Below are 55,042 nucleotides of genomic sequence, written 5' to 3'. Positions count from 1 at the left end.
CTCCTTTTGACGACCGTTACCACGGACGCGTCGCTCAAATTGCCGGCCGGCTTGATCTTGATCAAGTCAGACAGGCCAAAGCTGTCCTTGGTGGTTTCCGCCACCGTCCCGATCAAAAGCCCCTTCGGTGAAGTCCCGCCTAGGCCGCTGGTGTAGACCTTGGTTCCCTTCTTCAGTTTGCTTGAGCTGGAGGCCTGGGTAAAGGTCAAAGTGCCGTTTGACTGGACGCTGATGATCCCGTGCAAAACCTTGCCCGTGTCTGTCGTGGCTTGCACGGCAAAACGGTTGGCTGAGCTGTCAGTCGTGGTGATCAGTTCTACCTTGCTGGTGGCCGCGTCGACTTCCAGGATCCGGCCAATCACGCCGCCGCCGGACATGACCGCCATGTCCTTCTTCAAGCCGGAGCTCTTGCCCTTGTCAATGGTCAAGACTTCTGACCAGCTGTCGCTGGAGCGGGAAATTACTGAAGCAGTCGTGGTCGTGTAGCCGGTCAAGGTCTTTTTAATTCCAGCGGCAGCTTTCAGCTGCTTGTTTTCCTTTTCCAGGGCAGCATTTCTGGCTTCGACCTGGGCCAGCTCAGCCACCTTATTTTTTAAGTGACTGTTTTCATCAGCCGCGTTCTGCAAGTCCTTGACGCTGTCGATTCCATCAGTAAACCAGGAAACCGGCACGCTCACGATTCTTGAGCCCACGGAGACGATGTCATTGCCCAGGCGCTGGATCAAAAGCGGCGCGCTCAGGTTGTTTCTCAGCATCACCGTTGAGCCCAGCAGGGCTGCCAAAACCGCCACGGTCCCGAAAGCCGCCAGCATTTTTCTGTTTTGAAAAAAATTCTTCATAAACACCCATCCAATATAAAAACCGGCCCGGAGGCCGGTTTTCTTATTTCTTATCTGCTAGTCTTCCGCATTACGTCCAGGTGCTTCAAAGATTCACCGGTACCGATTGCTACACAGTCAAGCGGATCTTGAGCGATGAAGACAGGCACCTTGGTCGCGTCAGAGATGACTTCTGGCAAGTTCTTGAGCAGGGCACCACCACCGGTCAGGACGATACCATGGTCAATTACGTCTGCGGCAATTTCAGGAGAAGTCAATTCCAAGGTTTCCTTGATCGCAACAATGATGTCTTGAACAACGTCTTGAATAGCAGTTGCAACGTCAACGGCACTGATTTCCAATGACTTCGGCAAGCCCGACACCAGGTCCCGGCCGCGGATGGTCATTGATTCGATTTCCTTGGCTGCTTCAACAGAAGCTGAACCGATTTGGATCTTGATGTCTTCAGCGGTTCTTTCACCGATCAGCAGGTTGTACTTGCCGTGCACAAAGTTGGTGATTGCTTGGTTGAACTTGTCACCAGCCTGGCGAATGGAAGTTGAAGAAACGATCCCGCCCAGGGAAATAGTGGCTACGTCAGTCGTACCACCACCGATGTCAACGACCATGGAACCAGTTGGTTCCATAACCGGCAAACCGGCACCAATAGCTGCGGCGAATGGTTCTTCAATCACGTAAGCTTCTCTGGCCCCTGCCACCCGGGCAGCGTCGATAACAGCGCGCTTTTCAACTTCAGTAACGCCTGAAGGCACGCAGATCATGACTGAAGGCTTGGAATTGCCGACCGTCTTGCCCATAAAGTACTTAAGCATGGCCGCGGTCGTGTCATAGTCAGCGATAACCCCGTCCTTCATCGGGCGGATAGCCACGATTGAGCCTGGAGTTCTGCCGATCATTTCCTTGGCTTCTGAACCTACTGCAATAACTTCGCCAGTCTTGGTATTCTTGGCAACAACTGAAGGTTCACGCAAAACGATGCCTTTGCCTTCAACGTAGACCAGGGTGTTGGCGGTACCCAGGTCAATACCGATATTCTTTGAACCTAATCCAAACACGGATATCTCTCCTTATTTACTCGCTTAATCTTGCTTAATTATAGCATAATGCCCGTGAAAGTCATGGATTGGCGGAAAATTAAGCTAATTTTAAAACAATTCCCGCTCCCGCAGGCTCAAATATTCACCCCCGCCGATGATGAAGTGGTCCAAAAAGGTGATCTTCATGATCTTGCTGGCTTTTTTCAAGCCCTTGGTCAATTCCAGGTCATTGTCTGACGGGGTCAGCGCCCCGCTGGGATGGTTGTGGGCCACGATGATGCTGGCGCAGCCGTAGACCATCGCCCAGCGGAAGATTTCTCTGGGGTGGACCCAGGACCGGTCCAGGGTGCCTTGGAAAAGCATTTTTTCCCCCAGGAGATTCTGCTGCTGGTCAAAATAGAGGACCCAGAACTGCTCCTGCTTTTGCCCCAGCAGTTTATTAGCCAGGTAGTTGCCAATCTTAGAGCTGCTGGCCCAGTCAGAGCTGCGCCGCATGTCAGTCCGCCGCAACCGGTCCATGGCCACCTCGATGGTCAAGGCCAGGTCATTGGGGCAGTCCGGTCCTGACGCGTAGTCCAAGATGTCCTTGAAGCTGGCAATGTGCTTTTGATCCAGCAGCTGCAACAGGTCTTCCAGACTCTGGCAGGGCAGCTGGTCAAAGAGCAGCTTGAGCAGGTCACGGTCACTTTCAACATAATAGTAGTTTTGCGTAGTTTCGGTCATTTGCATTTCCTCCTTATTTTTACGCTCTACTACTAATTACGCCAAAAACTAAGAAATTTTTTTCAAAAAGTCAAAAAAGTCCGGGCAAATCAGCTGGGCTCTGGCCCGGTCTTCGGCTGAAGCGGGCTTGATGTCGGGAATCATGACGCAGTCAATCCCGGCATTTTCCGCCGCTTCGACCCCCATGCTGGAGTCTTCAAAGATCAAGAGCTGGTCTTTACCCAGGCCGCTGCGCTCTTGGGCAGCCAGATAGAGGTCCGGGAAAGGCTTGGACCGGAGCTTTTTCTCAGCAACTTCGTCATGGGTAACGATAAAGTCAAAGCTGTTCCGGCAGCCGGTCACCCAGAGATTGTGGTCAACCACGCTCTTATAGTTGTTGCTGGCGATCCCGACGGTTAAGCCCAGGTCATTAAAGTACTCCAGAGCCTCCTTGACCCCGGCCTTCAGCTTCAGCTTGCCCTGGTCGGTCCATTCCCAGACCAGGTCGTCGGTCCGCTTGACAAAAGCCTGGCGGACCTCATCGTTTGGAAAATATTTTTCATAAAAGGCATCCATGGCCTTGACGCTGGCTCCAACCAGGTCCAGGTAAGCATCATCGCTGATGCCCAGCTTGTATTCCCGGGCGGCCTGGATATTGGCCTGCCAGTAGAGCTCTTCGGAGTTGACCAGGAGGCCGTCCATGTCAAAAATGACCCCCTGCTTGTCCATCTTTAAACCTGCAACACGCATATTTTCCCCCTTCATGCTCAGGCGCTCTGCAGAAGCTGCAAGACCGCGCTGACCAAGTAAAATGAACCCGTAACCAAGATCAAGTCCCGGTCTCCAGCTTCCGCCATCACTTGCTTTAATGCCTGGCCCAAATCGCCCTCATAGACAAATTTTTCCTGGACCCAGGCCGGGAAGTCAGCTTTTTTAGCTGCTCGCGGGTAAGCCAGGCTGGTCAAGGTGACTTTTTCATCTTTCAGCAGAGTCAGAAAGTCACTCAAGTCCTTGTCCTTCATCATGCCAGCTAAGACCAAAAGCCGGCCGCCTTTATCCTTGGCCAGGCGGCGGGCATATGGCAAAAGTTCGCTTCCAGCCTGGACATTGTGGGCCCCGTCCAATAAAAAGCTGCATCCCGCCTTTTCCAGGCGTTGGTAGCGGCCAGGAACCGTGGTCTGGGTTAAGGCAGCTTCAGCTGCCTTTTCACTTAAAGCAAGCGGCAAAAGGGCAAAAGCCGCCAAGGCCATGGCCGCGTCTTTAGCTTCTGGCAGGGGCCAGGCCGGCAACTGGTAATTTTGCCCGGCAACTGCAAGCTCATAGCCTGCTTTTTCTTCCTTGACCTGGAAGTCCCGGCCCAGCCAGTAAGAAGGACTAGCTGATTCAGTTATTTTTTCTTCAACGATTCCCTTTACGCTTGCTGGGATGTCACCGAGGATGACCGGGACAGCCGGCTTGATGATCCCGCTCTTTTCTTTGGCAATATCAGCCAAAGTCGGTCCGATGATCTGCTCATGGTCAAGGCCGATAGTGGTAATCAAGCTGACTACTGGCGTCATCACATTGGTCTTGTCATGCTCGGCCCCGATGCCGACTTCAATAACCGCGTAATCACATTTTTGCTTGGCAAAAAAGAGGAAGGCCATGGCAACTTCATATTCAAAGGTCACCAGGGCAAAATCTGTCTCTTCTTCCCGCAAGTGGCCGACTGCGGCTTCAACTTCATTTGCCACTTCCAGCAGGTCCTCATCCGCGATTGCCTGCCCGTTCAGCTGGATCCGCTCGTTAAAGCGGATGATAAAGGGCGAAACAAAAAGGCCAGTCTGCTGACCGGCCTTTTGGAGCAGATTGCTCAGGTAATATGCAGTTGAGCCCTTGCCGTTGGTTCCAGTAATGTGGCAGCACTTGACCTTGTCCTGGGGATCCCCCAGAGCCTTGAGCACCCTTTTGACATAGGTCAGGTCGCTCTTTTCGTGCAAGCGCGGCAAATGATAGAGGTAAGCGGTAAGTTCATTAACTGTCCTAAATTTCACGTCTTTAACGACTTTCTTTCAATTCCTTGATGCGGTCGCGCACGCCGGCCAGCTGGCTTTCATATTCGGCCAGCTTGCCCTTTTCCTTTTCAACCACGGCAGCTGGCGCGTGGTCAACAAAGCCCTTGTTGGCCAGCTTCTTGCTTGCCCGGTCAACTTCAGCTTCCAGGCGGGCTTCTTCCTTGCCCATCTTGGCGATTTCTTCGTCCAGGTCAACCAGTTCTGACAGTGGAACGAAGATCTGGGCCCCGGCGATCACAGCCGTCTTGGCTAACTTCGGTGCCTTGATCTTGCCGGAGATTTCCAGCTTCTTCGGGTGCAGGAAGTTTTCCACGTATTCCATGTTGTCCCGCAGAATTGCTTCATTCTTTTCGTCATCCAGCTGGATCAAGATGTCGATGGCGCTGGACATTGGAGCGTTCACTTCCATCCGGATGGTCCGGACAGCCTTGATGATTTCGATCAAGAAGGCCATGTCTTCGTTAGCCTTGGCATTGTTGAATTCAGCGTGGGCTTCCGGGTAAGCAGCGGTCATGATGGACTTGCCTTCATGCGGCATGGACAGCCAGAGCTTTTCCGTCACGAATGGCATGATTGGGTGGATCAGGCGGAGAATCTGGTCCAGAATCCAGGTCAAGTTGGCCTGCTTTCTGGCCTTCAGTTCTGCGTCGTCGCCGTAGAGGGCAACCTTGGAGATTTCGATATACCAGTCACAGAAGTCGTTCCAGATGAAGTTGTACATTTCCCGGCCGGCTTCCCCGAATTGGAATTCGTCAAAGAGGCGGTTAGTTTCCTTAACGGTGTGGTTCAAGCGGTCAAAAATCCAGGCGTCAGCCAGGTCAAACTTGCTGGTATCCGGCTTTTGGGCTGGCTTGGCATCTTCCGGCAGGTTCATGATGACGAAACGGCTGGCATTCCAGAGCTTGTTGATAAAGTTCCAGGCAGCGTCCATCTTGGTGTAGCTGAAGCGGGTGTCCTGGCCAGGCGCGGTCCCGTTCAACAGGAACCAGCGCAAAGCGTCAGCGCCGTACTTGTCGATGATGTCCATTGGGTCGATCCCGTTGCCCAGGGACTTGGACATCTTCCGCCCCTGCTCGTCTCTGATCAAGCCGTGCAAAACGACATTGTCAAATGGCCGCTCGCCGGTGAAGTGCAAGCTTTGGAAGATCATCCGGGAAACCCAGAAGAAGATGATGTCGTAGCCAGTTACCAGGGCGTTGGTTGGGAAGTAGCGCTTGAAGTCAGCTGAGTCTTCATCCGGCCAGCCCAAAGTTGAGAATGGCCAGAGGGCACTGGAGAACCAGGTGTCCAAAACGTCCTGGTCCTGGTCCCAGTTTTCAATGTCTGCTGGCGCTTCTTCACCGACGTACATTTCCCCGGTCTGCTTGTTGTACCAGGCAGGAATCCGGTGGCCCCACCAGAGCTGGCGGGAGATGACCCAGTCGTGGACGTTTTCCATCCACCGCTCCAAAGTGCCTTCAAAGCGGTCAGGCACGAAGTTAACTCTGCCTTCACCCTTTTGGTTTTCCAAAACCTTGTCAGCCAGTGGCTTCATCTTGACGAACCATTGGGTGGACAGGCGGGGTTCAACTTGCACGCCGGAGCGTTCAGAGTGGCCAACTGAGTGAACGATTGGTTCAACCTTGATCAAGTAGCCTTCAGCCTTGAGGTCTTCAACCAGCTGCTTACGGCAGTCAAAGCGGTCCATGCCGGCGTACTTGCCCGCCTTGTCGTTCATGGTCCCGTCATCGTTCATCACGTTGATCCGCGGCAGGTCATGCCGGTTGCCGACTTCAAAGTCGTTCGGGTCGTGGGCGGGAGTGATCTTCACCAAACCGGTCCCGAATTCCGGGTCGACGTGTTGGTCTTCAATGATCGGGATTTCCCGGCCAACCAGCGGCAGAATCAGCTTCTTGCCCACCAGGTCCTTGTAGCGTTCATCCCCTGGGGCAACAGCCACGGCCGTGTCACCAAACATGGTTTCCGGCCGGGTAGTAGCAATTTCCACGCTGCCAGAGCCGTCAGCCAGCGGGTAGTTGATGTGGTAGAAGGCCCCTTGGTCATCCTGGTGGACAACTTCGATGTCAGACAAAGCCGTCCGCAGCTTCGGGTCCCAGTTGATGATATATTCGCCCCGGTAGATCAAGCCTTCATTATAGAGCTGAACGAAAACCCGGCGGACAGCCTTGGACAGGCCCTTGTCAAGAGTGAAGCGTTCCCGGCTGTAGTCCAGGGACAGACCCAGCTTTTGCCACTGGCTCTTGATGATGTTGGCGTATTCGTCCTTCCATTCCCAGACCTTTTCCATGAACTTTTCCCGGCCCAGGTCATAGCGGCTGACCCCTTGTTCACGCAGGCGTGCTTCAACCTTGGCCTGGGTGGCGATGCCGGCGTGGTCCATGCCTGGCAGGTAAAGGGTGTCGTAGCCCTGCATCCGCTTGTAGCGGATCAAGGTGTCTTGAATTGCCGTGTCCCAGGCGTGGCCCAGGTGCAGCTTGCCAGTAACGTTTGGCGGCGGGATAACGATTGAGTAAGGCTTGGCCTTCTTGTCACCGGACGGCTTGAACAAGTCCTCGTCCAGCCATTCTTGATAGCGGCCAGCTTCAACCTCTTGCGGGTTGTATTTTGGTGCTAATTCTGTCATAAATTTCCTCCAAAAAAAGTCCCAGACAAGTAAATGTCTAGGACGATATATAACCGCGGTACCACCTAAATTGAGCATAATGCTCCGCTTAAACGCGGTAACGGCGCGGGTACCGGACCGGCTTACTCCTGGTTCAGCCGGCCAGCGAATCAAGCTACCAGGCGCCTTCCGGTCTCTCAGCTTAAATGACCTTTCTCTGTCATGAAGCGCCACCTCTTGATCTTGGCTTTGTCACAAAGTATAGCATAATTTTTTCAGCCATTAAAGGGCAACTTGCTTTAAGGCCGCCAGCTCTTCTTCTGTCAAAGGCCGGTAAGAGCCAGGAGCTAAATCAGCCGGCAAAGTCAAAGGTCCCATGCTCAGCCGCTTAAGCTTTAAGACCTTCATCCCCTGGGAGGCAAACATCCGCTTAACCTGGTGGTATTTGCCTTCGGTAATGGTGATCTCGATTTCTGACTGCTCCTGGTCCTTGTCTTGCCGCAAGATCTTCAGCTGGCCCGGCTTTAATTCCGTTCCATCTTTTAAAGTGAGGCCTGCCGCAATTGCCTTGGCCGTTTCTTCGTCGGCTACTCCGGCCAAAAGCGCGTAATAGGTCTTAGGCACATGGTACTCCGGAGCCAGGAGCTGGTGGGCCAATTGGCCGTCATTGGTCAAAAGCAAGAGGCCGGTCGTGTCCTTGTCCAGGCGGCCCACTGGAGCGATTTTTTGATAACGGTCCTGGTCTTTTAGCAGGTCCAGGACGGTCTTTTGCCGGGAGTCTTCTGTTGCCGACAAGACGCCAGCTGGCTTATTGAGCAAAAAGTAGTGGTATTGCTGGTAGACAACTGCCTGGCCATTAACCAGAACTTCCGCATCCTCTTTCACCTTCTGCTTGGCTGACCGGCAGACCTTCCCGTTGACCGTCACCTGGCCGGCCTTAATGATCTCATGAACCTGGGACCTGGAGCCCACCTTCATGTTGGCCAAAAATTTGTCCAGGCGCAGCATTAAAGCAGGTCCGCGTCTTCTTCAGCCAGGTCGTCAAGGAAGCTCTGGCCCGGGTAGATCGGAGTAACCTTGACCCCGGCTAAGGCCCGCTCAATCAAGCCGTCAACGTCCAGGCGGCTTTCATATTCCCGGGCCTTGTCGATCTTTGGCTTGGTCTTTGGCCGCGGCGGGGCAAAGATGGTGCAGCAGTCTTCAAATGGCTGGATGGACAGGTCAAAGGTCCCGATTTCTTCGGCCTTGGCGATGATTTCAGTCTTGTCCATGGTGGCAACCGGCCGCAATACTGGAGTGGTCGTCACGTCATTGATGGCTGCCATGGATTCCAAGGTTTGGGAAGCCACCTGGCCAACTGATTCTCCGTTGAAGATGGCCAAAGCGTGCCGCTTTTCCCTGATAATATCGGCCAGACGCAGCATGAAGCGGCGCTGAACAGTCATCAAGTAGCCCTCAGGCAGCTTTTCCTTGATCGTTTCCTGGATTTCAGCAAAAGGTACTTCGATGAAGTTGATCCGGCCGCTGTACTTGGCCAGAATGCTGGTCAGTTCCTTGGCCTTGGCCAGGGCCTTTTCAGAAGTGTATGGCGGTGAGAAGAAGTGGACCATTTCGATGTTCACGCCCCGCTTCATGGCCAGGTAGGAAGCTACCGGAGAGTCGATCCCGCCGGACAGCATCATCACTGCCTTGCCGGCCGTGCCAACTGGCATCCCGCCTGCCCCATGCAGAAGCTGGTTGGAGATGTAGGCTCCGTCCTGGCGGATTTCCAAAAGCAGGACCATGTCCGGGTGCTTCATTTCCGCCTGCAGGCCTTCCATGTGGTTATAAAGGTAGTCAGCCACCATTTGGTTCAATTGGTTAGTGTCGTAGATAAACTTGTGGTCGCTTCTTCTGGTATTGACCTTGAAGGTCATGCCGGCCTTGTAAGTTGCCTGCATCAGTTCCAGGGCAGTTTTTTCAATGGCTTCCAGGCTCTTTTCAGTCTTGATGACTGGGGAATAGGTCTGGATCCCGAAAACGACCTTTAAGCGGTCATTGACCGGCTCAAAAGGGGTCCCGTTCAAAAGGATGTGCATCCGGTCGTGGTGGGTCTGGATCTTCAGATCCGGGAAGTCGTGCAAAACCTTCTGGACATTGCTGGCAAGACGGTTGATGAAGTCCTTCCGGTTCTTGCCCTTGGTGGACAGTTCGCCGTAGCGAATCATGATTTCTGTGTATTGCAAATTTATTCTCCTAAGTGGTTGATCTTGGCAAAGTGCTGGTAAATCTCGTCAAAAGCCGCGATGAATTCGTCTGCTTCTTCTAAAGTATTGCTTTCGTCAAAGCTGAGCCGGACGGCACTGGTGGCGATCGCGTCTGGCGTCTTCATCGCCACCAAAGTGCTGGCTTCGTCCGCCTTCTTTGAGGCGCAGGCAGAAGTGGTGGAAATGTAGATGTCCTGGTCTTCCAAAGTGTGGACCAGGGTCTCGCCCCGGATCCCCTCTAAAGCAAAGCAGAGGATGTGGGGGGCAAAGTCCGCCTTCAAAGGAGAGAAGATATGGATGCCCGGCTTACCTGCCAGGTACTTGCTGATCTTTTCCTTAATGGCGTATTCTCTGTCCGCCTTTTCCTTTTCGTCCGTCAAAAGCAAGCGGGCTGCCTTGGCCATGGCCGCGATGGCTGCCAGGTTTTCCGTCCCACTTCTCAAGCCCTTCTCCTGGCCGCCGCCTTCACACAAAGGCATCAGCATCCGGCCGCGCTTTTTGTACAAAATGCCGATACCGCGCGGGCCATGGAACTTGTGGGAAGAAAAGCTCATCATGTCGACCCGGGAGGTGAAGACCTGGTCCCAGATCCCCTTGCCCAGAGCCTGGACATTATCAACATGGAAGTGGATGTTCGGGTAGTCTGCCAGGATTTCAGAAATTTCCTTGATCGGCTGGATAGTCCCGATTTCGTTATTGACGCCCATGATGGAGACCAAGGTCGTATCCTTGTCCAGGGCCGCCTTCAAGTCTTCCGGATTAACCCGGCCTTCCTTGTCAACTGGCAGGCGGGTAACCCGGAAGCCCAGGTTTTCCAGTTCGGTAAAAGTATTAGCCACTGAGGCATGCTCAACGGATGAGGTAATGATGTGCTTGCCAAATTCCCGCTTGGCCCAGGCCGTCCCCTTGATGGCCGTGTTGTTGGATTCCGTCCCGCCGGAAGTAAAGTAGATCTCGTCGGTATTTACTCCCAGCAAGTCTGCAACCTGCTTGCGGGAAGCTTCCAGCAGGCCATGAGCCCGGTCACCCAGCTTGTGCAGGCTGGAAGGGTTGCCCCAGATCTTGGTCACCACCTGGCTGTAGGTCTCTAATGCTTCAGGCGCCATCTTGGTCGTGGCACTGTTGTCAAAATAAATCACGCTTCTTGCTCCTTAAAAAAGCGGCCATTTTAATGACCGCTTAATTACAAATGATATTCTATTTTAGTCCAAAATCCGCTTGGCTTCAATCAATAAGTTCTTTTTGCTCTTGATAATAGGCATTTTCAATCCGCTGGTAGCTGCCTGGCTCAGCCCGCTCCACCGCCGTGGCGATCGTGTCCAGGGCATCCTTGTAGTTGTAGTCCCGGTCATACAGCTTCATGGCATTTCTGCGGGCCCGGACGACAGTTTCATTGTCCAGGAACTTGTTGGAATACTGCATGGTCAGTTCAAAAAGATTGGCTGAACTGATAATGTCTTCCGCTTCTCTTTGCAGGCGATCAACGTCATCTGAGATTTGCACCAGTTCTTCAGAGATCTTCTCCATGTTGATCCGGACCTGGTTGAGCTCCCCGCTGGTCTTGCTGATTTCATTAATGACCAGGGTGTACATTTGCAAAAAGCCTTCCGGAATCCCCGGCAGATTCTGCCGGCTGAGGTGGCGGTAAACCAAAGAGACCTGCTGCTTGAATTCCTTGATTGACCGCTGAGCCACTTCTTCCGCCTCATAGAGGCCGTCAACTGCTTCCGACAATTCCTGCTGGCGCTTGCCGATCTCCTGCAGGCGGCCCAGGATCTTGATCCAGTCGTCCTGGACTTCAGAGTAGACGGCCCGGCCGTCAGCGATCCGCTGGCTGGCCCGGATGTAGTCAGAATCCATCTTGTGGACTTCTCTTTCAAGCTCCCGGCTTTCGTCCAGTTCCCCGTGGGTCAGTTCATAGCTTTCGTCGATATGACGCAGTTTCTTGATCAGCTGCTGGCTGACGGTCTGCTGGTGGGTCAAGAGCCGCTGCAGCTTGTCCTGGTTCTTTTCCACAAAAGGCCGGGCCTTATATTCTTTCTCCAGGATTCTGTAGAGGGTCTTGATTTCCTTTTCAACCTTCTTCATCCCCTTGCTGGTCTCTTCTAAGTCCAGCTGGGCCAAAGCCGCCAGGGACCGGTCGATCTGGTCGTTGCTTTGCCTGATTTCCAGCAGAACGTCCAGGCTGCCGAAGCCGTACTTGGCATCCCGCATTTCCTTATAGCCAGCCGCGATTTCATCCAGCTGGTCAGCAAAAACGGTCTGCAGGTCGTGCTGATCCTCCTTAACTTCTGGCAGCTTGGTCTTTAAGGCCGTGAGGTCCGCCCGGATCTTTGACAAGACCCGCTTAGCCTCGACATGGTCGCCCTGGGCTGACAGGTTCTTGGCCTGGGCAAAATCTTCCTCCATGGCTGACAGGCGGTTTTCGATTTCTTCCAGGGCCACGCTGTAGTCAAAGGAATCTGCCAGAATTTCCTTGCGGATTTCCCGGTAGCTCTGCATCAATTCGTCATATTGGGCCTTATTTTCCCGGTTTGATTCCAAAAGCTGGGTGAAGACGTCGGATGAATTCTTGACATCTTCAGAAACAGAGTCAACCAGTTCTCTGGCCTGCTTAATGCTTTGGTGGGACTTGACCAGGCGGTAGCGGGCATTTTCGTCCGCCCCGTCTTCAATCAAGTGCTGGATTTCCGGAAAAAGCTCAGCCGCCTTCTGGTAGCTCTTCTTCCAGGTATTGAGGGTAGCCAGGCTTTCCCCAGCCAGTTCCATTTGGTCCAGCTTGCCAATCGCCCGCTCCAGGTGCAGGTCTTCCATATTGCCCAGCTCATTATCGAGCTCTTCAATATCGCGCAATTGCCGGCGGTTGATCAAAAGCATAGCCATGACCACTACGATGATCGTGATAATTAAAGTGATGAGTAGTAGAGATTGTGTTGATGACATATCTTTCTCCTCCGAACTAAAGTTAATTATACCAAACTAGCCCCCGAAATATTTCTACTTTGCCAGACTTTCTGCGTTTTTTTCTTGCTTTTCGGGCCTAAAGCCCTTATAATGGTCAACGTGTAAGATATTTGCAGCCATAAGCGACAAGAACGTCAACATCCCGGGACGTTTAGTGAACGAGTAACCCACGCTGCACGGGCGAAAATGTAAACTCGGGATGCACGAATGTTGAGCTTATATTGTGATTATTTTACTCCAACAATTTTTATTGTTTTTATTGGAGGAATTTTTATATGTCAAGATACACTGGTCCAAGTTGGAAGCGGTCAAGAAGATTGGGTATTTCTTTGTCAGGCACTGGCAAGGAACTTGCTCGTCGTTCATACGTTCCAGGTCAACACGGTCCTAACCACCGCGGCCGTCTTTCAGAATACGGCATGCAATTGCACGAAAAGCAAAAGCTGCGCTGGATGTTCGGTTTGAGCGAACGCCAATTCCGTACTTTGTTTGCCCGCGCTGGTAAGATCCGTGAAGGCCAACACGGTACCAACTTCATGATCTTGCTTGAACGTCGTTTGGACAACGTTGTTTACCGTCTCGGCTTGGCTACTACCCGTGAACAAGCCCGTCAATTGGTAAACCACGGCCACATCACTGTTGATGGCAAGCGCGTTGACATTCCTTCATACGAAGTTAAGGTTGGTCAAACCATTAGCTTGAAGGAAAAGTCAAAGAACCTGCAACAAGTTAAGGACGCTTTGGAAGCTGTTGCTTCACGTCCATCATTTGTTTCATTTGACGAAGACAAGATGGAAGGTCAATTGGTTCGTTTCCCAGAACGTGACAAAATGGAACCAGAAATTGACGAAGCCCTGGTTGTTGAATACTACAACAAGTTGCTGTAGTATCAATTCGGCTTCAAAGTCTTTCCCAGTTTTGGGAAAGGCTTTTTTCTTGCCCAAAAAGTTCAGTTATAATATGCTTTAGAGCCAGAAAAATACAGTATTGATTTTTAGAAAGGATCAAGCCATGACTGAAGATTTAGCCAAAAGAGTCGAAAACGCCGCGAATGGCATTACTCCGCAGACCAGGCCCGACGAGCGGCGGCGCTTTTTGGGTTCTTTAAGGGAGCGGGTTTTCGTGCGCATGACCATCAAGGACTGTGAAGACGCCAAGTTGACCAAACTCTTCATGGACCACTTTGCCGACTACAAGGGCTACACCATTTTGATCAACGCCAACACCCCCAACCCGACCTTTGTCGGCCAGATTGAAAGCCGGGCCAGCAAGGAGCAGGTTCCCTTCTGCCTGGTCAATGACGAAAGTGCCAGAAAAGGCGATGATGATTCTGCCATCCTGGTCGTTAGCAAGGAGGCCATCAACCGGATGCGGATCGAATTGACCCAGGTCTACGCCCCGCCCCTGCCGGCTGAGAAATTGCCTGCTCCAAAGAAAAAGGGCTTTTTGGCCAGATTCTTCGGGGGCAATAAATGAAGCCCTTAGCCTACCGGATGCGGCCCCAGTCCATCGACCAGGTCGTCGGCCAGCAGCACCTGGTCGGCCCTAAGAAGATCATCCGCCGGATGGTTGAGGCCCGGCAGCTCTCGTCCATGATCCTGTACGGCCCGCCCGGCATTGGCAAGACCAGCATCGCCAGCGCGATTGCTGGCAGCAGCAAGTATGCCTTCCGCCAGCTCAACGCGGCGACTGACGGGCAAAAGGAACTCTCCCAGGTCGCCGCTGAAGGCAAGATGAGCGGGACAGTCGTTCTGCTGCTGGATGAAATTCACCGGCTCAACAAGGTCAAGCAGGACTTTCTTTTGCCGCTGCTTGAATCCGGCCAGGTGATTATGATCGGGGCAACCACGGAAAATCCCTACCTGGCCATCTCCCCGGCCATCCGGTCCCGCTGCCAGATTTTTGAACTGAAGCCGTTGACTGAGGAAGAGATCCTGACGGCTGTTGACCGGGCCCTAACCGATGAAGAAAGAGGTCTGGGCAAGTACCATGCCAAGCTGACGAAAGAAGCAGGAGAATTTTTGGCGCAAAAGGGCAACGGAGACCTGCGGGCCACTTTAAACAGCCTGGAGCTGGCAGTCCTGTCGACCAAGCAGGAACTGGAAGCTGAGGGCAAAGATGCCTTCTCCTTCACGGTCACCCTGGATGACATGGCGGATTCCTTGCAAATGAAGATCCAGAACTTTGACGCTGACGGGGACGGCCACTACGACCTCTTATCCGCCTTTCAAAAGTCCATCCGGGGCTCAGATACTGACGCGGGCCTGCACTACCTGGGCCGGCTGCTGGAATCAGGTGACCTGGTCTCAATCTGCCGCCGCCTCAGCGTGATTGCCTACGAAGACATCGGCCTGGCCAATCCCCCGGCCTGTGAGCGAGCTATTTTGGCCGTACAGGCGGCCCAGCAGCTGGGCCTGCCGGAAGCCCGGATCCCCCTGGCCAACGCTGTTATCGAGCTCTGCTTGTCTCCTAAGAGCAATTCTGCGATGACGGCCATTGACGCGGCTTTAGCCGACATCCGCCAAAGCAATGTCGGCCAGATTCCCGACCAGTTGAAAGACGCCCACTACAAGGGGGCCAGCAAGCTGGGCCACGGGACTGGCTACCTCTACCCCCACGACTATCCGGGCGACTGGGTGGCCCAGGCTTATCTGCCTGACCGCATGCAAGGCAAGCAGTATTTTGCCCCTAAGGGCGAGAGCAAATTTGAAGCGGCTTTTAAGAGCCAGTACCAGCGCCTGCATGACCTGCAGAAAGCAGGCCTTAACGGTAAATGAAAGCGTTATAATTTTACTTGACAAAGGCTGCTGGGTTCTATATTATAATAAGTGATCTGAGTTGATCGTCAGAAAGCTTATTTGTAATTAGTTGACCGATCAAACTTAAGGACGTGGTGGCCTGTCAGTAACTACTGAATCGGAATGCTGCTCACGCAGAATCCATATTCACTGCGCGACGGGCCGGATTTTGTGAATTCTTTACGGGATCAACAGCGCCATTTATGCTTTGGTCAACTCGGATTTTCTTAGACAAAAACAGCGGTCCTTCGGGCCGCTTTTTTTGTTTATTCCTGCCACTAGCTTACTCAGTGTGTTTTCACTTCCTGTGAAAACTAGAAAGTCTAACCGATGCTCTACATCCGTATTTTCATGATCATTTTTATCGCCTGCCTGCTGCTGACCGCCTGGTACCTCTGGCACCGGAGAAACGGCGCCTTCCTAGTCTTCGACGTCTCCAGCTCCCCGGAGCTCCATAGCTTGATGACCATCTGCTCGTGGACGCTACTGGCGATCAGCGTCTTGGGAATCGTCCTGCTCTTCTTTGACAACAAGTATCTCAACTTGATCACCCTCTTTTTAGGCTCAGCGGCGATTTTTATCTTCGCCCTCCTGCTTTCGCAAAACAATCAGTAAATTTATTAAAATGCTTTCATTTTTTTGGTAAAATAGAGACAGGAAGAGGTGGCAAAAATGACTAAACAATACCAATACAAACATATCCAAGTTGCCGTTGACGGTTCCAAGGAAGCTGACCTGGCTTTCAAGAAGGCCGTAACGGTTGCCAAGCACATGAACGCCAGCCTGGAAATTCTCCACGTTATCGATACGCGGTCCTTCCAGAACGTTTCCAGCTTTGACTCAGCCATGGTTGAGCAGGTTTCCAACGACGCCAAGAAGAAGATGGAAAAGTACTACCAGTCTGCCCAAGACAGCGGCGTCAAGGAAGTCCACTACTCCATCGAATTCGGCTCACCAAAGGTCATCATCAGCCGGGAATTCCCGAAGAAGCATGACATCGACCTGATCGTCGTCGGCGCGACCGGCTTGAACGCCGTTGAACGCCTGCTCATCGGCAGCGTGACTGAATACGTCACCAGAACTGCTGACTGCGACATCCTGGTCGTTCGGCACAACAAGGCTGGCTTGGACTAAGTCCAGTAAAATAAATAAAACCGCCCCGGTCGATTGACCGAGGCGGTTTTCGTATGCTCTCAAAAATTCAGTTAAAAGTCGCCAGCCGTGCTAAACATGTAGTCCTTATTGTGCCACTTCATCGAGAGGATCAAGCCAATCCCGATCATATTCCCGATCAAGGCTGACCCACCCTGTGAAACAAATGGCAGGGGCACCCCAGTAAGGGGCAGTAGATCAATGCTCATGCCGATATTTTCAAAGACGTGGAACAAAATCATCATAATAATCCCTGTGGACACATATGAATAGAAGGCGTTCTTGGTCGAGAAAGTGATCTTGACCATCTGCACGATCAAGACGAAGTAAATTCCGATCAAGGCCACCCCGCCGACAAAGCCGAAGCTTTCGCCGACCACGGAGAAGATCATGTCTGAGTTCCGGACTGGCACGTAGACTTTGATATTGTTAAAGCCATTGCCAAAAATCTGCCCGGACCCGATCGCCTTCATGCTCTGCCAGAGCTGGTAGGCGCTGTTGGAGTTGTCCCCTGACGGGTCACTCCAGGACTTGATTCTTTCCAGCTGATAGGTCTTGAAGTAGTGGCGCAGAATCGTCTGCCCTTCACTGGTAAAGACCAGGAGGATGACAGCGACACCCACGACCACCATGAGCAGAAAGACCGGGATGATGATCTTCCAGGAAATCCCTGAAACCAGGAGAATCCCCGCGGTAATCGCGACAAAGACCAGGGTGGTCCCAAAGTCAGGCTGCAGCATAAGCAACATGGCCACCGGCAGGAACCAGGCCATGACCTTGCCGATCAAGAGCCAGTCATTTCTGAGGTTGTGGGCATAGCGCGCATTGTGATCTCTGACGACCCGGGCCAGCTGCAATATAAAGGCCGGCTTCATGACTTCTGAGGGTTGGAAGCTGACAGGTCCGACGACGAACCAGCTCTTGGCCCCGCTGCTGGCAGCCGTTGTCCGGTCATACAGGAAGAGGACCGCGACCAGCATGAGGATCCCCAAGCCATACAGATAGGGGGCCAGCTTAAAGATCTGCTCGGCGTCAAAGCGGACGATGAAGGCCACCATCAGCCAGGAAACCGTGTACCAGACAATCTGCATGGCCACTGTTCTAGTTGGCGTCCCATAGGTCGAGTCATTGACTGATGCGTTGTAAATTGAATAGAAACTGACGAATGACAGCAAGACCACGGGAATGATAACTCCCCAGGCGATGCGGTCATACCATTTGCTTTCTTCTTGAACTTTTGCCATTAACTATCACTTTATTCGTAAAAATTATTTTTCGTGCAAGGTGAAGTAGGCCAGCAGATCGTTGATGCCGGCATCAAGGCTCTTGGCAAACATCACGTTCTTGGACTTGCTGCTGGTTACCCGGAACTTGCCGTCAACCTGCTCGATCAAGCCGATCTGGCGCTTCTTTGGAATGACTACTTCCCAAGTCGGTACCCGGCGGTCAGACAGTTCGTTGACCTCGATCCCGATGTTTTCTTGATTTCTTGACATATTCCCTCCTCGTTAGTGACTGTGGAATTTTCTGGCAATAATTTCGTCCTCATATTCTTCTGGGTGGGGATTGCGCAAAAGGGTAAACTTGTCCGGTACTGGATCCACCCCGCCGCGGTTAAAAGGATTGCAGCGCAGGATCCTTGCCAGGCCCATCAGCAGTCCCAAAAGCGGACCATGCTTTTCCAAAGCAGTGATCATATAGCTGGAGCAGGTCGGGTAGAAACGGCAGCTGTCCGGCAAAATTGGTGAGATTGCCCGCTGGTAAAAGCGGACTAGAAGAATCATTATTTGACGCATTATTAGTGACGTTCGTGCTTTTCAATATGCTGCAGCAGGATGCCAGTGCCCAAAGCAACTGATTCAAGCGGTGATTCAGCGATCAAAACCGGAACCTGCAGGCTGTCGGCAATCAGCTTGTCGATGTTCTTCAGCAAGGCGCCACCACCGGTGATCATAATCCCGCGGTCGATGATGTCAGCGGACAATTCCGGCGGCGTTTCCTGCAGAACCTGCTTGGTAGTGTCAATGATGCTTTGCAGGCCCTCTTGCAGGGCCTCAGTTACTTCAGAGCTGTTTACCTTGATCTGCTTTGGCAGGCCGTCAATCGTGTCGCGGCCGCGGACATTCATGCTTGCGTCCGGGTCTGGATCAGTAGCGGTACCAATTTCAATCTTGATGGCTTCCGCCGTCCGCATCCCGATCAAGAGCTGGTGGTTAGCCTTGATGTAGTTGACGATGGCCTGGTTCATCCGGTCCCCGGCATAGCGCAGGGACTTGGAAGTCACGATTTCGCCCATGGACAGGATGGCGATGTCAGTCGTCCCCCCGCCGATGTCGATGACCATGTTACCTTGCGGCTTGAAAATGTCCAGGCCGGCACCAACGGCAGCTACCTTTGGCTCATAGTCCAGGTAGACCTTGCCGCCGCCTGACTTTTCCGCGGCTTGGATGATGGCCTTTTGCTCAATTGAAGTTACGCCAGTCGGGGCGCAGACCAGAATGTTCGGCTTGCTCATGAAGCCCTTGACGTTCAGCTTCTCAATAAAGTAGCTCAGCATGGCTTCAGTAATGTCAAAATCAGCAATTACCCCGTCCTTCAAAGGCCGGATAACGCGGATGTTGCCAGGAGTACGGCCAACCATTTCATAAGCTTCAGTGCCGACAGCGACCACCTTGTTGGTGTTCGTATCCACGGCAACAACAGATGGCTCGTCGATCACAATGCCCTTGCCGGAAACGTTGATCAAAACGTTCGCGGTCCCCAAATCAATACCAATATCTTTTGACACGTCTATTTCCTCCATAACATATTAATTTTAATTGTACCATAAAAGCGCTCTGTATAGCGGCTTCCGCTTAGCTTTAACCTATTCTTTAAAACAGGTTAGACAATTGTAATGAAGTATCTATCAAGGCGATCAAAAATTGGCCGACCGTATAGCCCAGGGCAATCGCCGTAAAAATCAAGAAGACCTGGGCTTCAAATACCCGGCTGGTCCGAATGATTTTCTCAATTCTGACGGCTTTGATCGCCTGAAAGGCTAAGGCAATGCAAACAAAGTAGATCACCAAGCTGATGATTGCGTGAATTCCAAGTTGTCTCATAATAAAATCTACCATAAAAAAGAGCGGAATAAATCCGCTCTTTTCCCTTATTTCTGCAGCTCGTCGTAAACGTGAATCCGGTTTACAGCCCGCCGCAAAGCAATTTGAGCCCGCTCCAATAACTGCTCGTCGTGCTTTTCCTTGGCTTCCTTGATGAGCGCCTCGGCCCGCTGCTTGGCAGCTTCAGCCCGACTGAGGTCAATGTTGCGCGCGCGTTCTGCGTTGTCAGCAATAATCGTTGCCACATTGTTGGCGAATTCGATGATCCCCCCGCTGACGGCGATGTGATCAACCTTGTGGTCGACATCGGCGCCGCGTTGAACCCGGACTTCACCAATTGTCAGCGGAGTTAAAATCGGCAGGTGGTTGTACAAAATCTGCCGGTCGCCGTCAATCGCCCGCATTGAGACGGAGCTGCCACGGTGAGAATAGATTAACCCGTTTGGCGTAACGATATTGATCTTAAACAGTTTCTCTGCTTCTGCCATGATGCATCAACCTACTTTTCTAATAAGGCTTTTGCTTCCGGATCGCTTGGGGTAACCCCCATCTTTTGCGCCTTCTTCAAAACGTCTTCGATCGGGCCAACGCCTCTGAAGGCATCTTCAGGCAAGTCGTCAAGATGGCCGTCGAGGATCATCTTGAAGCCCTTGATCGTTTCCTTGATTGGAACGTATGAGCCTGGAACGCCGGTAAAGACTTCGGCAACGAAGAAGTTTTGTGACAGGAAGAACTGAATCCTACGTGCCCGGGCAACGATCAGCTTTTCTTCATCTGACAATTCATCCATACCCAAAACGGAGATGATGTCTTGCAGTTCGCGGTAACGTTGCAGGATGTGCTGAACTCGGGTCGCAACGTCGTAGTGTTCCTGGCCGACAATTTCAGGGTCCAGGGCACTGGAAGTTGATTCAAGTGGGTCAACGGCCGGGTAGATACCTTGTTCTACCAGGCTACGTTCCAAGTTGGTCGTCGCGTCCAGGTGGGCGAAAGTAGTCGCTGGCGCAGGGTCAGTGTAGTCGTCGGCTGGAACGTAAACGGCTTGGATAGAGGTGATTGACCCCTTCTTAGTGGAAGTGATTCTTTCTTGCAATTGACCCATTTCCGTTGCCAAAGTTGGCTGGTAACCAACGGCACTAGGAATCCGGCCCAGCAAGGCGGAAACTTCAGAACCGGCCTGGGTAAACCGGAAGATGTTGTCGATGAAGAGCAGCACGTCCTGGCCTTCAACGTCTCTGAAGTATTCAGCGATCGTCAAACCGGTCAAAGCGACCCGCATTCTGGCACCAGGCGGCTCGTTCATCTGCCCGAAGACCATGGCGGTCTTGTCTAAAACGCCAGATGCCTTCATTTCGAAGTAAAGGTCGTTACCTTCACGGGTTCTTTCCCCGACACCGGTGAAGACGGAAATACCATTGTGTTCCTGGGCAATATTGTGAATCAATTCCTGGATGATCGTGGTCTTGCCGACCCCGGCACCACCGAACAGACCGACCTTACCACCACGAAGATATGGTTCCAACAAGTCGATAACTTTGATCCCGGTTTCCAGGATTTCACGGCTAGTAGTTAATTCATCATACTTAGGTGCTTCTTTGTGGATCCCGGAGCGAGGGTGGTCAGCTGGAAATTCTGGACCACCATCAATCGGTTGACCTAAAACGTTGAAGACCCGGCCCAAGGTATCCGGACCAACTGGCACGGAAATTGAGCTCCCAGTATCTTCAACCTTCATCCCACGACGAAGGCCATCGGTAGATTCCATCGCGATGCAGCGCAAAACGCCATCGCCTTGTTCAAGAGTAACTTCAAGGATAATCGAGTCGTCGTCTGACTTGATGACCTTCAAGGCATTGTTGATGTCTGGCAGGTCTTTGCCAATTGGAAACTTGACGTCGACAACAGGGCCGATTACTTGAACGATTTCACCTTGACTCAAACTTCTACCTCCTTTTCTCTTATTCAAGTGCATTCGCACCACTGACGATTTCAGTCAATTCAGTAGTGATTTGTGCTTGTCTTGCACGGTTCATTTGCAAACTAAGACTAGAAACAAGGTCCTTGGCATTGTCCGTGGCATTCTTCATGGCCGTCATTGAACTTGCGTGTTCGGCGGTCTTGGCGTCCAAAATGGCGCCATAGATTTCCGCCCGCGCGAATTGCGGCAGTAACGTTGCCAAAACGCTGTCAATGTCAGGGGCAACTTCGAATTCAATCTTCTTGCTTTCCTTGGCTTCCATGGTTCCGATGTCAAGGTCGACGATCGGCAGCATCTTTTCGGCCCGGAAGGCTGAGGACAAAGAATTCACGTGGTGGGTGTAGCAAACATACAGTTCGTCATAAACGCCGTTCAAGTACATCTTGATCGCCGTTGAGACGATTGGCAGGGTTTCCTTGAAGGTTGGCACGTCTGAAACGCCGTCTTTTTCGTAGACAACGTTCAGGTTGTTCTTCTTGAAGAACTGGGAGCCAACGCTGCCGACTGACAGGATCTTGGACTCTCTGCCCTGCAGCTTGTCGTCAGCTACCAGGCTCATCATCTGCTTGATGACTGAGCTGTTGTAGGAGCCGACCAGACCACGGTCACCAGTAACTACCAGGTAGCCCACGGAGTGAACTTCCTCACGGGGCTTGATCATGTCAGAAATGATCCCCATCCCAAAGACATCATCGTAGTCGATGGAGTCAATGTTGTCTTGCGTCAGGCGGTAATTAGCCTTGTTCAAGTGGTTGATCACGCTGGCACTCATCAGCCGGGACACGGTTTGGTGCAGCAGCAGGTTGTATTCCTGGTAGCCCTTGTCTCTTTTTTCAGTCTGATTCAGTTTAGCTGCTGAAACCATGTGCATGGCTTCAGTAATCTTACTCGTTTGCTTGACAGAAGCAATTCTCTTCTTCAATTCAAGTAAAGATGCAGGCATAGTCTACCTCCTATTTGTTACTTGATGAAAAGCTGGATGCAAATTGTTGAAGAGCTTCTTGAAGCTTGTTTTCATCTGGCAATTTGCCAGTTGACTTGATTTCAGCTAACAGATCAGCATGGTTGGCGTCAAAGTCGGTGTAAAGTTCTTGTTCAAAGCGAGCAATATCATCGACTGGCACCGCGTCCATAAAGCCATGGGTCAAAGCGTAAAGCAGGACAACCTGCTTTTCAACGGCAACCGGCTTGTGCAGCGGCTGCTTCAATACTTCGACGGTCCGCCGGCCGCGGGCCAGCTTGGCTTGCGTTGCCTGGTCCAGGTCACTGCCGAACTGGGCAAAGCTTTCCAGTTCCCGGTATGAAGCCAGGTCGGTCCGCAAAGTACCAGCAACCTTCTTCATGGCTGGGATCTGCGCGGCCCCGCCGACACGGGAAACAGAAGCCCCGGCGTCGATGGCTGGGCGCGTACCGGAGAAGAACAGGTCACTTTGCAAGAAGATCTGTCCGTCAGTGATGGAAATAACGTTGGTTGGAATGTAGGCGGAGATGTCCCCGGCTTCAGTCTGAATGAATGGCAGGGCAGTCAATGAGCCGCCGCCCAGTTCCTTGCTCAGCTTGGCACTCCGTTCCAACAAACGTGAGTGCAGATAGAAGACGTCACCTGGGTAGGCTTCACGGCCAGGTGGCCGGCGAAGCAGCAGGGAAAGTTCACGGTAGGCAACCGCCTGCTTGGACAAGTCGTCAAAGACAACCAGGACGTCCTTGCCGGCGTACATGAATTCTTCCCCCATCGCGGTCCCGGAATATGGCGCGATGTAAAGCATTGGTGCCGGTTCTGAAGGACCAGCTTCAACCACGATGGTGTAGTCCATCGCCCCAAACTTCTTCAAGGTTTCAACTTGTGCTCTGACAGTTGATTCCTTTTGACCAATTGAGACGTAAATACAAATTACGTCCTGCCCTTTTTGGTTCAAAATGGTGTCGATCGCTAAACTGGTCTTACCAGTCTTACGGTCACCGATGACCAGCTCACGCTGACCACGGCCAATTGGCACCAGCGCATCAATGGCCTTAATACCAGTTTGCAAAGGCTGGTTAACTGACTGACGCTGCATAACGCCTGGCGCCTTTGACTCGATTGGCCGAGTCTTGTCAGTCTTGATTTCGCCTAAGCCGTCAACTGGCTGGCCAAGTGGATTCACAACCCGGCCAATCAAAGCATCCCCAACTGGAACTTCCATAATCCGGCCAGTTCGCTTCACGCGGTCGCCTTCACGGATGTCGTCAAACTTGCCCAGAATGATGATACCGACATCATTGCTTTCCAAGTTTTGGGCGATACCGTAGGCACCATTGTCGAACTGCAAAAGCTCACTTGACAAGACATTGTTCAAGCCGTGAGCGCGGGCGATACCATCGCCGACGTAAGTTACGACACCGACTTCCTCGATGTCCAGCTTATCGTCGTAGTGTTCAAGTTGCTGCTTGATTAAAGAGCTGATTTCTTCCGCTTTAATGCTCAATGGTTTCACCTCTTTATAATACTTACTTTGTTAACATGGCGCGGATTTTCTCCAATCGATGCTTTACTGAGCCATCGATCACGCGGCCTTCAACCTCAAGGACCACGCCGCCGATAATTTCTGGATCAACTTCATTTTCAAGATGAAGTGCCTGCAAGCCATATTTCTTGGCATAGCTCTCCGCAAGGCGCTGCAGCTGATCTTCATCTGGCTTCAATGCAGTCTTAGCGACACCCGTTCCGATGTGGTTGGCAGCATTGTACAGGTGAATGTAGTAGTCAATGATGTCAACCAAGTTGTCAAAACGATCATAGCTAAGCAAGAAGTTTAAAACTTCTTGAAGCTCTGCAGAAAAGCCCTGTTCAACCGCCGTCAAAAGACTTTCCTTTTGTTTGGTGTCCAAAACAGGATTGCTCAGAACCTGGACAAAACGGGGCTCTGCTTGAACTGCCTTCTTCAATTCAGTCAGTTCGCTGTACATGAGCTCAGTCTTGCCGCTGTCTTTGGCAAAATCAAAGATCGCTGTTCCGTAGCGTCTTGCCGTTTCTTCTCTACTTAAGGCCATTAATCGTTCAACCCCTTAATGAACTGATCAACTAAATCTTTTTGATCAGCAGCAGATAAGTTCTTAGCAATTACCTTTTCCGCAATCGTCACAGAAAGATCAGCAACTTCTTCGCGGGCTTCGTTCAAGGCGTCAGTCTTAGCTTTCGCTGCATCAGCCTTGGCCTTTTCCCGGATAGCGGAAGCTTCAGCCTTGGCTTCGCTGACGATTTGCTTGCCGGTCTTTTGCGCATTACTCTTGGCAACAGAGAGGATCTGGGTTGCTTCTTGTCTTGAATTCTTCAAGGCTGCTTCCCGTTCATTGGCCAAAGTTTCAGCCTTCTTGCGGTCGCTAGCAGCTTGATCCAAGTCATCAATGACTTTCTGACGGCGCTTCTCCATCATGTCCTTTACCGGGCCCCAGGCATAATGCTTGACGGCCAGCAAAAGGATACTGAATACTATTAAATACCAAAGGGTATCAATGATTGAGATTTCAGCGCCGGCGAATACTGGTTGAAATTCCATCAACAATCCTTCTCTCTCAATTTAGTAACTAATGTAATTTAACGACTGGTTAATTACAGGAACAAAATCAAGAAAGCGATAACGATAGCCAGGATTGGAACGGCTTCGATCAAACCAACACCGATAAACATAGTTGATCTCAAGTTACCAGCACTTTCTGGTTGGCGGGCGATGCTTTCGATCGTCTTTGAGATAACCTTACCGTTCCCCCATGAAGCAGCCAAAGCAGCAATACCAGCAACAAGTGCAGCAGCTAAATCCTTTAAACCTGTAGTCATAATAAAACCTCCGAAAAATTATTCTTGTGTAACCTTCTTGCCAATATAAACCATAGAAAGGGTTACAAAAACATACGCCTGGATAGAGCCAATGAAGACAGAGAAACCTTGCCAGATCATTGCGAGCGGCGCAGCCAGGATTCTGGTTACAATCCCCATGCTTGGCCCCAGCTGGTTCCCGATCAGGGTCAGCAGGACTTCACCCGCAAAGATATTACCGTAGAGACGCAGCGATAACGTCAAGAAGTTGGTAAATTCTTCAATGATGTTAATCGGCAAAAGAAAACCGACAGGACGTGCATAGTTCTGCAGGTAGCCCTTCGTGCCAAATTTCTGAATCCCGAAGGTAAATGACAGAAGCAAGGTCATCATCGCGAACGACATCGTCGTCACTGGATCAGCAGTTGGTGATTTGATGACCATATAGTCACCGACTTTCACTTCCAAGAACAACCCTAGTTGATTCATGCAGAAGATGAAAAGGAACAAAACAAAGGCGTAAAGAGACAGATGTTTTTGCGCAGCCGGGTCTTCGACGTTATCCTTGACAATCCCGTCGGTAAAATCGATCAGGTATTCCAGGACATTTTGTTTCTTGTTCGGTTTCATTTCAACTTTACGTGAAAGAGCGTAACAAATGGCAAAAACCACAATTGCCATCAAGGTCGAACCGATAATGCCGACCAAGTCGACGTTCAGTCCGGTACCGTTAATATTGAAGACAAGTGATTTCTCCAATTCTTCGTGACCTCCCTTCTTGTGTTGAATTCTTCGAACACGTCACTTATTGTACACCAATAAAAATTAATTAGAACTTTTGCAATCGCTTTTATAGCGACTTTTTTAATTATTTAGTCCCAAAGATCCGGTCACCTGCATCCCCTAAACCTGGGAAGATGTAGCCGTTTGGCAGCAGCTTGTCGTCAAGGGCAGCCGCGTAAATGTCAACGTCCGGGTGTTCATCTTGCACCGCCTTGACGCCTTCCGGCGCAGCAACCAGGACGGCCAGCTTAATGTCGGTCACGCCCCGCTTCTTCAAAGCTTCGATGGCCAGGTTGGCGGAACCGCCAGTAGCCAGCATCGGGTCAACGACCAGGCATTCACGTTCAGTAACATCCTTAGGAACCTTGAAGAAGTATTCTACCGGCTTCAAGGTTTCTTCGTCGCGGTACATGCCAACGACGCCGACCTTGGCTGACGGAATCATTTCCAAAACCCCGTTGACCATGCCCATGCCAGCACGCAGGATCGGCACGATAGTCAATTTCTTGCCGGCCAGTTCCTTTTGCACCGTCTTGCCCATTGGCGTTTCGATTTCAACGTCTTGCAAAGGCAGGTCGCGGGTGATTTCGTAGGTCATCAAACCGGCGATTTCGCCAACGATTCTCCGAAATTCATTTGATCCAGTTTCCTTGCGGCGAATGATCGTCAGCTTGTGCTGAATCAATGGATGGTTTAACACAGTGAACTTTCCCATATAGTTCCTCCATTCAAAAATACCATGTCGTCTCTATTATAAATAAAAAAGGAAATGGTTTAAAGCAATTTCTTTTTTTAAAACATTAAATCGTCCAGATTAGACATGATGACCGCCGGCAGCCTTGTTTAAACGGTTCATGTAGGCCAGACTTTCCTCACCCTGGTCAAAGCCCTCTACATAAATACTTTTAATTTCTGGCCGGTCGTCAAAATAGCGCAGGCCGGCAAACAGGTTGTGGTCAGCCTCCGTCAGATTTTTGCCTAAATTGAACTTATTTTCCTCAGGTACAGGTAAGTTTTCCAAAAGGTCACTAGTTGCCATGACCCCGCAGGAAACATCCAGGTCCAGCTTAGCAAAAGTTTCCGCCTGGTCGACCACGTAAACCTGGGCACTTGGCGCGTAGTGGCGGTATTTCATCCCTGGCGCCTTCGGCACGTCCTTGTCACTTACCTGGCCCCGGTTGATCAAAACTTCTTCGCCCAAGACCTGGCTGATCTCTTCTGGCGTAATCTTGCCCGGCCGCAAAACAACTGCTGGGTTAACCGACAGGTCAACGATGGTTGATTCCAGGCCCACTTCAGTCTCGCCGCCATCAACGATTCCAGCGATCTTGCCCTTTAAGTCGTGGTAGACGTGCTGGGCCGTGGTTGGGCTCGGCTTAGTCGAGGTGTTGGCGGAAGGCCCGACGATCGGGTAGCCAAGCTTGGCGATCAAGTCATGAGTTAGCTGGTCATCCGGGCAGCGGAAGGCAACCGTTGGCAGGCCCCCGGTTGCAGATTCCGGCAGGGCCCCTTCTTTAGCTAAAAGCAGGATGGTCAAGGGACCTGGCCAAAAGTGCTTGATCAACTTCTCCGCCCGCTCCGGCACTTCCTTAGCGTAAGGGCGCATCATGGCTTCGTCAGCCACGGTCACGATCAAGGGGTTGTCGCTAGGCCGGCCTTTGGCCGCGTAGACCTTTTTGACTGAATCGTCCCGGGTGGCCAAAGCCCCCAGGCCATAGACAGTTTCAGTCGGAAAGGCAACTAATTCCCCTTCCCTAAGCAGGCTGACTGCTTCATCCAATTGTTCCCGTTTAAAAATCTTGGTTTCCATTATTTCTTCCACTCCCCAAACAGCATCCGCGGCTTGCCGGCCATGTCCCGGCGGAATTCCACCTTAAAGTCCGGCAATTTTTCGGCAAACAGGGCCTTCAGCTCATCTTCCTCGCTAAAGCCGAATTCCATGAAGAAGCGGCCGCCCGAGTTTAAGTGGTCTCTAACTTCTTCAGCGAACTTCCGGTAAAAGGCCAGTCCATCCTGGCCGCCAAACAGGGCTTCTTCCGGCTCATTGGCCAGAACGCCCTTGTCCATCACGTTCTTCTCGCTAGGCTTGATATAAGGCGGGTTGGAAATGATCAAGTCAAACTTGCCCAGGCCCAGCAAAACATTGGCCTTGCGGGTGGTTACGTCCAGGCCGTAGTCCAAAAAGTTCTCTTCACTGATTCTGAGCGGGGTGTCCTTAACGTCACTGGCGTAAAAATGCAGGTCCTTGATCCCCTTGCTTTCAGCTTCCTTGGCCAGGGCCACCGTAATATTGCCTGACCCAGTCCCCAGGTCAAGGACAGTGTCGCCGTCTTGTAAGTGCGCTAGGGCCCATTCAACCAGTTCCTCAGTTTCAAAGCGGGGAATAAGCACGCCTTTGGCCACCCGCAAGCGGTAGCCTAAAAACCAGGCATAGCCCAGGATATACTGGGGTGAGTCCCCTTTAGCCAGGTGCTTCATGTCCTTTCTGGCCTGCTTGACTTCAGCGTCAGACAATTCCATGTCTTGCTTAAGCTGAAACTGGCTTGGCGTCAGGCCCAGCCGCTCAGCCAAAAGAAAGTCGATTTCCTCGCTCCGTGCGCTTTCAGCCAGTTCACTGGCCTCAATCCGCATTTCTCGTAAACTCTTATGCATTTTCTGCCAGCTCCTCTAATTGCTTGGTTTGGTAGTAAACCGTCAAAGCATCGATGACTTCGTCCAGTTCCCCGTTCATGATCCGGTCCAATTTGTTCAAAGTGAGGCCGATCCGGTGGTCAGTCACCCGGTTTTGCGGGTAGTTGTAGGTTCTGATTCTTTCTGACCGGTCACCGGTGCCGACCGCGTTCTTCCGCTTGGCGTCGTACTTGTCCCGGTTCTGGCTTTCGTAGTAGTCGTAAACCCGGGACTTCAAAATTTCCATAGCCTTGGCCCGGTTTTGCTGCTGGGACCGCTGGTCCTGCATGGCAACCACGATACCGGTTGGCAAGTGGGTCATTCTGACGGCACTGGAAGTCTTGTTGATGTGCTGACCGCCCGCACCGGATGACCGGTAGACGTCCACCCGGATTTCCTTTGGATCAAGGTCAATGTCAACCTGTTCATATTCTGGCATGACGGCAACGGTAGCAGTTGAAGTGTGCACCCGGCCGGCTGATTCAGTTACTGGGATCCGCTGCACCCGGTGGGCCCCGTTTTCATATTTCAGCTTGGAGTAGACCTTGTTACCAGTAATCATGATGGCCACCCGCTTGTAGCCGCCAACTTCAGTTTGTTCGCTGTCGACGATAGAAACGTTCCAGCCCTGGTTTTCCGCGTACTTTTCATACATCCGCAGCAGGTCGCCCGCGAACAGGGAAGCTTCATCCCCGCCGGCTGCCCCCCGGATTTCCATGATGATGTCCTTGTCATCGTTAGGGTCCTTTGGCAGCATCAAGATCTTGATTTCATCTTCCAGCTGGCTGATTTCATCTTCCAGCTCAGAGTTTTCCATCTTGGCCATTTCAACCAGCTCAGGGTCTGAACCGTCAGCGATGATTTCCTTGTTGCCGGCAATTTCTTCCTTGTCGGCCTTGAACTTGCGGAACTTCTGCACGACTTCCCGCATGTCAGCTTCTTCCTTGGTAATTTCCATGTAGCGCTTGGTATCAGCGATGACTTCCGGGTCGGCCATCATTTCCTGAATTTCTTCATAGCGTACTTCCAAGCTTTCCAGCTGTGCCATTACATTATCCATTTAATCAATCCTTCCAATAAAAACTAGTCTCTTGCCTGATCGGGGTGGAAATAGTGGAAGCGGCAGACCGGGTAGTAAGCCTCGTCGCCGCCAATCTGCACCTGCTCGCCCTCATAGACGGGCAAACCGTCCTTGTAGCGCAGGGCCATGGTTGCCTTGTGCCCGCAAAAGTGGCAAATTGTCTTCATCTCTTCTATTTTATCAGCATAAAGCAAAAGATACTCACTGCCTTCAAAAAGATGGTTCTGAAAATCATTCTTCAGGCCAAAGGCCATCACCGGAATGTGCAAGTCGTCCACGACCCGGGCACACTGGATGACCTGGGCCTTTTTTAAGAACTGGGCCTCATCGATCAAGACCGCCGCTAAGGGGTGGCCGTCAGACTCCTGCTCTTGCTGGTTCAAAGCCGTGATATAGTCAAAGAGGTCCAGGTCCGGCTCAATCGGCTGGGCGCTGCGGCTGAGCCCGATCCGGGAAGCCACCACGCCGCGGCCGGACCGGGTGTCAACGCTGCTGGTCAATAAAGCCACCTTGCGTCCTTGAATCTCGTAGTTGTGGGCAACCTTCAAGATTTCAATCGTCTTGCCGCTGCCCATCGCTCCGTATTCGAAAAAAAACTGTGCCATATTCTCCACCTTTGTATTAATCTCGCTCAAATAAGTATAGTGTATTTTGCAAAAGTTTAAAAGCTCCGCATTTTAGCCGCTAAACTTTCCGTCTTATGGTAAGATTTATCATAGTTTTAATGCAGAATAGGAAGTTAATCATGAGTTTTAAATCCAACATCGCAACTTTTGCCGGCAAGTCCTCTTACTGGTTCCTGCACAATGTCTTAAAGGGCGGGACCAGCTTTCCCGGCAAGCTAGCCATGAAGCTTGACCCAGATGTCCTTGAGCAGCTGGGCAAGGACTACGAGACCATTATCGTTACGGGGACCAACGGCAAGACCATGACCACGGCCCTCATCACCCAGACCTTGAAAGAAAAATACGGCGATATTTTGACCAACCCGTCCGGGTCCAACATGGCCCAGGGGATCGTAACTGCCTTTTTGGCCCATGGCCAGAAAAAAAGCAGCCGGAAACTAGCCGTTTTGGAAGTCGATGAAGCCAACGTCAAGGCCGTAACCCAGTTGGTCCACCCCAAGGCCTTTGTTCTGACCAACATTTTCAGAGACCAGATGGACCGCTACGGGGAGATCTACACGACCTATGAAAAGATCGTCGCCGGCATCAAGCTGGCGCCAGATGCAACCATCATCGCTAACGGGGACGCCAGCATCTTCTCTTCAGTCGACCTGCCGAATCCAAAAGTCTTTTTTGGCTTTGAAACTGACCAGGACAAACCGCAAAATGACCTCAAGGCTGACGTCAACACTGACGGGGTCCTCTGCCCTAAGTGCGAGCATATCCTGCACTACCACGCAATTTCCTATGCCAACCTGGGTGACTTCTTCTGCCCGAACTGCGGCTACAAGCGGCCGGATTTGACCTACAAGCTGGAAGAAATCAGCGAGCAGACCCCGAGCCGGATCAAGTTTACCATTGAAGGCAAGGAATTCGCCATCAACATCGGCGGCACCTACAATATCTACAATGCCCTGGCCGCCTTTGCCTGCGCCAGAGAATTCGGCGTTTCCGCCAATGAAATCGCGGCGGCTTTTGCTAAAAACAAGCGGATCTTCGGCCGCCAGGAACTGATTCACTACCAGGGCAAGCAGATCAACATCATCTTGGTCAAGAACCCGGTTGGCTTAAACGAGGTCCTCAGCCTCCTGGACACGGAAAAGGACCACTACAGCCTGGCTGCCCTCTTAAACGCCCACCACGCTGACGGCATCGACACCAGCTGGATCTGGGACGGGAACTTTGAAAGCCTGGACCGGGACAAGATCGACCAGGTCATCGTCGGCGGCGAACGGCACAAGGACATGGCCTTCCGCCTGGAAGTTGCCGGTTTTGACCCGGACAAGATGATCATTGAAAGCGACTTTGACCAGCTGTTGGCCGCTTTTGCAAAGGCGCCGACTGACAAGATCTACATTCTCTCAACCTACACGGCCATGCTGCACCTGCGGCAGGTCTTTGCCGACAAAGGCGTCTTGAAGAGAAGAATCAACTAGCATACGCAAAGCAAGTAAGTAAAAGAGTAAATAAAAATCCCGCGGTCAGCCGCGGGATTTTTTAAATTGCCGTAGTTAAGACGGCGACTACGTTGATCAAGGCAACCAAGCCGGCAAAAAAGGCAACCGCCTTGTATGTCGCGTTCTTGCTAAAGGCAAAAAGCAGACCCTCGATTAGGGCCACGGCAAATGCCGTGATAGCAGTGATGGCATAATAAGGCGACATCCGGCTGTTAAAACGGCCCAGGATGATGATGACCAGGCCGTAGACGGCTAAAAGCAGCCAGCCCTTTTGCTTATTGCTTAATTTCATGTGATTTTGCTCCTCTTTCTAGCTAGCGGTTTTCCTGCAAAAAAGCGTTGATGATCCGGCTGCGCATAGTCAAAAAGATCTGATTGTGCCGAGAAGGGTGAACCCGGTTGGTCAAAAGAATTAAGCCGGACTGCTTGACCTGGTCAAACAAGACCAAAGTGCCGGTAAAACCGGTGTGGTAGATGATGGGATAGTTTTCCTTAGGGTCAAAGACCAGGTTCCAGCCCCAGGACCGGGCTTTTAAACCCGCCGGAGTCTTGACCTGGTAGAGATCTTGGATTGTTTCTTTCTTTAATGGCAAAAGGTCACTGACCCCCATATAGCCCTGGCCCATTTTGACCAGGTCGCTGACGGTACTAAACAGGCCAGCTGACCCGCACCGCCGGCCTAATTGCTGGCCCTTGGGGTCATGAACGAAGCCTTGAATGACCTGGCCGTCAACTAGTTCCGTTGGCACGCACTCCTCTTTTGGCGGAGCAAAAGTCGTTTCAGTCAAGCCAGCTGGCTGGAAGATCCGCTCGCTGGCCAGGTCCTGGACTGCTTTGCCCGTGATCCGCTCTAAAACCAGGCCTAAAAGGACGAAGTTGGTGTCTGCATAGCGGACCACCCGGTTAAACTCGCTGGTCACTGGCAAGCCCACGATCGCCCTCATTAATTCCGGGCCGGACAAGGCATTCCGGTTTTCGATCCAGCCCCGGATGCCAGATGTGTGGGTCAAAAGGTGGCTGAGGCGGACCCGGCCGTCCTTAAATTCCGGCACGTATTTTTGCAAGGGGTCAGCAAAGTCAACCTTTCCCTCTTCCCTCAGCTGCAAGAAAGCAGCCGTCGTGGCCAAAACCTTGCTGCAGCTGGCCAAGTCATAGTAGGCAAAAGGGCTCAGCTGGCTTTTAGCCGGATAAATGCTGGCAAAGCCCAAAGTCGAGGCAAAGACCTGGTCACCTTTTAAGAGGGCGTAGTTGACTCCAGGAACAATTCTTTCAGAAACCATGCTTTCAATCAGCAGCTGGGTTTTAGGAAAATTAAGCAAGCGGTGACTCCTTTCTAAAAGGCCCGTACGGGCAATTAGCTATATTATACGGCAGTTTTCAGCCTTTCCAAGCCAGCCTGAAAAAATTTTAGACTTTTTTTGCCGGGAGCCTTGACTTTTTCTTGCAAAGAAAGCATAATAATGAATGTCGGTAATTCGAACACAAACTTCACCCGTTGGTCAAGTGGTTAAGACGCTACCCTCTCAAGGTGGAGTCATGAGTTCAATTCTCGTACGGGTGATTTACTGCGATGTAGCCAAATTGGTAAGGCAGTGGACTCTGAATCCATAATGTTCCGGTTCGAGCCCGGACATCGCAATAATACCGAAAGGCAAGTTCCTCTGGAGCTTGCCTTTTTTCTTCTTTTCAAATCACATTACTTAGTCACATAGGCTTCCTTAAAGTTCCACTCGCTCCGCTTGCAGATCCAGCCCTTGGCATTTGACCGGATCAGCCAGGCATCGTCCTCATAGTAAAGCGGGATGACCCCGGTATCGTCAAGCAGGATGCTTTCCGCCTCACTCATATCCTTGAGCCGCTTTTCCTGGTTATTGGTGTTCTTGGAAGCAGCAATCAGCTTGTCATACTGGCTGTTTTTCCAGGAGCCATAGTTGGAGCTGTTCTTGCTGGTCAGAAGTTCCAGGAAGGAAATCGGGTCAGCGAAGTCAGCGATCCAGTCTGACCCGCAGATCTGGAACTCGCAGTTTTCCCGCCGGGCCAGGCGGGTCTTGAAGGGAACACTGGTGACCGTCAATTTCAGCCCTGGCAGCTGGGTTTCCAGCATGCTCTGCAGGGCCTCGCCGGTCTTCTTACCCCCGTCGCTGTCGCTGTCACTGGTCAGCAGGTTCAAGGTCAAGCTGGACTTGCCGAGTTCACTCAGGCCCTTTGCCAGTACTCCTTGGCCTTGCTTGGCTGTGTAAGTATTGGCCACCTGGTTGTTGCCGCCTAAAATCCGGATCAGGTTCTCCTGGTTGATGGCCAGGGAGATGGCCTTGCGGATGTTGCTGTTGGCCAGGTTCGGGTTCTTTTCGTTAAGTTCCAGGTAGTAGGTCCCCCCGTTGGAGAGGCTGTAGTAGTTCTTCTTGCCCTTGAACTGCTTGGTCAAATTGGAGTCCAGGCCCAGGGCATCTATTTTGTTTGACTGGTAGAGGTTGTAGGCGATAGTCGCCGTCTTGTTGACCGTGAAGCTGATCTGGTCAAGCTTGACGCTCTGCTTGTCCCCGTATTTCTTGACGTCTTTTTCCTACTGCGGGAAAAAGACTGGGAAGGCCATGAGGTCCTTAAAATAGGCCATCCGCTTCTCTAAAGTGACGACCAGCTTATACTTGCCCTCGGCCTTGATCCCCAGGCTGGAAACCGGCTTTTTGCCGTTTTGGATGGCATCGGCGTTCTTGATCCCGGAAAAAAGATACGAGTACTCGGCCTCAGTCTTGGGATTGACGGTCCGCCGCCAGGAGTAGACAAAGTCTTGAGCAGTTACGGGCGTGCCGTCATTCCACTTGGACTTGCGCAAGTTGAAAGTATAAGTCAGCCCGTCCTTGGAAACCTGGGCGCTAGTGGCCAGGCCCGGACTTTGCCCGTCCTTGCTGTTTCTGTAGAGCCCTTCCATTGAATTGATCATCTGGCTGAAGCTGACCACGTCCGTGGCCTTGGACGGGTCCATCGTGGTGATTTCCCCGCCGACTGACCAGTTCAAATCCTGCTCCTTTTGACTGCTCTCCTGCTTGCTGCAGGCTGTTAACGTTAAAGCAGCTAAAGCAAGTCCGGTCAAGGCAATTTTTCTTGATGACATCTTCCTTTACCCCCTCTTACTAAAGCGGTAACATAAGCAATACTCTTTTTGCTTCTCTTAAATTGTAGCACTTAATGTAATTGTTTTATCATCTTTGGCCAAAAAAATATCAAATTGAACAAAAAAGAACAAGATCCGCGGATCTTGTTCTTATTAGTTTCATTTACGAAAGATTACAGGCGGCTTGCCAGTTCGTCGTGCAAGTCTTCGTAACCCGGCTTGTTCAAAAGGCCGAACATGTTGCGCTTGTAAGCTTCAACCCCTGGCTGGTTGAATGGGTTGATCCCGTTCAAGTAGCCGGAGATAGCAACTGACAGTTCGAACCAGTAGATCAAGTAGCCCAAAGTGTGTTCGCTTTGGTCAGCGATGTTGACAGTCATAACTGGAACCCCGCCGTCAGTGTGGGCCAAAACAACGCCTTCGTAAGCCCGGTCGTTGACATAGTTCATGTTCTTGCCGGCCAGGAAGTTCAGTTGGTCAAGGTTGCTTTCGTCGTTTGGAATTTCTACGTCAGCCCGTGGGCTAGCAACGCGGACAACAGTTTCCATCAAGTTCCGGCGGCCTTCTTGGATGTATTGGCCAAGTGAGTGCAGGTCAGTGGTGAAGTTAGCACTTGACGGGTAGATGCCCTTTTGGTCCTTGCCTTCTGATTCACCCATCAATTGCTTCCACCATTCGCCAAACATTCTGATGCTTGGTTCGTAGTTTTCCAAAAGTTCAGTGGTGTAGCCCTTGCGGTAAAGGATGTTTCTCAAGGCAGCGTATTGGTAAGGTGAGTCCTTGCTTACGTCAGGGTCAGTGTAAGCAGCCCGGGCGTCAGCGGCACCTTGCATCAAGGCGTCGATGTCGCAGCCGGCAGCAGCGATTGGCAAAAGGCCAACAGCTGACAAAACGCTGAAACGGCCGCCGACGTCATCTGGAACTACGAATTCTTCGTAGCCTTCAGCGTCAGCTTCGGTCTTCAAGGCACCCTTTTGGCGGTCAGTGGTTGCGTAAATACGCTTGGCTGCTTCTTCCTTGCCGTACTTTTCAATCAACTTGGCCTTCAAAACCCGGAAGGCAACTGAAGGTTCAGTGGTGGTACCGGACTTGGAGATGATGTTCAAGGAGAAGTCCTTGTCGCCCAGCCAGTTGATCAAGTCTGACAAGTAAGTGCCTGACAGACTGTTACCGCAGAAGACAACCTTAGGATAATCGCTCTTTTCAGCCATGTAGAATGATGAGTTCAAGAATTCAATGGCTGCTTGGGCACCCAAGTATGAGCCGCCGATCCCGATCCCGATCAAAACGTCAGAGTCGCTTTGGATCTTCTTGGCTGCCTTCTTGATGCGGGCGAATTCGTCCTTGTCATAGTCAACTGGCAGGTCCAGCCAGCCGCGGAAGTCGTTGCCGGCACCAGTGCCTTCGCGCAATTCCTTGTCAGCGGCGTTAACCATTGCTTGCATTTCCTTCAGTTCGTTTTCGTGAACAAAAGGAGTCAATTTACTACTGTCAAAACTTACTACACTATTCATTGATTTATGCTTCCTCACTAGAAAATGTTAAATAAATCATTCACAAGATAATAATATCATTGTTGCCCTTTCATTGCTAGTCTTTATTGGGATTTTTTACACAAATTTGACCTAGCAAAAAGTAGAGCCCATAGCCCAGCAGGACCCCGCAGGCATTGAAGAAGACGTCGTCAATGTCGCTGACACCTGTCATGAGCAAAAACTGCAGGATCTCGATCGTCACTGATGACAAGACCCCCAGGAAAAAGACCCGGCCAAAGCAACGCTTGACTTGCAGCAGATTGGGCAGCAGGACCCCGAAGGGCATGAAGGCTAAGATATTGCCCATAGAGTTATAGTAAAAGTCGACCTTGCTCTGGGCATAGACTAATTTCCAGGTATTCTTCATGAAGACCAGGTTGATATTGCTGAGCGGCCGCGTCCAATGGAAATTCAGTTCCCAAGGGAAGTAGGATGACCTGAAGGTCGTTAGCATCAGCACCAGGAGAAAGTAAAAGGCGAAGAGCCAGAGACCGAATTCTGACCAGAGCCCGCGTCTTTTACGGACAGCCAAAAGCCAGATGACCCGGACCAGGGCGAAGAGCAGGAAGTAAAAAATTGTCTTGTCCAGGCCCTGCAAGGCTAACTTGATCAAGGCAAAGTGATTGATCCGGGTGGCGTACTGGCTGGCTAAATAATTGTATAAAGGTGCTAAAAACAACATGCTCGCTGGGTCCAATCTACTAAGGTCTGCTTACATTATACAAGCTTTTTTGGGGGAAGAATTTTAAGAAAGCAATAACTCTGGGGAAATATTTGTCTATTTTTGCCACAACCTTTAAAATTAAGACAGTAATAAAAGGAGAAAGACATTGAAACACAGCAAATTTCTCGGCAAATTTCAAAGCCGGACTGGCTTTTTGACCCTCCTGGTCATCTGCTACTGGCTGAAATACCTCTTTGTCGCCTACTGCGACTTAAATCTAGGCCTGGCCAATCCCCTCCAGCACATCATCATGTGGTTCAGCCCCCTGGGCATGAGCATCATTTTGATCAGCCTGGGCTTTTACTTTTCCAAGCCTCTGGCCTCCTACATTGCCATGCTGGCCCTCGATTTCGCCAACACGGCGCTTTTATTTGCCAACGTCCTTTACTACCGGCAGTTCACCGACTTCATTACCGTCAAGACCATGGCCAACCTCAGCAAGGTTTCCCAGGGTCTAGGCAAGTCCAGCGCGGCCCTTTTAGCGCCTAGCGACATTTTTATCTGGCTGGACCTGATCGTCATCGTCATCCTGCTGGCGGTAAAAGTAATCAAGATCGACCAGCGGTCATACGGCTTTTCCAGGACTTTTGCCATTACGTCCTTCGGCTTCTTCGTTTTGGGCCTCAACATGATGGTGGCTGAATGCAACCGGCCCCGCCTGCTCAAGAACACTTTTGACCGGACTTACGTGGTCAAGTACCTGGGCATTGACACCTTCACGGTTTATGACGCTATTAAGAACGAATCCAGCTCGACCGTAACCAAGAATGCTTCGACCAGTGAATTGAACAAGATCATCAACTTTACCCAGCAGAATTACGCCCCGGCTAATTCCGAATACTTCGGGGCGGAAAAAGGGAAAAACGTGATCATCATCCACCTGGAGAGCTTCCAGCAGTTTTTGATCGGGATGAAGGTCAACGGCAAGGAGGTTACTCCCTTCCTTAATTCCCTCTACAAAAACAAGCACACCCTGTCTTACAGCAACTTCTATCACCAGGTTGGCCTGGGCAGAACCAGTGACGCGGAAAATATGCTGGAAACCAGCACCTACGGGATCTCTGACGGGTCACTCTTCACTTCATTAGGCTCCAGCAACACCTTCCAGGCTGCCCCGCAAATCTTGCGGGCAAACAGCAACTACACCTCTGCCGTCTTCCACGGCAATGTCGGCAGCTTCTGGAACCGGAATGACGTTTACAAGAATATGGGCTACAACTACTTCTTTGACAAGAACTACTTCAGTCAGGAAAGCGGGGACAGCTCCGGCTACGGGCTTAAGGACAAGCTCTTTTTTGCCGAAAGCGTCAAGTACCTGGAAAGAATGCAGCAGCCCTTCTATGCCAAGTTCATCACAGTCACCAACCACACGCCTTTTGAACTGGCCACGGCTGACCAGGATCCAAACTTCAAGACCAGCTCAACCAGTGACGTGACGATTAATAATTACTTTTTGACCGCCCACTACCTGGACCAGGCCTTGAAGGAATTTTTCACTTACTTGAAAAAATCCGGTCTCTATGAGAAGTCGATGATCGTCATTTACGGGGACCACTACGGCTTGAGCAATGAAGAGTACACCACCCTAGCGCCTTTGATCGGCAAGGACCCGAATGACTGGTCCAGCTACAACACCGCCCAGATGCAAAAGGTACCTTTCATGATCCACGCTTCCAATTTAAAGGGCGGGATCAAGTCAACCCTGGCTGGTGAAATCGACGTCCTGCCGACCATCCTCCACCTGCTGGGCATCTCCAGCAAGCAATATGTCCAGTTCGGCACGGACATGCTGTCAGCTAAGCACAAGCAAATTGTCGTCTTCAGAAATGGGACGGTAATCAGTCCAAAATACGTCTTGATCGGGGGCAAGACCAGCAAGGGCAATGTCTATGACGCCAGCGGCAAACTTTTGACCAAGCTAACCAAAAAGCAAAAAGCCGAAGTCAAGAAGCTGGCTGCTTATGGCAAAAACTCCCTGGCCTACTCAGACACCCTCAACAATAAGAACCTGCTCCGCTATTACACGCCAAAGGGCTTCAGCCCGGTCATCCCGAGCGATTACAACTACAGCACCAACTACCAGCAGATGATGGACCTAATTGAGCAGTTAGGCAAGCAGTCAACCGCCCTCATCAGCCAAAAGGGCGACACCAGCAAGCTTTACAAGACCGATGCCAGCCAGCTGGCAAAGCGGCAAAGCGAGATCACCCAGATCCCGGAAAGCGTCCTGTCCTCATCCAGCTCCATGAATGAGAGCATGACTTCAAGTTCATCCAGCTCTAATGCAAGTTCCAGCTCAAGTAAAGCCAGCAGCAAGAAAACTAAATAGAAGAAGCAAAAAGCTTACCGGCAGCAGCCGGTAAGCTTTTTTAGTCGCTATTCTTTATCTTTGGACTCTTTCTTGTCCTTCTTGTCATAGTGCTTCTCATGCCCCTGGTCAAAGAGGGTGATCATGAAGGTTGAGCCTTCATGCGGCTTGGAAATAACCTTGATTTCCCCGCCGTGCTGGCGGACCAAAGAGAGGACAATCGACAAGCCCAGGCCGGATTCACCGGTACCGCCGTAGCGGGCCCGGGCCGGGTCAGCCTTGTAGAAGCGTTCGAAGATATACTTGCTCTGCTCCTGGGTCATCCCGATCCCGGTATCCTGGACGCTGAAGGTCGCCCCATGCTGGAAGCGCCGGCCCCTGAGCGTAATCGTCCCGTTATTGGTAAACTGGATGGCGTTCTGGGTCAAGTTGACCAGCATCTGCTTGAAGCGGTCCTGGTCAGCATAAACCGGCAAATCTTCCGGAGCGTCAAGGATAATCTTGTTCCCGTTCTTAGCCGCGTTCTGGGTCAGCTGCTGCTGAACGTCGTTCATGATCGTCCGGGCATTGAACTGGGACTTCATCATCTGGATCTTCCCGCTTCTGATCTTTTCGTAGTCCAGGTTTTCGTTGACCTGGCGGATCAAGCGCTTGGTTTCCCGGCTCATGAGGTCAATGGACTCTGGAATTGATTCTTCTGGGATGGCATCATACTTCATCCCTTCCAAAAGGCCATTAATCGTCGTCAGAGGCGTCCGCATTTCGTGGGCCACATCTTGCATGAACTGGTCCCGCCGCTCTTCCTGGGCCTTGACTTCTTCATTTGAGGCCTTCAGAGACCGGACCATTTCATTGAAGTTTTCGGCCAGGTCGTCGATTTCATCGGCATGGCGGTGGTCAACCTGGACGTCCAGGTCACCGTCAGCAACCTTGCGGGCAGCCAGGGAGAGCTTCTTGATCCGGCCAGTTTGGTAGTAGGCCAGAATAAAGCTCAAGATCAAGCTGACCGCGAAGGTGATCACCAGGGCTCTGGCCAGGTTTGCCTTGGCCTGACTCACGGTCTGCAGGACATCCTTGACCCGGGAACCGATCATGATGGCCCCGACGACCTTCTTATTTGACCCGGATCCTTGGACCTGGGGAACCACGACCCAGGTATAGCTTTCAGCGGCAAAAAGGCGGTTGCTCCGCTTTCTTAAGCCATCGCGCTTTACCCGGCCCTGGACTTTCGGGGCAAGGTCCTGTTGCTCGCTGCTGTGGTCGTCCTTGATCCGGACCACCTGCCCCTTTTTCAGCATCGATTTGGCTGACTTCTTCAAGATGTCGTAGCCGCCAAGGGGATAAGTCGTCTTAAAGTTCTTGTCCATCAAAAACAGTTTAAGATTTTCATCCCGCATGACGAAGGAAAACTTCTGCAGGAAATCCGCGGAAAAAACCGGCGGTGAATTCTTGCTCTGCGTCTTTTTAGAATACAGCTGCAGGGTCGAAAGATTCTCGGCATAACTTTCCAAGCGCGTATAGTTGCTTTGATAGGCCTGTTCCTTCTGGTAGTTGATCGTTGAAAAGCCAATGATCATGACCGAGGTTAAAATGACTATCAAAAAACTCAGAATATGCTGATAAATCAGTTTCATGCGTTAACCTGTGAATCGTCAAACTTGTAGCCCACGCCCCAGACGGTTTGAATAATCTGCGGGCCGGACTTTTCCAGCTTCTGGCGCAGCTTCTTGATGTGGGCGTCAACAGTTCTTTCTTCACCGAAGTATTCATAGCCCCAGACAAGTTCCAGGAGCTGTTCCCGGGAGAAGACCTGCTTTGGCTTCTGGGCCATGGTGTAGAGCAGGTCGAATTCCTTTGGCGTCAAGCCTTCAACCCGGTTTTCGTCAAAGTAGACTTCCCGCCGGCTCTTGGAGATCCGGATGTGGTTGGTTTCCAAGTCGAAGTCGTTGCTTGGGATGTTCTTCGGCAGGTTTCTTGGCTGCCCTTCCAGCATTACCCGCCGGTGCAGGGCCTTGATTCTGGCGATCAAGGCGATCGGGCTGAATGGCTTGGTTACGTAGTCATCAGCCCCGACACCCAGGCCGAGAACCTGGTCAGATTCGCTGTCGCGGGCCGTCAGCATAATAATCGGCACAGTCTCAGAAATCCGGCGGATTTCCTTGGCCACTTGAATTCCGTCCTTCTTTGGCAGGTTCAAGTCCAAAGTGATGATGTCAAAGTCCCGCGGGTGAGTTTGGAAAATTTCGACTGCTTCTTCACCGTCGTAGGCGGAAACTTGTTCCCAGCCTTCCTTCTTGAAGAACAATTCCATCATTTGTGAAACTGACTTGTCATCTTCTACCATTAAGATCTTCATGTTTTAACCCCTTACCGAAAAATTGTGCAATCCGCACTATATTATAATCGTAGCAAAAAAGTATCAAAAGCCGCCAATCATTCTGTAAAAAAAGCTTGAAACTTAACTCACAAGTTTGGGGCTAATTGACTAAATTATATAGTTTTTCACTTAATTTCTACAAGAAAAAACTTTGCTTTTAATCATCGCCGCTAGTCAAGAATTTGTAAACCGCCCAGGCAAAAAGTGCTGTTGGCAGCAGGCCTGGGGAAAGGTCGACCTTGAGCTTGGTCCTGCCCTTGTCATTGACTTTTTGGCAGCTATAAGCTCCTAGCAAAAATTCTTTGAGTTTCATAGTTGACCTCCCACACTAAAAAGTGTACTTACAGTCAAAACAATAGCTTCTATTCTTTTAATTATACTCTTGATTCCTTTGCGATTTATTGCATTTGTTATTTTATTCCAGTGGCCATCTTCGGAAAATCATTTTCATTTCTCCCCCTTTAGTTACACCTTATAAACACTTATCTCTTATACTATACCGCTCTTTCCAGCTTATCGTTGCATATATTAGAGAATTCTTTCATTTTGGAAGATAAAAATTCCACAAAAAAGACGCGTGCATCAATCACACGCGCCTTCTTTAGACATATGGAGATGAGGGGAATTGAACCCCTGTCCAAACGCATCCCGTCACTAGTCTCTACGATCATAGTCATATTATTTAAACTTCACCGGGGAAAAACGCCATATGACAGGGCCAAACAGCCACGGCTAACCTGTTAGTCTCTTCTCGCTTATTCAGGTGTGATAAGCAAGCGTATCCCGTAAGGTTGATACCGCAAGACCGCCACGGGCAGGCAGTCTATTGGCAGCTGGGCTGAACTAAGCAGCTACAGCGTATGAGTTTTCGTTTGCAGTTAATTTAAACTGTTTAACGTTTTAACGTAGACGTAACCTACGAATCGCAACCAGCGCGGGTCTGCGCCTGTCGAATCCCAAAACATCCCCAAAATAGAGAACATGATCATTTTAGCAAAAAATGACCATGTCCTCAAATATTCTGCTTAAAAACTTTTACTTAAGCTTGGCCAAACGGACAACGTCACGTTCGATCATCAATTCTTCGTCAGTTGGAATAATCAAACCAGCCAGCTTGGAATCTTCCTTGGTGATGAAGCCTTCATTAGCAGCCTTGTTAGCTGCGTCGTCAAAGTCAACGCCCATGAAGGACAGTGACTTCATGACCCCTTCACGGACTTCATCATCGTGTTCGCCGATCCCGGCAGTGAAGACAACCGCGTCTGCCCCGCCCATTTCAGCAATGTAAGAGCCAACGTAGCGGACTACCCGGTTGATGAATACAGCATCAGCCAGCTTGGCGCGCTTGTCATCACTGTTTCTGATGTCCCGCATGTCGCTGGAGATACCGGAGAGGCCCAAAAGGCCTGACTTGTGGTTCAAAATGTCGATCATTTCATTGAAGTCAGTGATTCCTTCCTTCTTCATGATGTACTGCAGAACTGACGGGTCAACGTCACCTGACCGGGTCCCCATGGTTACCCCAGCCAAAGGTGAGAAGCCCATGGAAGTGTCGTAGCACTTGCCATCCTTAACCGCAGTAACTGAAGCGCCTGAACCCAGGTGGCAGACAACCAGCTTAAGGTCCTTGAGGTCCTTGCCCAGCAATTCAGCCGCCTTGCCGGAAACGTAGCGGACAGAAGTGCCGTGGGCGCCGTACTTGCGGGCCTTGTACTTCTCGTAATATTCGTATGGCAAGGAGTAGATGTAGTGTACTTCATCCATTGACTGGTGGAAGGAAGTGTCAAAGACGCCGACTTGCGGCACGTCCGGCAGGATGTTCATGAAGGCTTGAATGCCGTGGCCTTCTGCCGGGTTGTGCAGAGGAGCGTAGTTAGTCAAGTCAAAAACCTTGTGGATGTTGTCCTTGTCGATGATTGCTGAGTCTGGGAACAATTCCCCGCCGTTCACGATCCGGTGGCCAACGCCGACAATTTCCTTGACGTCTGCAATAACGCCATATTCTTTCAGCCAGTCAAGCAGGGTTTGCACGGCTACTTCCTGGTTTGGCAAGTCAACTTCGGCTTCATGCTTGGTCCCATCAGCCAACTTCATTGAAAAGGTTGAACCATCGATACCTATACGGTCGCCCAGCCCGGAAGCTAAGACACTCTCATCAGCTAATGAGAACAGCTTATACTTAAATGAAGATGAACCAGAGTTGATTGCTAAAATCTTATCCATTATTAAAAAACTCCTTTTACTCACTTCACAAACTTAATTATCTTTCTTAGTATACCACTCGTTCAGTTTAATATTAAGGGCTACCAAAGATTCTTCCTTCTTCAGATTTTCAAGCTTTGTGAGCAAAACTTCCTTCGGCGGCTTGCTTTGGCCGTGGTTTTGGAAGATAAGGATACTTTTTTGACTTATCTTGCTTTGGAATAAGCTGCTTGGCAATTGCACGATCGCCTGCAGGTAGACCTTACTTGCCAGCCAGGGCATAAAGTCAGCCCCAACCGTACCAGTCAGCATGTTCTGCGGGACCAAAAGGAAGGCAAAGCCGTCTTCAGCCAGGTTCTTGACGATCTGCTCAACGAAGAGGACGTGCGCGTAGGCGTGCCCCTCCTTGGTCCGGAGGTCAAAGTTCTTGGCATTGTCGTCGTTAGCGTAAAAGCCGATCGGCAGGTCGCTGACCACTACGTCTGGCTTGACAGGCCAGCCGGTCAGGGCATCCTGGCAGTAGAAGTCGGCCTTTAACCCCGCCAAGTGGGCGGCCACGTCGGCCAAGTTGAGCATTTCTTCATCATTATCCAGGCCAACCAGGTCAAAGCGGTCTTCTGAATGATTCTGGGCAGCCAGCTGCTGGTCAACAGAAAAGAGCAGGTTGCCGCTGCCCACTGCCGGGTCCAGCAGGACTTGCTTTCTCTTAGGCAGGAGCTTGTCCATAAACAGGGTCAAGACCGTGGCTAAAAGCGGCGGAGTCGGCATCTGGTTAGCATCCCGGCCGTCATCGTTGACGGCCTTAAGGACCAGGAGGCCATAGACCTGTTCTTTCTGGGCCTTGGACCAGTTCTTGTAGTCCAAAGCCGCGTAGCGTTCTTTAAGCTCAGCCACCGTCTTTTGGTCCGGGGCTTCCATTTCCACGCGGATTTTCCCGCTTTCCAGGTTGTCAAAAGTTTCCACCAAGGCATCAGCCAGGGACACGTTCAAGGCTTCTTGCAGGCATTCGACTGCTTCCAGAGTCTGCCCAAACAGTTCTTCAATTCTATTCATGACTTAAGTCCACCCTTCTTTGAAATACATACCAATTCTAATGATTTACAAGGAAGGGTGCAAGAAATTTCACCCGCCCCAGAGGTAACTTGCCAGCAGCTGGTTGATTTTAATGACATGCTGATAAGCATCCAGGTAACTTTCAATCAGCAGAATTGTCGTGACTAGCAGTAGCACGCTGGTCAGCAGGACGCTCCCCCTTTGCCGGTTTAGCCTGGTCTGTTTTCTGATCTTCAGTCTTTTTCTCAGCCTCCTTTTCTTTTTCCGGTGCCTTGTCGACTTTAAAATACAAAATTGACCTTTTCCCCTTTTCATTGATATGGACCTCCATCAAGCCATCCCTGGCCGCGAACGTTGCTCCCCAGATTGGCAGCAGGGTCATGTTGCCGCCGTCTGGTCCGGATCTTCTGACCCGAAGATTATTTCCGCCATTGTCCATTTCCAGAACGTAGCCAGCTTTGTCTATCTTTTCTTCCCCCTCCTTGTCTTCCTTTTTCTCTTCTTTGATAAACATGATCTTCAAAGGATTGGAATTCTCCAGATCAATATAGGTCCGCTGGCTGTCCTTTTTCAAAAACTTGGCGAACTGGACATAAGAGAAGACCAGTTCATTAGGATCGTGCCGGTCTTTTTCAAAGAGGGTAAAAAGCTTAAGGCTAGAGGACAAAAGAGACAGGCAAATCACCGTCACCAAGAGGGCGACCATGGTCTCCAGCAAGCTGAAAGCCTTACTTCTGGCAAATCTTCTGCTGGGTTTCATCATACAGGTCTCCTTTGCCGGTCAAGACATACTCATGGTCCCTGACCTTGACCCGCTTGACCGGGCACTCCTTCAGCATCCGGTAGGCCAGGGCCTGGTTGGCCCGCTGGCTTGACTCTTGCTCTAGTTTCTTTAGCCCGCTGAGGCAGGTCAACATGGCAGTTAGCGCAATACAGACGATGGCCAAAGCCACTACCGCCTCCAGGGCCAAAAAGCCTTCCTGTTTACTTTTTATTGATCTTCCCCCACGACAGCAAAAAGGTATATGCTTTCTCATACTCTTTTTTCCCCTGATCATTTTTTATGATTCTCAGCGTGAAGGCCTGGCTGGTGGTTCCGTCGCTGCTGATTGTCCAGCCTGATGTATTGTTAAAGTTGGTATAAACCGTAACTCCATCTGGAATCTTGAGGCTCTCATGCCGGCCGTCTTGAATGACTTCCAGCTTGCCCTGGCTGCTTTGGTTGTAGATCACGACTCTTTTTCCCGTAATGGCGGCACTTCTGATTTTCTCTTGAAAAAGTCCCGCCGCCTGCCGGCAGAAGCGGTCAAAATTGATCTTGTCTTCAAAGCCTTGAAAGCTCATCTCACCGATACCCAGCAGCATCCCCGCGATAGCCAAGGTTATCACCGTCTCCAGCAGGCTGAAGGCCTTCTGCCTCATTCTCCGCCCTTGGCGAAGTCGCCGATCGCCAGCTTCTTATCCTCAGCCTGCTCCTCCTGCTTTTGCGTCAAGTAGTGGGCATCCACCATTTCCTGGAAAGAGGCCGGCTTCTTGCCCGTATTTTCTTCATATAGCTCCACCTGGGTCTTAATGGTCGTGGTAAAAGCATCGTTAGTCCGCTTATCGGCATGGTCCTTTTGGGCTAGCAAATTTGGCGAGATCAAAAGAACCAAAGTCGCGATAATTGCGACCACGATCACCATTTCAATTAAAGTAAAAGCCCGCTGGCGCTTTGGCCAAAACCGTCTTAAATGTTTCATTTCCTTTTTTCCTCCGCAAAACTAAAGCTGCTGCATACTGTCGTAAATCGGCAAAAGCAGCTTTAAATACATTCCAATAATGCACAGGCCGATCAAGATAAAGCAGACCGGCTGCACGCTAACGATTAGCTTGGACAGCTTCTGGCGCAGGCGGTTGAACAAAAGCCGGGACAAAAGCAGGCACTGCCGGCTCAGTTCCTCCCGTTCACTGCCCGCCTGCAGCAACATCAAGAGCTCCTGGCTCAAAAATGGCTCCTTCTGGATGACCTCTTCCCCTTTCTTCCCCCGCAGAATCGCGTCTCGCGCCCGCCGGCCCACTTCTTCTTGCAGTGACCCCGGCGCCTGCCGGCAGGCAAAGTCACACATCTGCTGCAGGGAAAAGCCGCTGGCCAAAAGCATGCCCAGGTCATAAGAGATCAAATACTGGCCATACAAGGCCACCACTGGCCCGAAAACCGGCCAGGTCAGGAGCTTTTTAAAAGACTGGTAGTCCTGCTTCTTCATGTAAGCTGCCGCGATAACGACTAACATGATGACCAAAACCAGTAAAAAAACTAAAATCAGCAAGAGCAGGTCCCCCTGTTTGGCGGAACTGCCAGCAAATTCTACCGACAAAAAGTTCTGCATGAAGATTAAAATCAAGGTCATCATCCCTGCCAAAACGACCGGGTAGGCCAGTTCCCCCTCCAGCTTCTTGACTTGCTCATTCTTCATCCGCCCCAAAAGGGCCAGCTGGTCCAGGGATTCATCCAGCCGCCCTTGGCTAAGTGCCATGTCCAGCTGGGTCACCGTCGTCTTGTTAAAGCCCAGGCCCGCGAAAAGCTGACCCAGTTCTTCTCCCTGCCGCATTTTTTCATCCAGCCGGGCCAGCTGCTTTTTCCGCTTGGGCCAAAGCAGGGGCAAGAGCTGCAAGCTCTTGGTCAAGGAAAAGCCGTTTTTTAAACAGTTTGCCAAAAAGGCCAAGAGCTCCACCTGCTCACTCTGCTTCAACTTAGCCGCCTTTATATTGCCTTGCCACATCCGCGCTTATCTCTCCTTTCTCCACCAGCCTGCTTAAGTTTTCCTCCCAAGCCGCGAAATTACCTCTGACGGATTGACCCAGAGCCGCCAGTAAGTCCTCCCGGCTGGCCAAGTCCAGCAAGCAGGCTGGCCCCTTTTTGCCCGGCAGAAGGCGCTGATAGGAAACCGCCGTCAAGCAGTTAACCAGCTCGTTATTTTTAACCCCCAGGCTCTCCAGGCGGGAAATGGTTTGGTAGGTACTTTTGGCATGCACTGTGGCTAAAACCAGGTGGCCGCTTAATGCCGCGTCAACCGCTAAATGGGCCGTCTCTTCATCACGGATTTCACCGATGATCAAGGCATCCGGCCGGTGACGAAGAGCCGCCTTTAAAAGGCTGGCATAGCTGATCCCGGCCCCGGCATTGACCTGGGCCTGAAAAAAGCTCTCTTCATACACTTCCACCGGGTCTTCAATCGTCATCACCATTTTCGTCTGGCTGAGCTTTCTGGCCAGTTCATACATGGTCGTGGTCTTACCCGACCCCGTCGGCCCGCTGGTCACGATCATCCCCCGCAGCCAGCAAAGGTCCACCAAGTCCCCAAACTGGTCCGGGAAAAAGTACCGGCTCTCCCCCAAAGCATAGATGATCCGGATGACCAATGAGTCCTCCCCCCGGTAATCACCCACGCTGGAGAGGCGGAGCCAGTAGTCCTGCCCCGCCAAATTGACAGCCATGCTGCCGACCTGGGGGCGGCGGTGTTCGGCAATATCCATTTCAGCTTGGTACTTAAACCAGTTGATCAGTTCATTTCCCGCCTCCCGGGTCAGGGACGGCCTTTCCTCCAGATCCCCGGCCCGCAGACGAAGTTTATAGATGCCCTTTTTCGGCAGGAAAAAGATGTCACTGGCCCGGATCCTAACTGCTTCTTCCAGCATTTGCCGGGCTTTGTCTGCAACTTCCACAAGGTCCTCCTTTCTTTTTTCCTCCTCCACTTACTAGTACGCCAAAAGTGGCGATTTTTTTCTGAGAAGGCAAAATTTTTCCAAAAAATCGTAAAAGAGCATAAATGCTAATTTCCCAGGATTTTACAACTCAATGTCTAAAAAGCCTACTATTACGGCCTTTTTCGAAGTTTAAGATAATATTTTTTGAGTTATAACTTAAACTCAACGAAACCCTCTAAAAGGTTGATATATCAAGTGATAGAGCACTTTGAGTAGTAATTTATGGGAAATTAGCAATAAAAAAACGCGGCTTTCCTCAGAAAGTCGCGTTTTGTATAGTTTATTTACAGCTTAATTATTCTTCTTCGTCAGCTGCAGCGGTGTAAACGTTGGAAACGTCATCGTCGTCTTCCAAAGCGTCAACCAGCTTTTCAAATTGTTCCTTCTTGTCTGCTGGAACTGGAGTGGTGTTTTGCGGCACCATAGTCAGTTCAGAAACTGCCAGCTGGTAGCCGGCCTTTTCCAAAGCATCGCGGACAGCAGTGAAGCTCTTGGCGTCAGTGTAGATTTCGTAAGCGTCGTCGCTGGTTTGCAGGTCGTCGCCGCCGGCTTCCATGACGTCCATCAGCATTTGGTCTTCATCCGCGTCAGTAGTTGACCGGTCGATTACAATGTAGCCCTTGCGGTCGAACATGTAGGCAACTGACCCAGTAGCACCAAGGCTGCCGCCGTTGCGGGTGAAGGCCACGCGTACGGATGAGGCAGTCCGGTTCTTGTTGTCAGTCAAGGCTTCAACCAGGATGGCAACACCACCCGGTGCGTAACCTTCGTAAGTTACTTCATCGTAGTGTTCGTCTGAGTTGCCTTCAGCCTTCTTGATGGCCCGTTGGACGTTGTCCTTTGGCATGTTGGCAGCCCGTGCCTTGTCCATGACCAAACGCAAGCTTGGATTACCTGAAGGGTCAGGACCACCACTCTTTGCAGCCATATAAATTTCACGGGAGAGCTTTTGGAAAACCTTCCCTCTCTTAGCGTCTTGCGCATTCTTGCGGCCTTGAATATTGTGCCATTTTGAATGTCCTGACATTTAGGATCCTTCTTTCTGTAATTAATATAATCAACTTTTTTATAATAACTCAGGAAGGGCAGAAATTCAACGGCTTCAGCCCCTAAATGGCCGCCTTTTTTCGCTCCCTGCGCTGCTTAACCTGATAAAAAATCACCGCCAAAACAATGGCCAGCAAGGCCCCGCTGGCATCCAGCATCACGTCATGCACGCTGGGGGTCCGGTCCCCGGTCAGGAACTGGTGGAACTCATCCATGGCCGCGAAGGCAAAGGCACTGGCCCAGACAAAGAGGGGGCCGGTCCATTTGATAACGAAAACTCTTCTTAAGCCCAAATAGGCAAAAAGGCCATAGAAGAAGTAGCTGGTAAAGTGGGCCAGTTTCCGGACCACGAACTGGGTGAAGCCAGCTGACCCGTCAGTCTTGACATTGTGCCAGACCCCGCCGTAATAGATATTGAGCCGGTGGATTAAATCTTCCAGCCAGCCTAGGTAGGTATGGATAAAACCAGCCTTCATCTTCTGCTCATGGTAGGTCATCGAGCTTGAGATGAAGAGCATGACCAAGACAGCCAGGGCCAGGAGGAGGTAAATCTTTTCTCTTTTGCTAAACTTAAAATCATTCATGTAGTTTATTTTACCATCATTTTCGTCATTCTTATTGACTTTTGGCTATTTTTCCCGTATTCTAATATGATTTGCAGGCAAGCTGCAGATCTTGAAAGGAAAAGACATGAAGAAAACACACAGACAGTTAATTATCTGGCCAATTTTGCTTTTGACCACTCTCTTTTTAGCCGGCTGCGCCAAGGATGAACAAAGTTCCAAGAGCCAGATCAAGATTGTAACTTCGACCAACATTTACGCCGACATCGCGCAAAATATCGTCGGCAAGTATGGTAAGGCTACCGCCTTGATCGCTAACGGCAACTCTGACCCCCATGACTATGAGCCGACGACTAATGCGGCCAAGACGGTGGCTGACGCCGACATCATCGTTGCCAACGGGATGGGCTATGACAGCTGGATGGGCAACCTGGCCGCCTCTAATGGCAAGAAGGCTGTCAAGGTCGGGGAAGACTTGATGCAGCTGGATTCCAGCGCCAACCCCCACATTTGGTACAACCTAAATATGCCAAAAAAGTACGTCGCCTACCTGGTCAAGAAGCTCAGCAAGCTTGACAAAAAGCACGCCAGCTACTACCAGGCCCAGGGCAAGAAGTATTTGCAGAAGATCGACAAGATCGAAAAAGTTGCTGACGGAATCAAGGGCAGCAAGGCCAAGCCGGTCTTCGTCAGCGAGCCGGTTTTTGACTACGCTTTAGAGCGGACCGGTTTCAAGATCGGCAATAAGAACTTTGAAGAAGCTACTGAAAAGGAAACCGACCCGAGCGCGGCCGTGATCGCCCAGATGAATGAAGCCATCAAGAAAAAGCAGATTGCCTTCTTCGTCAACAACACCCAGGCCAGCTCCGACACGGTCAAGTCCTTCGTCAAGAAGGCCAAGAAGCAGGGCATCCCGATCGTGGAAGTCCGTGAAACCATGCCAAACAAGGTCAGCTATGCTGACTGGATGCTGGCCAACTACCAGAAGCTGGCTAAGTTCGGCGACTAAAAGAAAAAGAGAATAAAGAAAAAGCACTTAACAAGTGCAAATTAAAACGGTGGTTGAGCCTTAGCTCAGTCACCGTTTTTTGTGCTTAATCTTGTAAAAATTCCTTCAAGGCCGCCAATTGCCGCTTGGCATCCCTCACGCCGACTTGGTAGACCGCCTTAAGGCGGTTGGGATCCTTTTCCATGGCGCTGACGTCGATCCCCTGGCTGGGCCGGAAGACAAAGAGGTGGCCGGCTGCTTCCTCTTTGGCGATATAAGCCAGGCAGGCATTATATTCCAAATGCCGCTGCCTTAGGCGCGCCACGACAGCCGGGTACTTTTTCAAGACCCGGTCAACGACTGGCTGCAAACGCGATGGCTCTTTTTGATAGCCAGCCGGCTGGGTCAAAATGACCACTGCCTTGTCATAGTCCTTGTCCAAAAGAAAACGGACCGGGATGGAGTCGCTGACGCCCCCGTCCCAGTAAGCGTGGCCCCCGATTTTAACCGGCCGGGCGAAAACGGGAATCGAGGCCGAAGCCCGGATCCAGGCCACGTCCCGCCCCTTGCCGGTGGTCAATTTGTGGTAGGCCGGCTGGGCCGTTTCCACATCCGTTGCCACGCACCAAAAGTCCATGGGGTTTCTGGCAAAGGCTGCCGTGTCAAAAGGATCCAGTACTTCCGGCAAAGTATAGTAGCAAAAGTCCGCCCCGTAGAGATCCCCGGTTTTAAGCCAGGACCGCCAGCTCTTAAACTGGGGCCGGCTGCCATAGCGGAGGTTATAGCGTAAAACCCTCCCGGGCTGCAGGGACTTGTAGTTGCAGCCAAAGGTCACTCCGGCTGAAACGCCAACTGCCCCGTCAAACTTGATCCCATATTTCATGAGGACGTCCGTCACCCCGGCCGTGTACAGGCCCCGCATGGCGCCGCCCTCCATCACTAAACCTTTCTTCATGCATCCCCCTTATGCCTACTTGCCCCAGTGCTTCTTGATAAACTGGGCCCGGCCGCCGGCTTCTTCAGCCGCGTAGCGGTCTGGATGCTTTAAATAGAACTGCTGGTGGTAGTCTTCAGCCTCGTAAAAAGGCGCTGCCGGTTCGATCTTGGTCACGATCGGATCATCAAAGCGGCCGCTTTCCGCCAGTTCCTGCTTGGACTTTTCCGCTGCTGCCTTCTGCTCTGGTGAATTGTAAAAAATCACCGGCCGGTAGTTGTCCCCCCGGTCCTGGAACTGGCCGCTGGCGTCAGTCGGGTCCGTCACCTGCCAGTAGTAGCCAAGCAAGTCCTCATAAGACATGAGGTCCGGGTCAAAGACGATCTTGACCGCCTCCGTGTGGCCAGTCGTATGGCTGCAAACTTGTTCATAAGTCGGATTAGGCACGTGCCCGCCCGTGTAGCCCGCCGTGACGCTCTCAATACCTGGCAAAGTATCAAAAGGGGCCACCATGCACCAAAAGCAGCCGCCCGCGAAAATCGCGCTGTCTAATTTTTTCTCCATAAAATCACCTCGTCAAATTTAACTTGTCTTTCATTGTACTCCAAAGAAAACAGATAGGAAATCTTCTGCTCAGAAAATATTCGCCCAGGAACCGCTATCATGGTTAAAAGGCTTTTTTTCCCCTTATAAGCACTGTAAAATAGATTTTGCTTTAAAAGAGCTTAATAATTGCTAGATTGGAGATGGAAATGATATCGCTAAACAAGTCCCCGGGCCTGGCTTCTTGTTAGTACACTTTGTTTAACAGGAAGGATTTTTTATGGACGAATTAGATAAAAAGGGAAATTATATTTCCTGGCAGACTTTAGCCATGATGGCCTTTGTCACGGTCATCGGGCTGGAAGACATCATGTACAACTTCCAAAACCAAGGGATGGCGGTCATCACCTCCTGGGTTTTGATGATGTTCCTTTACGTGGTTCCTTACGCTTTGATCGTTGGCCACTTAGGTTCAGTTTTCAACCATGAAGGTGGCGGACTCTCCTCTTGGGTCAGAGCCACTGACGGTGAATTTTTAGGCTACTTCACGGCCTGGACCTACTGGGCCGCTTCGATTCCTTACGTGGTCGACACGGCCAACTGCCTCTTGGTTGACGTTGGCTGGGGGTTGACTGGAACTGGCGAGTTTGAGGACCCGAAATTCCTCTCAACGGCCATGTTTACGGCCATTACCTTTGTCATTTTTATCCTTTTGACCCTGCTGGAACACAAATTCTCCAAATCAATGGAAGTCTTGTCCAACATCGGGGGCTGGGCCATGTTCATCATGACCATCCTCTTCGTGCTTCTGGCCTTTGCCGGCCTGGCCAAGTCCGGCGGCAAGACCGCGACGCCATTTACCTGGAAGACCATCATCCCCAAGTTTGACCTTAAATACTTCTCAACCGTGGGGATGCTGATCTATGCCGTCAACGGGTCTGAGTTGGTCGCCCCATACGTGACCCGGATGAAGGACCCCAAGCGGGAATTCCCTAAGGCCATGATCGCCCTGGCCCTCATGACCTGCTTTTTGACCATCTTCGGCTCAATTGCCCTGGGCATCTACATCGATGCCAACCACATGCCAAACGACTTGAAGATGAACGGTGAATACTACGTCTTCGGCGCCATGGGCAAGCAATTCGGCGTGGGCAAGCTCTTTGTCTACATCTACGCCTGGGCCTCCTTCTTCTACAATGTGGCCCTCTTGTCCGTCCTTTTGGACGCCATGACCAGAATGCTGATCTCCGACACCGGGGACAAGTACATGCCGAAGTTCCTCAAGAAGACCAACAAGGACGGCCTGCCGATCAACGGCTACATTCTGACTGTCTTTTTGAGCGGCTTCATCATGGTTCTGGGGATTTTCCTGCCAGACATGAACGACATCTTCAACTGGCTTTTGAACTTGAACGGGATCATCTCTCCGGCCGTTACCTGCTGGATTTTCTACTCCTTCATGAAGGTCCGAGGCAAAAACTCCTCCAAGTACCCGTCAGTTTACCGCTACATTAAAAACGACACCTTCGCCTGGTGGGTCGGCTTTGCCCTCCTGGCCGTCACGGCTGTCGCTACGGTCTTAGGCTTCATGCCGCAAGACGTCAAGGAAGGCAGCTGGGTTTGGTGGTATGAACTCTCCATCAACATCGTGGCCTGCCTGGTCTTGATCGGCCTGGGCGGGATCTTCCCAGGCATCCGCAGAAGAGAAGAAGAATACGGCCTGGCCTTTGACAAGCAGCAATGGACCTGGATGATTGCCCTGGTTTTGGGCTCAATCGTCTTCAATGTCTGGCTGGGCGGGACCACTATCAAGCTGCGGGCCCTCTACATTGTCATTGAATCAGTCATTGCCCTCTTGGCTGTCTGGCTGATTGGCCGCCGCCTGCCAAAAGGGGCAAAAGCCAGCAAGTAAAGGCAATAACGGCTAAAAAACAATATACAATATTTTTAAACCAAAAAGGCCTGCACGCGCGTGCAGGCCTTT

56 protein-coding genes, 2 tRNA genes, 1 other RNA gene and 1 pseudogene (1 of these 60 cut by a window edge) are annotated in these 55,042 nt (G+C 51.2%); 11 read left to right on the top strand and 49 right to left on the bottom strand.

Features of this window, described 5'->3' with window-relative positions:
- From mreC to ezrA, 10 genes are all read right to left on the bottom strand, one after another.
- On the bottom strand, window positions 1-839 hold the 5' portion of the coding sequence (gene mreC, locus HMPREF3168_RS03595) for a rod shape-determining protein MreC (protein ID WP_004560527.1). It extends 13 nt beyond the left edge of the window; 839 of the gene's 852 nt are visible here — the first part of the coding sequence; its start codon is at window positions 837-839; the stop codon falls past the left edge of the window.
- 50 nt (window positions 840-889) lie between these two features.
- Entirely contained in the window at window positions 890-1,894 is a 1,005-nt protein-coding gene (locus tag HMPREF3168_RS03590) for a rod shape-determining protein (RefSeq protein ID WP_004560533.1), read from the bottom strand.
- A gap of 90 nt (window positions 1,895-1,984) precedes the next feature.
- Complete coding sequence (locus HMPREF3168_RS03585) at window positions 1,985-2,599, bottom strand: JAB domain-containing protein (RefSeq protein WP_004560523.1); 615 nt, start codon at window positions 2,597-2,599, stop codon at window positions 1,985-1,987.
- A gap of 48 nt (window positions 2,600-2,647) precedes the next feature.
- Complete coding sequence (locus HMPREF3168_RS03580; RefSeq protein ID WP_003611405.1) at window positions 2,648-3,343, bottom strand: HAD family hydrolase; 696 nt, start codon at window positions 3,341-3,343, stop codon at window positions 2,648-2,650.
- A 2-nt stretch (window positions 3,344-3,345) separates the two neighbouring features.
- The gene (locus HMPREF3168_RS03575; RefSeq protein ID WP_070488500.1) at window positions 3,346-4,611 is read right to left on the bottom strand and encodes a bifunctional folylpolyglutamate synthase/dihydrofolate synthase; all 1,266 of its coding nucleotides are present in this window, start codon (window positions 4,609-4,611) and stop codon (window positions 3,346-3,348) included.
- 4 nt (window positions 4,612-4,615) lie between these two features.
- Complete coding sequence (locus HMPREF3168_RS03570; protein ID WP_004560529.1) at window positions 4,616-7,255, bottom strand: valine--tRNA ligase; 2,640 nt, start codon at window positions 7,253-7,255, stop codon at window positions 4,616-4,618.
- 261 nt (window positions 7,256-7,516) lie between these two features.
- Window positions 7,517-8,242 carry a pseudouridine synthase gene (locus HMPREF3168_RS03565; RefSeq protein WP_004560531.1) on the bottom strand — a complete coding sequence of 242 codons (726 nt, stop codon included), beginning with the start codon at window positions 8,240-8,242 and terminating at the stop codon, window positions 7,517-7,519.
- Window positions 8,242-9,459 carry a tRNA uracil 4-sulfurtransferase ThiI gene (gene thiI, locus HMPREF3168_RS03560; protein ID WP_004560522.1) on the bottom strand — a complete coding sequence of 406 codons (1,218 nt, stop codon included), beginning with the start codon at window positions 9,457-9,459 and terminating at the stop codon, window positions 8,242-8,244. The genes HMPREF3168_RS03565 and thiI overlap by 1 nt, the downstream gene beginning before the upstream one ends.
- Before the next feature lie 2 nt (window positions 9,460-9,461).
- On the bottom strand, window positions 9,462-10,619 hold the full coding sequence (locus HMPREF3168_RS03555; RefSeq protein ID WP_003611407.1) for a cysteine desulfurase family protein: 1,158 nt from the start codon (window positions 10,617-10,619) through the stop codon (window positions 9,462-9,464).
- A gap of 85 nt (window positions 10,620-10,704) precedes the next feature.
- Window positions 10,705-12,423, bottom strand: coding sequence for a septation ring formation regulator EzrA (ezrA, locus tag HMPREF3168_RS03550; protein ID WP_070488498.1), 1,719 nt, complete (start codon window positions 12,421-12,423; stop codon window positions 10,705-10,707).
- 296 nt (window positions 12,424-12,719) lie between these two features.
- Between ezrA and rpsD the strand changes: the two genes are divergently transcribed.
- The 5 genes from rpsD (at window position 12,720) to HMPREF3168_RS03525 (ending at window position 16,376) form a co-directional block, all read left to right on the top strand.
- Window positions 12,720-13,331: a 30S ribosomal protein S4 gene (rpsD, locus tag HMPREF3168_RS03545; RefSeq protein ID WP_070488496.1), complete on the top strand. Its 612-nt coding sequence runs from the start codon at window positions 12,720-12,722 to the stop codon at window positions 13,329-13,331.
- Between the two features lie 124 nt (window positions 13,332-13,455).
- Window positions 13,456-13,920, top strand: a complete 465-nt coding sequence (locus HMPREF3168_RS03540) for a YueI family protein (protein WP_035174889.1) — start codon at window positions 13,456-13,458, stop codon at window positions 13,918-13,920.
- Window positions 13,917-15,221, top strand: coding sequence for a replication-associated recombination protein A (locus HMPREF3168_RS03535; RefSeq protein ID WP_070488494.1), 1,305 nt, complete (start codon window positions 13,917-13,919; stop codon window positions 15,219-15,221). Before HMPREF3168_RS03540 ends, HMPREF3168_RS03535 begins: the two co-directional genes overlap by 4 nt.
- Before the next feature lie 351 nt (window positions 15,222-15,572).
- Window positions 15,573-15,857: a hypothetical protein gene (locus HMPREF3168_RS03530; RefSeq protein ID WP_004560505.1), complete on the top strand. Its 285-nt coding sequence runs from the start codon at window positions 15,573-15,575 to the stop codon at window positions 15,855-15,857.
- 57 nt (window positions 15,858-15,914) lie between these two features.
- Window positions 15,915-16,376 (top strand): universal stress protein, encoded by a 462-nt coding sequence (locus tag HMPREF3168_RS03525; RefSeq protein WP_003611389.1) that lies wholly within the window; start codon window positions 15,915-15,917, stop codon window positions 16,374-16,376.
- 71 nt (window positions 16,377-16,447) lie between these two features.
- Here HMPREF3168_RS03525 and HMPREF3168_RS03520 read toward each other — a convergent pair whose 3' ends face one another.
- The 18 genes from HMPREF3168_RS03520 to HMPREF3168_RS03435 all read right to left on the bottom strand — a co-directional run bounded on the left by HMPREF3168_RS03520 (window position 16,448) and on the right by HMPREF3168_RS03435 (window position 30,408).
- Complete coding sequence (locus HMPREF3168_RS03520) at window positions 16,448-17,638, bottom strand: FtsW/RodA/SpoVE family cell cycle protein (protein ID WP_004560521.1); 1,191 nt, start codon at window positions 17,636-17,638, stop codon at window positions 16,448-16,450.
- A 24-nt stretch (window positions 17,639-17,662) separates the two neighbouring features.
- Window positions 17,663-17,890, bottom strand: a complete 228-nt coding sequence (locus HMPREF3168_RS03515; protein ID WP_070488492.1) for a DUF2969 domain-containing protein — start codon at window positions 17,888-17,890, stop codon at window positions 17,663-17,665.
- 12 nt (window positions 17,891-17,902) lie between these two features.
- Window positions 17,903-18,190 (bottom strand): membrane protein insertion efficiency factor YidD, encoded by a 288-nt coding sequence (gene yidD, locus HMPREF3168_RS03510; RefSeq protein ID WP_003617406.1) that lies wholly within the window; start codon window positions 18,188-18,190, stop codon window positions 17,903-17,905.
- A gap of 2 nt (window positions 18,191-18,192) precedes the next feature.
- The gene (locus HMPREF3168_RS03505) at window positions 18,193-19,182 is read right to left on the bottom strand and encodes a rod shape-determining protein (RefSeq protein WP_016396360.1); all 990 of its coding nucleotides are present in this window, start codon (window positions 19,180-19,182) and stop codon (window positions 18,193-18,195) included.
- Window positions 19,183-19,267: 85 nt separating this feature from the next.
- The gene (locus HMPREF3168_RS03500) at window positions 19,268-19,498 is read right to left on the bottom strand and encodes a DUF1146 family protein (protein ID WP_004560494.1); all 231 of its coding nucleotides are present in this window, start codon (window positions 19,496-19,498) and stop codon (window positions 19,268-19,270) included.
- A gap of 47 nt (window positions 19,499-19,545) precedes the next feature.
- Complete coding sequence (locus tag HMPREF3168_RS03495; protein WP_035183532.1) at window positions 19,546-19,986, bottom strand: F0F1 ATP synthase subunit epsilon; 441 nt, start codon at window positions 19,984-19,986, stop codon at window positions 19,546-19,548.
- Between the two features lie 11 nt (window positions 19,987-19,997).
- Window positions 19,998-21,437, bottom strand: a complete 1,440-nt coding sequence (atpD, locus tag HMPREF3168_RS03490; protein WP_002880070.1) for a F0F1 ATP synthase subunit beta — start codon at window positions 21,435-21,437, stop codon at window positions 19,998-20,000.
- 19 nt (window positions 21,438-21,456) lie between these two features.
- Window positions 21,457-22,419 (bottom strand): F0F1 ATP synthase subunit gamma, encoded by a 963-nt coding sequence (locus HMPREF3168_RS03485; RefSeq protein WP_004560513.1) that lies wholly within the window; start codon window positions 22,417-22,419, stop codon window positions 21,457-21,459.
- A gap of 10 nt (window positions 22,420-22,429) precedes the next feature.
- On the bottom strand, window positions 22,430-23,941 hold the full coding sequence (atpA, locus tag HMPREF3168_RS03480; protein WP_004560509.1) for a F0F1 ATP synthase subunit alpha: 1,512 nt from the start codon (window positions 23,939-23,941) through the stop codon (window positions 22,430-22,432).
- A gap of 22 nt (window positions 23,942-23,963) precedes the next feature.
- Window positions 23,964-24,506 (bottom strand): ATP synthase F1 subunit delta, encoded by a 543-nt coding sequence (gene atpH, locus HMPREF3168_RS03475; protein ID WP_003611398.1) that lies wholly within the window; start codon window positions 24,504-24,506, stop codon window positions 23,964-23,966.
- Window positions 24,506-25,012, bottom strand: coding sequence for a F0F1 ATP synthase subunit B (gene atpF, locus HMPREF3168_RS03470; protein ID WP_004560528.1), 507 nt, complete (start codon window positions 25,010-25,012; stop codon window positions 24,506-24,508). Before atpF ends, atpH begins: the two co-directional genes overlap by 1 nt.
- A gap of 53 nt (window positions 25,013-25,065) precedes the next feature.
- A complete protein-coding gene (gene atpE, locus HMPREF3168_RS03465; protein WP_003613582.1) occupies window positions 25,066-25,290 on the bottom strand; it encodes a F0F1 ATP synthase subunit C in 225 nt (74 codons plus the stop codon).
- Window positions 25,291-25,308: 18 nt separating this feature from the next.
- Window positions 25,309-26,028: a F0F1 ATP synthase subunit A gene (atpB, locus tag HMPREF3168_RS03460; protein ID WP_003613585.1), complete on the bottom strand. Its 720-nt coding sequence runs from the start codon at window positions 26,026-26,028 to the stop codon at window positions 25,309-25,311.
- 109 nt (window positions 26,029-26,137) lie between these two features.
- Entirely contained in the window at window positions 26,138-26,767 is a 630-nt protein-coding gene (upp, locus tag HMPREF3168_RS03455) for a uracil phosphoribosyltransferase (RefSeq protein ID WP_002880062.1), read from the bottom strand.
- 99 nt (window positions 26,768-26,866) lie between these two features.
- Window positions 26,867-27,862 carry an L-threonylcarbamoyladenylate synthase gene (locus HMPREF3168_RS03450; RefSeq protein WP_002880061.1) on the bottom strand — a complete coding sequence of 332 codons (996 nt, stop codon included), beginning with the start codon at window positions 27,860-27,862 and terminating at the stop codon, window positions 26,867-26,869.
- The gene (gene prmC, locus HMPREF3168_RS03445; RefSeq protein WP_070488490.1) at window positions 27,862-28,704 is read right to left on the bottom strand and encodes a peptide chain release factor N(5)-glutamine methyltransferase; all 843 of its coding nucleotides are present in this window, start codon (window positions 28,702-28,704) and stop codon (window positions 27,862-27,864) included. The genes HMPREF3168_RS03450 and prmC overlap by 1 nt, the downstream gene beginning before the upstream one ends.
- Window positions 28,697-29,782 (bottom strand): peptide chain release factor 1, encoded by a 1,086-nt coding sequence (gene prfA / locus HMPREF3168_RS03440; protein WP_003617391.1) that lies wholly within the window; start codon window positions 29,780-29,782, stop codon window positions 28,697-28,699. The genes prmC and prfA overlap by 8 nt, the downstream gene beginning before the upstream one ends.
- Before the next feature lie 23 nt (window positions 29,783-29,805).
- On the bottom strand, window positions 29,806-30,408 hold the full coding sequence (locus tag HMPREF3168_RS03435; protein ID WP_013439306.1) for a thymidine kinase: 603 nt from the start codon (window positions 30,406-30,408) through the stop codon (window positions 29,806-29,808).
- Window positions 30,409-30,548: 140 nt separating this feature from the next.
- Here HMPREF3168_RS03435 and HMPREF3168_RS03430 point away from each other — a divergent pair, with 140 nt between their 5' ends.
- The gene (locus tag HMPREF3168_RS03430) at window positions 30,549-31,904 is read left to right on the top strand and encodes a Mur ligase family protein (protein ID WP_003613574.1); all 1,356 of its coding nucleotides are present in this window, start codon (window positions 30,549-30,551) and stop codon (window positions 31,902-31,904) included.
- Between the two features lie 61 nt (window positions 31,905-31,965).
- Here HMPREF3168_RS03430 and HMPREF3168_RS03425 read toward each other — a convergent pair whose 3' ends face one another.
- Together HMPREF3168_RS03425 and HMPREF3168_RS03420 are read right to left on the bottom strand one after the other, a co-directional pair.
- Window positions 31,966-32,217 carry a hypothetical protein gene (locus tag HMPREF3168_RS03425; RefSeq protein ID WP_002880053.1) on the bottom strand — a complete coding sequence of 84 codons (252 nt, stop codon included), beginning with the start codon at window positions 32,215-32,217 and terminating at the stop codon, window positions 31,966-31,968.
- A 22-nt stretch (window positions 32,218-32,239) separates the two neighbouring features.
- Complete coding sequence (locus HMPREF3168_RS03420; RefSeq protein WP_070488489.1) at window positions 32,240-33,244, bottom strand: serine hydrolase domain-containing protein; 1,005 nt, start codon at window positions 33,242-33,244, stop codon at window positions 32,240-32,242.
- A 170-nt stretch (window positions 33,245-33,414) separates the two neighbouring features.
- Here HMPREF3168_RS03420 and HMPREF3168_RS03415 point away from each other — a divergent pair.
- Both HMPREF3168_RS03415 and HMPREF3168_RS03410 read left to right on the top strand, forming a co-directional pair.
- A tRNA-Glu gene (locus HMPREF3168_RS03415) sits at window positions 33,415-33,486 on the top strand.
- Window positions 33,487-33,491: 5 nt separating this feature from the next.
- Window positions 33,492-33,564, top strand: a tRNA-Gln gene (locus HMPREF3168_RS03410).
- A 57-nt stretch (window positions 33,565-33,621) separates the two neighbouring features.
- Here the strand turns inward: HMPREF3168_RS03410 and HMPREF3168_RS10095 are convergent.
- The 3 genes and pseudogenes from HMPREF3168_RS10095 to HMPREF3168_RS03395 form a co-directional block, all read right to left on the bottom strand.
- A pseudogene (locus HMPREF3168_RS10095) lies at window positions 33,622-35,037 on the bottom strand (peptide ABC transporter substrate-binding protein).
- Window positions 35,038-35,210: 173 nt separating this feature from the next.
- Window positions 35,211-36,551, bottom strand: a complete 1,341-nt coding sequence (locus tag HMPREF3168_RS03400; protein WP_002880048.1) for a glucose-6-phosphate isomerase — start codon at window positions 36,549-36,551, stop codon at window positions 35,211-35,213.
- Between the two features lie 76 nt (window positions 36,552-36,627).
- Complete coding sequence (locus HMPREF3168_RS03395; RefSeq protein ID WP_070488487.1) at window positions 36,628-37,254, bottom strand: VanZ family protein; 627 nt, start codon at window positions 37,252-37,254, stop codon at window positions 36,628-36,630.
- 148 nt (window positions 37,255-37,402) lie between these two features.
- Here HMPREF3168_RS03395 and HMPREF3168_RS03390 point away from each other — a divergent pair, with 148 nt between their 5' ends.
- Window positions 37,403-39,625 carry an LTA synthase family protein gene (locus HMPREF3168_RS03390; RefSeq protein WP_050952208.1) on the top strand — a complete coding sequence of 741 codons (2,223 nt, stop codon included), beginning with the start codon at window positions 37,403-37,405 and terminating at the stop codon, window positions 39,623-39,625.
- 47 nt (window positions 39,626-39,672) lie between these two features.
- Here HMPREF3168_RS03390 and HMPREF3168_RS03385 read toward each other — a convergent pair whose 3' ends face one another.
- The 14 genes from HMPREF3168_RS03385 to HMPREF3168_RS03325 form a co-directional block, all read right to left on the bottom strand.
- Complete coding sequence (locus HMPREF3168_RS03385) at window positions 39,673-41,238, bottom strand: sensor histidine kinase (RefSeq protein WP_070488485.1); 1,566 nt, start codon at window positions 41,236-41,238, stop codon at window positions 39,673-39,675.
- The gene (locus HMPREF3168_RS03380) at window positions 41,235-41,960 is read right to left on the bottom strand and encodes a response regulator transcription factor (protein WP_003613569.1); all 726 of its coding nucleotides are present in this window, start codon (window positions 41,958-41,960) and stop codon (window positions 41,235-41,237) included. Before HMPREF3168_RS03380 ends, HMPREF3168_RS03385 begins: the two co-directional genes overlap by 4 nt.
- Before the next feature lie 178 nt (window positions 41,961-42,138).
- A complete protein-coding gene (locus HMPREF3168_RS10275; RefSeq protein WP_003619066.1) occupies window positions 42,139-42,294 on the bottom strand; it encodes a hypothetical protein in 156 nt (51 codons plus the stop codon).
- A 294-nt stretch (window positions 42,295-42,588) separates the two neighbouring features.
- Window positions 42,589-42,950: a transfer-messenger RNA gene (gene ssrA / locus HMPREF3168_RS03375) on the bottom strand.
- Window positions 42,951-43,016: 66 nt separating this feature from the next.
- Window positions 43,017-44,204, bottom strand: coding sequence for an acetate/propionate family kinase (locus HMPREF3168_RS03370; RefSeq protein ID WP_003614731.1), 1,188 nt, complete (start codon window positions 44,202-44,204; stop codon window positions 43,017-43,019).
- A gap of 33 nt (window positions 44,205-44,237) precedes the next feature.
- Window positions 44,238-45,236 (bottom strand): class I SAM-dependent methyltransferase, encoded by a 999-nt coding sequence (locus HMPREF3168_RS03365; protein WP_070488483.1) that lies wholly within the window; start codon window positions 45,234-45,236, stop codon window positions 44,238-44,240.
- A 142-nt stretch (window positions 45,237-45,378) separates the two neighbouring features.
- Window positions 45,379-45,996, bottom strand: a complete 618-nt coding sequence (locus HMPREF3168_RS03360) for a type IV pilus modification PilV family protein (protein ID WP_050952206.1) — start codon at window positions 45,994-45,996, stop codon at window positions 45,379-45,381.
- The gene (locus HMPREF3168_RS03355; RefSeq protein ID WP_035175487.1) at window positions 45,965-46,231 is read right to left on the bottom strand and encodes a type IV pilus modification PilV family protein; all 267 of its coding nucleotides are present in this window, start codon (window positions 46,229-46,231) and stop codon (window positions 45,965-45,967) included. The genes HMPREF3168_RS03360 and HMPREF3168_RS03355 overlap by 32 nt, the downstream gene beginning before the upstream one ends.
- The gene (locus HMPREF3168_RS03350; protein WP_050952205.1) at window positions 46,221-46,658 is read right to left on the bottom strand and encodes a pilus assembly FimT family protein; all 438 of its coding nucleotides are present in this window, start codon (window positions 46,656-46,658) and stop codon (window positions 46,221-46,223) included. The genes HMPREF3168_RS03355 and HMPREF3168_RS03350 overlap by 11 nt, the downstream gene beginning before the upstream one ends.
- Window positions 46,655-46,978, bottom strand: a complete 324-nt coding sequence (comGC, locus tag HMPREF3168_RS03345) for a competence type IV pilus major pilin ComGC (protein WP_003614760.1) — start codon at window positions 46,976-46,978, stop codon at window positions 46,655-46,657. Before comGC ends, HMPREF3168_RS03350 begins: the two co-directional genes overlap by 4 nt.
- A gap of 21 nt (window positions 46,979-46,999) precedes the next feature.
- The gene (locus HMPREF3168_RS03340; RefSeq protein ID WP_070488481.1) at window positions 47,000-47,998 is read right to left on the bottom strand and encodes a type II secretion system F family protein; all 999 of its coding nucleotides are present in this window, start codon (window positions 47,996-47,998) and stop codon (window positions 47,000-47,002) included.
- Window positions 47,970-48,941 carry a competence type IV pilus ATPase ComGA gene (gene comGA, locus HMPREF3168_RS03335; protein ID WP_003614792.1) on the bottom strand — a complete coding sequence of 324 codons (972 nt, stop codon included), beginning with the start codon at window positions 48,939-48,941 and terminating at the stop codon, window positions 47,970-47,972. The genes HMPREF3168_RS03340 and comGA overlap by 29 nt, the downstream gene beginning before the upstream one ends.
- A gap of 337 nt (window positions 48,942-49,278) precedes the next feature.
- Complete coding sequence (locus HMPREF3168_RS03330) at window positions 49,279-50,010, bottom strand: YebC/PmpR family DNA-binding transcriptional regulator (protein WP_003614725.1); 732 nt, start codon at window positions 50,008-50,010, stop codon at window positions 49,279-49,281.
- Window positions 50,011-50,092: 82 nt separating this feature from the next.
- Window positions 50,093-50,614, bottom strand: coding sequence for a VanZ family protein (locus tag HMPREF3168_RS03325; RefSeq protein WP_003614756.1), 522 nt, complete (start codon window positions 50,612-50,614; stop codon window positions 50,093-50,095).
- 106 nt (window positions 50,615-50,720) lie between these two features.
- On the opposite strand from HMPREF3168_RS03325, the gene HMPREF3168_RS03320 reads away from it, so the two are divergent.
- On the top strand, window positions 50,721-51,602 hold the full coding sequence (locus HMPREF3168_RS03320) for a metal ABC transporter solute-binding protein, Zn/Mn family (RefSeq protein WP_070488479.1): 882 nt from the start codon (window positions 50,721-50,723) through the stop codon (window positions 51,600-51,602).
- 85 nt (window positions 51,603-51,687) lie between these two features.
- Here HMPREF3168_RS03320 and HMPREF3168_RS03315 read toward each other — a convergent pair whose 3' ends face one another.
- Together HMPREF3168_RS03315 and msrA are read right to left on the bottom strand one after the other, a co-directional pair.
- Window positions 51,688-52,536 (bottom strand): patatin-like phospholipase family protein, encoded by an 849-nt coding sequence (locus HMPREF3168_RS03315; RefSeq protein ID WP_003614704.1) that lies wholly within the window; start codon window positions 52,534-52,536, stop codon window positions 51,688-51,690.
- A gap of 15 nt (window positions 52,537-52,551) precedes the next feature.
- Window positions 52,552-53,079 carry a peptide-methionine (S)-S-oxide reductase MsrA gene (msrA, locus tag HMPREF3168_RS03310; RefSeq protein WP_070488476.1) on the bottom strand — a complete coding sequence of 176 codons (528 nt, stop codon included), beginning with the start codon at window positions 53,077-53,079 and terminating at the stop codon, window positions 52,552-52,554.
- Window positions 53,080-53,338: 259 nt separating this feature from the next.
- Here msrA and HMPREF3168_RS03305 point away from each other — a divergent pair, with 259 nt between their 5' ends.
- Complete coding sequence (locus HMPREF3168_RS03305; protein ID WP_070488474.1) at window positions 53,339-54,970, top strand: APC family permease; 1,632 nt, start codon at window positions 53,339-53,341, stop codon at window positions 54,968-54,970.
- The last annotated feature ends 72 nt before the right edge of the window (window positions 54,971-55,042 follow it).

It is taken from the genome of Lactobacillus sp. HMSC08B12, from assembly GCF_001808415.1.
In the GTDB taxonomy this organism is placed as follows: domain Bacteria; phylum Bacillota; class Bacilli; order Lactobacillales; family Lactobacillaceae; genus Lactobacillus; species Lactobacillus delbrueckii.
Note: the sequence above shows the minus strand (reverse complement) of the source record. Positions and strands in the feature narration are given on the sequence as shown.

What these genes read in the sequence shown, in the direction of transcription:
- HMPREF3168_RS03585 (WP_004560523.1), bottom strand. Translation starts at nt 2,599, where the DNA reads ATGACCGAAACTACGCAAAACTACTATTATGTTGAAAGTGACCGTGAC.
- HMPREF3168_RS03580 (WP_003611405.1), bottom strand. Translation starts at nt 3,343, where the DNA reads ATGAAGGGGGAAAATATGCGTGTTGCAGGTTTAAAGATGGACAAGCAG.
- HMPREF3168_RS03570 (WP_004560529.1), bottom strand. Translation starts at nt 7,255, where the DNA reads ATGACAGAATTAGCACCAAAATACAACCCGCAAGAGGTTGAAGCTGGC.
- HMPREF3168_RS03565 (WP_004560531.1), bottom strand. Translation starts at nt 8,242, where the DNA reads ATGCTGCGCCTGGACAAATTTTTGGCCAACATGAAGGTGGGCTCCAGG.
- ezrA (WP_070488498.1), bottom strand. Translation starts at nt 12,423, where the DNA reads ATGTCATCAACACAATCTCTACTACTCATCACTTTAATTATCACGATC.
- rpsD (WP_070488496.1), top strand. Translation starts at nt 12,720, where the DNA reads ATGTCAAGATACACTGGTCCAAGTTGGAAGCGGTCAAGAAGATTGGGT.
- HMPREF3168_RS03540 (WP_035174889.1), top strand. Translation starts at nt 13,456, where the DNA reads ATGACTGAAGATTTAGCCAAAAGAGTCGAAAACGCCGCGAATGGCATT.
- HMPREF3168_RS03535 (WP_070488494.1), top strand. Translation starts at nt 13,917, where the DNA reads ATGAAGCCCTTAGCCTACCGGATGCGGCCCCAGTCCATCGACCAGGTC.
- HMPREF3168_RS03530 (WP_004560505.1), top strand. Translation starts at nt 15,573, where the DNA reads ATGCTCTACATCCGTATTTTCATGATCATTTTTATCGCCTGCCTGCTG.
- HMPREF3168_RS03525 (WP_003611389.1), top strand. Translation starts at nt 15,915, where the DNA reads ATGACTAAACAATACCAATACAAACATATCCAAGTTGCCGTTGACGGT.
- HMPREF3168_RS03520 (WP_004560521.1), bottom strand. Translation starts at nt 17,638, where the DNA reads ATGGCAAAAGTTCAAGAAGAAAGCAAATGGTATGACCGCATCGCCTGG.
- HMPREF3168_RS03515 (WP_070488492.1), bottom strand. Translation starts at nt 17,890, where the DNA reads ATGTCAAGAAATCAAGAAAACATCGGGATCGAGGTCAACGAACTGTCT.
- yidD (WP_003617406.1), bottom strand. Translation starts at nt 18,190, where the DNA reads ATGCGTCAAATAATGATTCTTCTAGTCCGCTTTTACCAGCGGGCAATC.
- HMPREF3168_RS03500 (WP_004560494.1), bottom strand. Translation starts at nt 19,498, where the DNA reads ATGAGACAACTTGGAATTCACGCAATCATCAGCTTGGTGATCTACTTT.
- HMPREF3168_RS03495 (WP_035183532.1), bottom strand. Translation starts at nt 19,986, where the DNA reads ATGGCAGAAGCAGAGAAACTGTTTAAGATCAATATCGTTACGCCAAAC.
- HMPREF3168_RS03485 (WP_004560513.1), bottom strand. Translation starts at nt 22,419, where the DNA reads ATGCCTGCATCTTTACTTGAATTGAAGAAGAGAATTGCTTCTGTCAAG.
- atpH (WP_003611398.1), bottom strand. Translation starts at nt 24,506, where the DNA reads ATGGCCTTAAGTAGAGAAGAAACGGCAAGACGCTACGGAACAGCGATC.
- atpF (WP_004560528.1), bottom strand. Translation starts at nt 25,012, where the DNA reads ATGGAATTTCAACCAGTATTCGCCGGCGCTGAAATCTCAATCATTGAT.
- atpE (WP_003613582.1), bottom strand. Translation starts at nt 25,290, where the DNA reads ATGACTACAGGTTTAAAGGATTTAGCTGCTGCACTTGTTGCTGGTATT.
- upp (WP_002880062.1), bottom strand. Translation starts at nt 26,767, where the DNA reads ATGGGAAAGTTCACTGTGTTAAACCATCCATTGATTCAGCACAAGCTG.
- HMPREF3168_RS03450 (WP_002880061.1), bottom strand. Translation starts at nt 27,862, where the DNA reads ATGGAAACCAAGATTTTTAAACGGGAACAATTGGATGAAGCAGTCAGC.
- prmC (WP_070488490.1), bottom strand. Translation starts at nt 28,704, where the DNA reads ATGCATAAGAGTTTACGAGAAATGCGGATTGAGGCCAGTGAACTGGCT.
- prfA (WP_003617391.1), bottom strand. Translation starts at nt 29,782, where the DNA reads ATGGATAATGTAATGGCACAGCTGGAAAGCTTGGAAGTACGCTATGAA.
- HMPREF3168_RS03435 (WP_013439306.1), bottom strand. Translation starts at nt 30,408, where the DNA reads ATGGCACAGTTTTTTTTCGAATACGGAGCGATGGGCAGCGGCAAGACG.
- HMPREF3168_RS03430 (WP_003613574.1), top strand. Translation starts at nt 30,549, where the DNA reads ATGAGTTTTAAATCCAACATCGCAACTTTTGCCGGCAAGTCCTCTTAC.
- HMPREF3168_RS03425 (WP_002880053.1), bottom strand. Translation starts at nt 32,217, where the DNA reads ATGAAATTAAGCAATAAGCAAAAGGGCTGGCTGCTTTTAGCCGTCTAC.
- HMPREF3168_RS03400 (WP_002880048.1), bottom strand. Translation starts at nt 36,551, where the DNA reads ATGAATAGTGTAGTAAGTTTTGACAGTAGTAAATTGACTCCTTTTGTT.
- HMPREF3168_RS03395 (WP_070488487.1), bottom strand. Translation starts at nt 37,254, where the DNA reads ATGTTGTTTTTAGCACCTTTATACAATTATTTAGCCAGCCAGTACGCC.
- HMPREF3168_RS03385 (WP_070488485.1), bottom strand. Translation starts at nt 41,238, where the DNA reads ATGAAACTGATTTATCAGCATATTCTGAGTTTTTTGATAGTCATTTTA.
- HMPREF3168_RS03380 (WP_003613569.1), bottom strand. Translation starts at nt 41,960, where the DNA reads ATGAAGATCTTAATGGTAGAAGATGACAAGTCAGTTTCACAAATGATG.
- HMPREF3168_RS10275 (WP_003619066.1), bottom strand. Translation starts at nt 42,294, where the DNA reads ATGAAACTCAAAGAATTTTTGCTAGGAGCTTATAGCTGCCAAAAAGTC.
- HMPREF3168_RS03370 (WP_003614731.1), bottom strand. Translation starts at nt 44,204, where the DNA reads ATGGATAAGATTTTAGCAATCAACTCTGGTTCATCTTCATTTAAGTAT.
- HMPREF3168_RS03365 (WP_070488483.1), bottom strand. Translation starts at nt 45,236, where the DNA reads ATGAATAGAATTGAAGAACTGTTTGGGCAGACTCTGGAAGCAGTCGAA.
- HMPREF3168_RS03360 (WP_050952206.1), bottom strand. Translation starts at nt 45,996, where the DNA reads ATGAAACCCAGCAGAAGATTTGCCAGAAGTAAGGCTTTCAGCTTGCTG.
- HMPREF3168_RS03350 (WP_050952205.1), bottom strand. Translation starts at nt 46,658, where the DNA reads ATGAGGCAGAAGGCCTTCAGCCTGCTGGAGACGGTGATAACCTTGGCT.
- comGC (WP_003614760.1), bottom strand. Translation starts at nt 46,978, where the DNA reads ATGAAACATTTAAGACGGTTTTGGCCAAAGCGCCAGCGGGCTTTTACT.
- HMPREF3168_RS03340 (WP_070488481.1), bottom strand. Translation starts at nt 47,998, where the DNA reads ATGTGGCAAGGCAATATAAAGGCGGCTAAGTTGAAGCAGAGTGAGCAG.
- HMPREF3168_RS03330 (WP_003614725.1), bottom strand. Translation starts at nt 50,010, where the DNA reads ATGTCAGGACATTCAAAATGGCACAATATTCAAGGCCGCAAGAATGCG.
- HMPREF3168_RS03325 (WP_003614756.1), bottom strand. Translation starts at nt 50,614, where the DNA reads ATGAATGATTTTAAGTTTAGCAAAAGAGAAAAGATTTACCTCCTCCTG.
- HMPREF3168_RS03320 (WP_070488479.1), top strand. Translation starts at nt 50,721, where the DNA reads ATGAAGAAAACACACAGACAGTTAATTATCTGGCCAATTTTGCTTTTG.
- HMPREF3168_RS03315 (WP_003614704.1), bottom strand. Translation starts at nt 52,536, where the DNA reads ATGAAGAAAGGTTTAGTGATGGAGGGCGGCGCCATGCGGGGCCTGTAC.
- msrA (WP_070488476.1), bottom strand. Translation starts at nt 53,079, where the DNA reads ATGGAGAAAAAATTAGACAGCGCGATTTTCGCGGGCGGCTGCTTTTGG.
- HMPREF3168_RS03305 (WP_070488474.1), top strand. Translation starts at nt 53,339, where the DNA reads ATGGACGAATTAGATAAAAAGGGAAATTATATTTCCTGGCAGACTTTA.